A 57,671-nucleotide genomic window follows, 5' to 3' on the forward strand; every position below is an offset into this window, starting at 1 on the left:
GCGATCAAGCGCGTCAGCGACAACCCCTACCGCTGGGAGATCGAGGCGGCGCCGCTGGCCGATGTGGCCAACCGTGAGAAGTTCATGCCGCGCGAGTACATCCGCGAGGATGGCTTCGGTATCAGCGACGCCGGCCGTGCCTACCTGGCACCGCTGATCCAGGGCGAGGACTTCCCTCCCTTCGAGAACGGCCTGCCGAAGATGGCGCGCCTCAAGCTCGCGCGGGTGGAAAAGCGTCTGCCGGAATTCAGCCTGTAACTCAGTCTGTAGCATAGACGCGCCACAGCTCGCTGCGGCCCGGCGCTGCATCACGCACGCCCCGCGACCGAGACGCAGCCGACGCGACGCCAGCATGAAAAAAGCCCCGAGGCCTGGCCTCGGGGCTTTTCGTTTGACGCCGCAGGGTGTGTCAGGAAGACCGGCTGGCCCCGCCACGGATCACCAAAGCCCCAGGCTTTCTCCGATAAGTCGACGAGCGCAAGCACTTTTCAGGCAAGCCCTAGGCGCTGTCCGAAAAGTCGACGAGCGAAGGTTAGACAAGGCAAAAATCGGTGAGACAGCGCAGTTTACGGGGTGTAAATGAGCATTTTGACCGGGCTGGCGCACCAGCCGATTTTTAACGCCGTATTACCGAGTGCAGGCACTTTTCAGACAAGCCCTAGCGTAGCCACCAGGACAGGATCAACAACACCAGCAACAACCCGGCAATGGCCTGCCACAGGTTGGCAGGCTCCTTCCAGGCGCGCACCGAACGCCTCGGCGCTTCAGACACCTGCTGGCGGCCAGGCCGCACGCTATAGAGAAATTCCGACAGGCGCCGAAAACGCAGCGATCGCTGCGGGTCCAGGGCGCGCTTCAGGGCCTCGTCTAGCTCCAGGCTGACGTCTGGCCGGTAATGACGCACGCTGCGGTAGCTCAACTGCTCGAGATCGGTATGACTGCGCAGCTGATGGGTCGGCACCGCGTAGGGCAGACGTCCGCTGATCAACCAGTACACCGTGGACGCCAGGGCGTACTGGTCGCTGCGCCGGCCGACCTCGTCATCGAGGGCATACTCGGGCGCACTGTGTTCATTGAGCCCCACCTGGGCCACCAGCCGGCGGGATCGCCGGTGACCATCGACATCGCGCAGATGGCAGGCGCTGAAGTCGGTCAGTACCACCCGCCCCTGATCATCGATCAAGACGTTGTCTGGATGAACCTGCTGGTGAATCAGGTCACGGTGGTGCAGCGCCTGCAGCGCCTTGCCCAGCTGCAGCGCGATGTCGAGTCGTTGACCGAGACTGGCACGCGGATAGCGCGCGACCCACTCGCTCAAGGTCATGCCATCGACGTAACGCATCAGGTAGTAGAGATGGCGGCGGGACCGGGAAGGCTCGACCACGCTGACCACGAAGGGCGAGTGAACCCTCTCCACCACCCACTGCTGAAGCAGGAAGTGCTCCAGGTAGGCGTTTCGATTCGACAGCTCAGGGCTTGGCGCCTTGAGCACACAGACCCGCTCGGTATCGACATCGCGCACCCGGTAGACCCGTGAGTGGGCGGTGCGTGACATCACCGCTTCCACCACCAGTCCGTCGATCTGGTCACCCACCGCAAGCTCGGGGGGAATCGGCAGATCCCCGTACAGCCGACTGGGAGCGTCGCTGGACGCATCAGGCAGTTCATCCACCCGGACCAGTTGAAAGCAGAAGGGGTCACTGCCGTAGCCCCGCTCACGGGCCCTGGAGCTTGCCGCCTCGGCCAGGCGCTCACAGGCCGCGTCCAGGTCACTGGCATCTTCGCGAATCAGCCGCACATAGTCGGAGGGCATCAGGGTCCCACGCACCCCCTGGGTGGTGAACAGAAAGATGTCCCCCTGCTTCAGCGGCCACTCCGAATAGTCGATGTCGATGCCGACATCCATGCCCAGCGCCCTGGCCGGGTAGCGATAGCCCCCCAGGTCGGTGACGTGGTCGCGGCTCAACTGCTCGAACTCGGCTCCCCGAAGCCGAAACACCAGGGTGTCACCTACATGAAAGAGGTGCGCGCCACGGTCCTTGAACACCACCGTCGACAACGACGACACATAGCTGCCGTCCTCCATCTGGCGGGTCATGCCATGACACCAGGCGTTGAGCGCACGCATCACTCGCTGGGCCGACGCCTTGATGGTCCAGTGCGCCGGAGTCGCGTAGTAGTCGTTGAGAAATCCGCGCACGCTGAGATCTCCCGCCTGCTTGGCCAGGGCATGGCCTGAGGCTGAATCGCTGATCAGCGCGCAGGCGCCCTTGGGCTCGCCCTCATCCGGCAGGCGCACCGACATCGAACTGCGCTGCCGATGGCGTTCGGGCGCCACAAAGGCTTGCCCATAACTCAGAGCGAGACGTGCGGTGGCCAAGATCACCTCCTGTGACTCCAGCGTTGATGACGCGACAAGACGTGGGCCAGGGGGCCGACGCCTTCACCGGCGGTATGATACACACCGAATCCCTGATATGCCTGACAAGTCGCCTTTGGCTTTGTTTACTGTGCTTTGGTGGCACCTCACCCCGCCGTCTCGTCCCATGGTTGTCTTGCGCGCCTTGTTGCAGCGCGTCAAGATACGCCCACCATATTGGTAATCCCGTCACGGGGTTCGTATAATCCGACGGATTTTTTTCCGCCGCCCAGGCGGACATCCGCCCAACGAAGGACGCGAGCATGAACTTCGACAACATCCCCGCCGGCAAGGAACTCCCCAACGACCTCTTCGTCGCCATCGAGATTCCCGCCAATCACGCCCCGGTGAAGTACGAAATTGACAAGGACATGGGTGCCCTGCTCGTCGACCGCTTCATGGCGACGCCGATGTTCTACCCGGCCAACTACGGCTTCATTCCGCACACCCTGGCAGACGACGGCGACCCCCTGGATGCCCTGGTGGTCACCCCCTACCCCGTCGCACCCGGCAGTGTCATCCGCGCCCGTCCGGTGGGCATCCTCAACATGACCGACGAAGCCGGCGAAGACGCCAAGCTGGTGTGCGTCCCGCACCCCAAGCTGTCCAGCCTCTACGACGATGTTCAGGAGGTCACCGATCTGCCCGAGCTGCTGCGTCAGCAGATCGCCCACTTCTTCGAGAACTACAAGGATCTCGAGAAGGGCAAGTGGGTCAAGGTGGAATCCTGGGAAGGTGTCGAGGCCGCCCGCAAGGCCATCGAAAAGTCCGCCGCCGCCTACACCAAGGCCTGAGCATCGGCGCAGACGCGCCAGCGACGGTTGCTTCCCCAGGCCACGCCTGGTCCTGGGGAAACGTCAAAAAAAGCCGCCCGGATTCGGGCGGCTTTTTTGCTGTGCCTGTTACTGTGCCTGTCTGGCGGGCTGGACGCTGCGCTCTTCCGCCTGCGCATCAACGGCTGCTGCTGCGGTCCTCGAGCGCCCGGGAGTTCAGCCTCGCGTTCTCAGCAGGGCAAAGCAGGCGGTGCACATCACCAGATAGGCGCTGAAGGTATGGGGGTCACGAAACATCGTCTGGGTCAGGCCGAACCCCGCATACATCACCACGATCAGCGCGCCGGACAGGGCGAGCACACGACACTGGCCATCGCCATGATCGAGGCGACGCACAAAGCTCGCCAACGGAATCCCATAGAACAGCAGCAGCAGCGCCACCCCCGCAAGGCCACGTCGAGCGGCGGTGTCCAGCACGTCACTGTGAAGCTGGAACCCGATTCCGGCCATGCCCTCGGGCAGCCGGCCCGCCGCGACCAGTGTCTCGAGCCAGGCGACCAGACCATCCTCTCCCCAGCCCCAGAGGGGCCTGGCTGCGAACGCCTCGCCAGAGATGCCCCACAGATGCCAGCGCAAGCCCGCGTTGGTGTCGACGGCCCCCTGGCGCCATAGCAGGACGATATCCTCGGCCAGTGCCCACAGCCGAGGCAGTGCCACCAGGGTCGCCACGCCGATCGCCAGGGTGGCGGTCATCCGGATGGCGAAGCGCCGGCGGGGTGTAAGCGTCGACCAATAGAGGCGCGCCCGCCGGCCGTGACGCAGGACCAGCACCAGCATCACCAGCGGCAGGGTCAGCCAGCCGCCCCGGGTGCCGGACAGCAGCGAGCCAAGCAGCCCCATCACCGCTCCCAGCGCCGCCCACCAGAGGAACAGGCCGCGCCGCCCTTCACTGACGTTGTCGAGCCACCACACCAGGCTGAGCACCCCGAGCACCAGGCTGAGATTACCAAAGGGAATGGCGTTGATCAGATCTCCAGCCCGACGCTCATCCTCGATCAGTCGGTCATACAGCGCCTTCAGCCCGGATAGCACCGCCCCCAGGGTAATCCCACGCCACCACCAGTAAAGCGAGGGAGGCCTGGCACGCCATGCCAATAACAAAAGCAGCCCAAGCCAGGGCCACCAGGGCAGTGACGGCACGCTATAACGCGCCAGGGGCGGCCCGCTACGCCCCGCGTCCAACACCAGCTGACAACCGAAAAGCGCCAGCATTGCCACCCATGCAAGGGACTCGGCGTCCCGGGGAAGGCTGCGCCGCACCAGCACCGCCATCGCCGCCAGTGACACCAGCAGCATTCCGGTGAACCGATACGCCCAGGGTAGCGTCAGCAGACTGGACAGGAAGACGAACAGTGCCAGCCCCTGGATCGCCGACGAGGACTGCGCCGGCCATCCTCGATAGTGCCTTGCCACACCCGGCGGCGTGCGCATGGCTCAGGCGACGATGCCATGATAGGAGCGATACCAGTCCACGAATCGAGCCGCGCCCTCCTCGACCCCGATGCGCGGCTGATAGCCGGTAGCGCGATACAGTGCAGTGGTGTCGGCCCAGGTCCGAGGAACATCGCCCGGTTGCATCGGCAGGAAGTTGTACTCGGCCTTGCGCCCCAGTGCCGCCTCGATGGCGTGGATAAAGTCCATCAGCCCCACCGGGCTACCGTGTCCGATGTTGTAAAGCGCGTAGGGTGCACTGCTGCGATCCGGTGAGTCGTCGACCACGCCGGCGTCGGGGTCCGCGCTGGGGACCACTTCCAGCAAGCGCACGATGCCCTCGACGATGTCGTCCACATAGGTAAAGTCCCGCGACATCTCCCCGTGGTTGTAGACGTCGATCGGACGACCTTCGAGGATCGCCTTGGTGAACAGGAACATCGCCATGTCCGGTCGCCCCCAGGGGCCATAGACGGTGAAGAACCTGAGTCCGGTGGTCGGCAGTCCATACAGGTGGGAGTAGGTGTGCGCCATCAGCTCGTTGGCCTTCTTGGTCGCGGCGTAGAGGCTGACAGGATGGTCGACATTGTCGCGTGTGGCGAAGGGCACCACCTGATTCATGCCGTAGACAGAGCTGGACGAGGCATAGAGCAGGTGCTCTACCTGCTGGTGCCGGCATCCTTCGAGCACATTGAGATGCCCCACCAGATTGGCATCCACGTAGGCGTGGGGATGGGTCAAGGAGTACCTTACCCCCGCCTGTGCCGCCAGGTGCACGACACGATCGAAGCGCTCGTCGGCAAACAGCCGGTCGACACCCTCGCGATCGGCCAGATCCAGCCGCACGAAACGCACGTTCTGCAGCTTTTCGAGACGTGCCAGCCGTGCTTTCTTCAAGGACACGTCGTAGTAGTCATTGAGGTTGTCCACACCGACCACCTCAAGCCCGTCACGGGCCAGACGTGCGGCCAGCGTCGAGCCGATGAACCCTGCCATCCCGGTAACAAGCACCTTCATCTGTTCCCTACTCCCATGGTGCTGGCAAGATCCGTCCACGGCACTCTCGCCACGTTTGACCGCCGTACTGTAGACGCCCTGAACCGAACACCAACAGGGCATCACTAGTCCGACGACTGGTCAATATCTAATGCTCTACGGCAAAGTCTCTAATAATATTTGCCGTATCAATCAACCGCGTTTCTCCTCCCACCAACAGACTACAACTGCACACTTTTTAACTTCCTGCACAGTAAATCTTACGAAACCCCTGCATACCCGCCATTATCAACACCTTTGCATTGACTTCAATGGAGGAGGAACACATTTCCCTTGGACATCTAAGAATTTCGCCGCCATGACGTGACTCGTTTCATACCCTCACATCATACGCACACCACTAATTTCACGCATGAAAATGACTTCTCTAAATCTCGTTAACCAATTATCAAAACCATCAACCAATGGGAGTTTTTTGACGCTGGTGAAATATTTCAATGCAGATATGATGCAGGAAAGGAATAGCACGTCGCAAAGCCAATCCAGACAACGAGGAAACAGCACAGTCGTCCAAACAAAATCCTAAAATATGGACGATTTTCCAAGCAGGGGATCCCTACCATGGGCAACTTTATCGAAGCCGCCTTGCGACTCCCTCGTCGCAAGAAAAGGATATTTCAGCTCGTCGCCGATATCATGCTTATCGAGACCAGCCTCGTCGTATCCATGGCTATCAATGGGCTTTTTGGCGCTTTTGTGCGCGCCCCTTCCGCCTACGCCTTGAATGTACTTGTCACGGCGATATCCCTGGTCGTCTTTATCAAGCTAGGCCTCTATCGCGCTGTACTCAGATACGTCGGAAGCCGCGCTATCGTGACCCTGTTCATTGGCGTCGCTACCTCGACGCTGGTGCTTGACCTGCTTGGCCGCGCGATATTCACCCCGCTTCCTGCAGGCGTCCTTTTCGACTATTTCCTGCTCAGTCTGCTGCTGACCGGCGGCACCCGTTTTGCGCTGAGAAGCCTCTACCAGCATCGTCTGATGAAGGACAAGCCCAGGGTGCTTATCTATGGTGCGGGCTCTGCAGGCTGCAAGCTGGTGGCCTCTCTTCGTCAGGGAAGTGACTACCTTCCGGTGGCCTTCGTCGATGACTGGCGCGGCATGGAGGGCACCCATGTCGAAGGTCTCGAGGTCCACTCTCCTCGTCATATTGCGGAGCTGGTCGAGCGCCTCAACATCGAAAAGATCCTGCTCGCTATTCCCAGTGCCAGACGCAGACGTCGCCAGGAGATAGTGGCATCACTGGAACCCCTCAATATCACGATCCAGACCATTCCACGCCTGGATGATGTGGTGCAGGGCAGAGCGAAGATCGAAGATATTCGTGACGTCAGTGTCGAAGAACTGCTGGGCCGTGACCCGGTCCCCCCGCGACAGGATCTGATGGACGCCAATATCCGCGACCAGGTGGTCATGGTGACCGGTGCTGGCGGCTCGATCGGGTCGGAATTGTGCCGACAGATACTGGCTCAACGCCCACGCCAACTGCTGCTCTTCGATAGCTGCGAGTACTCGCTGTACCAGATCGAACAGGAGCTTCTGGGGTTCCTGGACAGCCTGAGCCTTGCTGTTGAGCTGAAGCCATTTCTCGGCACGATCCAGGATCAGAAGCGTCTTCGCATCATCCTGCAGGGCTTCAAGGTGGACACCATCTACCATGCCGCCGCCTACAAGCATGTGCCCATGGTCGAGCACAACATGGTCGAAAGCCTCAAGAACAATACCTTTGGCACCCTGGCCGCTGCGCGAGCGGCCATCGACAGTGGGGTATCGACCTTTGTGCTGATTTCCAGCGACAAGGCGGTGCGCCCCACCAACGTCATGGGCACCAGCAAGCGCCTCGCCGAGCTGGTCTGTCAGGCGCTGGCAGAGCAATCGTCGACTACCCGCTTCTGCATGGTGCGCTTCGGCAACGTGCTGGGTTCTTCCGGCTCGGTGATTCCCCTGTTCCGGCGCCAGATTCAACAAGGTGGCCCGGTCACCGTGACCCATCCCGAGATCACCCGCTACTTCATGACCATCCCGGAGGCGGCGCAACTGGTCATCCAGGCGGGCGCCATGGGCCAGGGGGGAGACGTGTTCGTGCTGGACATGGGGCAACCGGTGAAGATTCTCGATCTCGCCAGGCAGATGATTCGGCTGTCGGGACTGGAGCCTCGCACGGCCGACAACCCCCATGGCGAGATCGACATCGTCTTCACCCAACTACGTCCCGGCGAAAAGCTCTACGAGGAGTTGCTGATCGGGCAGAACGACCAGCCCTCGGAGCACCCTCGGATCATGACCGCCAACGAAGGCTACTGGTCCTGGTCGCAACTGGCCCCCTATCTGGAGCAGCTGCGCTCGGCACTGGACAGCGCTGAACTCGAGCGCGTGAGGGAACTGCTGCGCCTGCCGCCTACCGGTTACAGCCCCACTGGGGGTATCGCCGATCTTGTCTGGCGCCAGCACATGGCCCAGCCGTCCTCACCGACACGACGACTCGCTGGCGCCGCAGACCCCAGCCCCGCCCCCCTTGCGCTTGCGGCAAAGCCACTCTAGCGCCGATCCCCCAGGTTCTGCTGACACGAGGCCCCCATGGAACATTCACTGACGCTGGACAAGGCACGCATCGCGGTCATCGGGCTTGGCTATGTCGGCCTGCCGCTGGCGGTCGAATTCGGCAAGCGCTACCCCACTCTGGGCTTCGATATCAGTGCCGAGCGTATCGCTCAGTTGCACGACGGTATCGATACCACACGAGAAGTGACACCAGGCGAGCTGAACCTGGCGCCGCTGCTGAGTTTCACCTATCAGCCGGCCAGGCTGGCCGACGCCAATGTCTACATCGTCACGGTCCCTACCCCGATCGACGCCCAGCACAATCCCGACCTGAGACCGTTGCTGGGGGCCAGTGCCACGGTGGGCAGGGTGATTGCCAAGGGTGATATCGTGATCTTCGAGTCGACGGTCTACCCCGGCGCCACCGAAGACGAGTGCATCCCGGTCATCGAGAAGCTGTCCGGGTTGCGCTACAACCGCGACTTCTTCGCCGGCTACAGCCCGGAGCGCATCAATCCCGGTGATCGCGAGCATCGGGTCACCAACATCCGCAAGGTGACCTCCGGCTCAACGCCGGCCAGCGCCGACTTCGTCGATGAGCTCTACGCCTCGGTCATCACCGCCGGCACCTTCCGGGCCAGCTCGATAACCGTGGCCGAGGCCGCCAAGGTCATCGAGAACACCCAACGCGACGTCAACATCGCCTTGATCAACGAGCTGTCCATCATCTTCGAGCGTCTGGGCATCGACACCGAAGAGGTGCTGGAAGCCGCCGGCACCAAATGGAACTTCTTGCCCTTCCGTCCTGGCCTGGTGGGCGGGCACTGCATCGGTGTGGACCCCTACTATCTGACCCACAAGGCGCAGCAGGTTGGCTACCATCCCGAGGTCATCCTGTCCGGCCGCCGTATCAATGACGGCATGGGCGCCTACGTGGCCAATCAGTTGATCAAGTGCCTGGCCAAGCGACGCATCCATGTGCAGGATGCCCGGGTACTGATCATGGGCCTGACGTTCAAGGAGAACTGCCCGGACCTGCGCAATACCCGCGTCATCGATATCATCGACGAGCTGCGCGAGTTCAACGTGGCGGTGGACGTGCTCGACCCCCACGTGGACCGTGACGAGGCGGTGGCCGCCTTTGGCCTTCGCCCTGTCGATGAACCGGAACCCGGCGCCTACGACGCCGTCATCATCGCCGTCGCTCACCACGAATTCCGTGATATCGGGGTCGAGCGAATCCGCGGCTGGGGCAAGCCGGAACACGTGCTGTATGACCTCAAGTATCTGCTGCCCAAGGGCGCGGCGGATCTGCGCCTCTAGCCTTTGTCACTACGCCTGGGGGCATCCACAGCGGCCATCGCCTTGCCTCCCTTCCTTCCTTCCTTCCGCTGCCGCCTGGCCAATCGCTGCGGCGGTGCAGGCGCAATAGGTGCCCGGCAGACAGCGAAATTGGTGCCCCAGAAACGCAATGGGCAGGACCCGAAGGCCCTGCCCATTGCGGTTTTTCCAGAGGCGTAGCCGCGGCCACGCTCAACAGGCTCAACAGACTGACGTCGACAGCCCCACAGCGACAACGTCACTCGGGACAGAGTGCAGGCTGCGTTGCCCGCGCCATGACCTCCTCGAGCACCCGACAGGTCTTGTCCATCTGTTCCTCGGTCAGGGTCGGATGGATCAGCAGCATCAGGCTGGTCTCTCCCAGTTCCCTGGCCACCGGCAACGGCCGCGACGGGCGCCAGGGAGTGTTGTCGAAGGCGCGTTCCCGGTAGACCTCGGAGCAGCTGCCACTGAAACAGGGCACCCCCTGGGCATTGAGACACTGCATGATGGCGTCGCGGCTCCAGCCCTCGGCCAGGCGTTCGGGACGGACAAACACATAGGCCTTGTAGCCGGCATGGACGATGTGTTCGGGCGGACGCGGAGCCCGCAGTCCCGGACAGCGATCTGCGGCGTCGAGAATGGCGTAAAGATTGGCGCGGCGGCGCTGACTCCACTGAGCCATGCGCGCGAGCTGGCGTCTTCCCAGCACCGCCTGCATCTCGGTCATCCGCCAATTGGTACCGAAACTGTCGTGCAGCCAGCGGAACCCCGGCGGGTGGGCCCGCTCATGGACCGCTTCCCAGCTCTTGCCGTGGTCCTTGTAGGCCCACATACGCCGGTGCAGCCCAGGGTCGTCGGTGGTGACCATGCCCCCTTCCCCGCCGGTGGTCATGATCTTGTCCTGACAGAATGACCAGGCCGCCACATCACCGAAGGTGCCGACGCTGCGGCCACGATAGCGCGCACCGTGTGCCTGGGCGCAGTCCTCGATGATCGAAAGACCAAAGGTCTGCGCCAGTTCACCGAGGGCATCCATGTCACAGGGCCAGCCCGCCAGATGGACGGCGACGATGGCGCGGGTGCGTGGGCTCAGGCACTCCTCGACGCTGGCGACCGACAGGTTCTGAGAGTCACGCTCGATGTCGGCAAACACCGGGGTAGCGCCCGCATTGACGATGGCCGACACCGACGCCAGGAAGGTCCTGGGGGTCACGATCACCTCGTGCCCTGGTCCGATATCCAGGGCATGAAGCGCCAGATCCAGCGCCAGGGTGCCGTTGGCTACGGCGACAGCGTGGTGGGCGCCTGTCCAGGCGGCGAATTCGCGCTCGAACTCGCGGCCCTCGTCGCCGGTCCAGTAATTGACGCGTTGACTCAGCAGCACACGCGATACCGCCTCGGCGTCGCCTTCATCGAAGCAGGGCCAGGGTGCGAAGGGGCCATTGAGCATAGGGGCTTCTCTCTACGGAGGTCTTGTCGGGGTACCACCGGCTAGGGCTTGTCTGAAAAGTGCCTACGCTCGGTAATACGGCGTTAAAAATCGGATCAACATGCTCATTTACACCCTGTAAACTGCGCTGTCTCACCGATTTTTGCCTTGTCTAACCTTCGCTCGCCGACTTTTCGGACAGAGCCTAAGGAGATGGGACGCTGTCGTAAACTCGCTCCCACTCAGCGCACGTGGCGTGACTCATGGTCGAGTCGATGGTCCAGAAGCTGGTTCGGAAGCTGTTTCGGAAACTGTTTCGGTCGATGCTTCAGAGGACGGTGCAGACGGCAGGCTACCGATCTGCGCCGGAAGGCCGATCCGCTGGTACAACTGCCGATACTGCTCAACCACCTGATCAAGTCCGAACTCGCTCACGATGCGCTCTCTTGCCTCTCGTCCCCGTTCCCGGCGCCTGTCGGCAGGTTCGTTCAAGGCTTCCAGCAAGGCCCGGGCGAGGGCCTGGCTATCTCGTGGTGGCACGATGCGTCCGCTGGTACCGAGGATGTAGTCGCTGTCACCGACATCGGTCGCCACACAGCTCAGTTCGCAGGCCATGGCCTCCGCCAGGGCATTGGGGAAGGCCTCGAGCCATGAACTCTGACAGAACACATCCATCGCCTGCATCAGCTCACCCACGTCGTCTCGCTCACCCGTCAGCAAGAAGCGCGAGCGGTACTCGTCCGGCACGATGCCGGCCAGCTCCGGCGCATCGAAATCGACGCCACGACCGACCACCAGAAAGCGTGCCAGAGGCATTCGTTCGGCGACGGTGACGCAGGCCCGCAACAGATTGGGATGATCCTTGATCGGGTGGCATCGGGCCACATGCCCCACCACCCGTTGTTCATCGGTGAACCCCAGACGCTTCCGCACCTGTTGCCGGCTGGCCGAATCCGGCGCCACGGCGGCGGTATCGAAGCCGTTGGGAATGACCAGTGCTGCGTCATCGCGGAAGCCGAAGTCGCGATGTTGCCGCCGAGACAGGCGACTGTTGAAGACGATCGCCCCAGGCCCGCCCGAGAGCCGTCGGTTGGCGCGAATGGCCCACCGGGTCAATGGTTTGTGGCGCTCGATCTGGTAGAGGCACTGGCGCACGTTCCAGCTCACCGCCGGCCGCTGGCGGCACAGGCGAGCCGCCATGCTGGCCATGAGGTTGCCGTGGTACATCCAGCCCTGAATGACGTCAGGGGCGAAACGTCGCACCAGAGCACCCAGACGAGGCAGGGTCCAGGGCGCGGGAATTCCCTGGCGCATGCCAAGGGCATGGACCTCGATGCCCAGCTCGCGAATACGTGGCCCGTAGCTACCCTCGTCCATCAGGGCGATCACTGCGACCTCGTCCGGGGCACTGACGCCTGCGGCCAGCAGATTGTAGAGATTTCGCTCCGCGCCACCGGTACCGAGTCCGGTGATGACATGAAGTACGCGCACAGACATGGGCAGACACATCCTGTGATGGGCAAGAAAGCGACAACAACGCAGTCGCTCAGGGAAAACGCAGAGGTGCCACGGAAATGGCGGTGGCCGAGATTTGCCGCGGATGGCCCGAGCACAGAGCCTTGCGCAGGCGCACCAGAACTCAGCCCTGCGACGCCATCGACGATACGCCGCTGTTCAGGCGAACAAGGTAGCGCTCGACGGCCAGTTCGGCGCCAAAATCGGCGGCGCGCTGGTGAACCGGTGGATGCTCGTCACGCGCCAGTACTTCGTCGAGCGCGTCTGCAAGCGCTTCGCTGTCGCCCATGGGAATCAGCCGCCCCCAGCGCCCGCCCTCGAGAATTTCCTGAGGGCCCGAGGGGCAGTCAGTCGCTACCACCGGAGTGCCGCAGGCCATCGCCTGGATCAGCACGCTAGGCAACCCCTCTGCGTAGGACGACAACGCGAAGACCCGGGCCTTGCGCATATACACAAAAGGATTGTCGACGAACCCGGGCAGCGATACGGCGTCGGCCACCCCGAGACGATGCGCCTGGTCAAGCAGCGTGTCTCGCAGCGGTCCTTCGCCGAGAATCGTCAGTCGCACCTCTCGGTGCTCATGGCGCTGACGCAGGCGTGCCAGAGCGTCGAGCAGCACGTCGAAACCCTTCTGTTCGATCAAGCGTCCCACCGCGACGATGCCGACTTCGCCGATATCCTCCACCGACGACTCGGCGAGCTGCACCAGCCGCTTGTCGACGATGGGATTGAAGATGACCTCGATCCGAGAGGGGTCCAGCGCCAGGCCTCTGGCCAGGTCATCGGCGACACCTTGGGAGACCGCCACCACGGCGTCGGCTCGCAGATAGGCATGGCGCATCAGCCGCCGCATCACCCGGGCATTGAAGCCGGTGTTTCTGGCGGTCACTGCAAAATAGTTGGTGTGCTCGGTCACCACCAGTCGACAGTCGAGGCGGGCCATCACCCGCGCCGCTACCGCCACCACGTTGGCGTGGCCCATCGCCGACAACAGGGCGGCGGGCCGTTCGCGCTTCAGATAGCGCACCAGCGCAGGCAGACTGCTGGCGACCCTGGAGGCGCCCAAGCTGAAATGGCGAATGCCGGGGGCGATTTCCGCCTGGTAGACGTTCTCGTCGCTGGCGGTCACCAGGTCGACCTCATGACCGGCCGCGACGAAGCCATTGGCAAGCAGCACCATGACTCGCTCCGCGCCGCCGCCCCGCAGCGACGGCAGAAACAAGGCAATCTTTTGCACAGGGCTTCGAACAGGGCTTTGCATGGCGTCCTTTTCCTTTGCTCTTCGTTCGAGCATGACCAATGGTCGGGCGGGCTTGAACGAGCGGGATGGCGTCTCAAGGGAGACTTAACGCTGCATCGCGCTCGATCTGGAGCCCAGGCGTCTCAACTTCAGCGCCAACGTCAACAGCGCGGAGGCAGCTCCGATCAGCACTGGGTGACTGGCCAATCGAAATAGCGCGAGATCCCGCCGCTCGCGCCAGTTTCCAGGGGTGAAAATCTCCACCTGAAAGCGGCAGGCGGTAAGGTCTCGTCTGCTCAGGCTGGACAACCACTGGCGTCGGGAAAAGGCGTTGCGATGATGGTCCTGACACAGGTAGCGCTTGACCACGTAACGACTGGCATCCAGATTGGCGCTGGAGCTCATGCGGCCCTGGCGCGTCACGTCCATGACTGCGGTCGGCTGCGGGTCGAACAGTAGACGCTCGCCCTGGTGAAAGGCACGAATGGCGAAGACCCAGTCCTGGTGCTTGCGCGTCGCGTCATCGAAGCGCGTCCCCTGCCAAAAGGCCTTGCACAGCGACAGGGTGGAGGAACGCACGTCTCCACGCTCCACGAACAGGTAGTGACGCATGTCGCCGCCGCGGTAGGCCGGAAGTCGCGACGCGCTCAGGCGGGAGGCGTCGGCGAGGCGCGCGAGATAGTTGCCAAAGATGACGCCGGCGCCGCTATCGCGGTGCATGTCCATGCGGCGCTTGAGTGCCCCTGGCGCCAGGGCATCATCGGAGTCCAGAAAGAAGACGAAAGCCCCACGGCTCTCCTCGAGTCCCCGGTTGCGGGACACGGCGGCGTTGGACCTGGCAGGCTTCTCGATCAGCCTGACGGCTTCGTATCGCTGTACCAGCCGCGAGAGCGCCTCACGGTCATCCGAACAGTCGTCCACCAGCAGGATCTCGTGGCTCAACCCTTCGGTCTGGCTTACCACGGACAGCAGGGCTCGCTCGACGAAAGCGGCGCTATTGTAGGTCGGTATCACCACCGAGACCTGCATAGGTTTCCCTCCTGACGGTTCGGCCCTGACTTACCTGGGAGCCGCGACCTTGCCACCGTCGGATCGCCTTGATGAGCGCTCCTGCGGAAGCCGAAGCAGCGAGCCAAGATAATCGAGCCCTTCATCGCTGTAGCCATTGTCCATGTTGGCCGAGGGCGTAAAGGTCATCTCACCGAGAACGGGACGGCCGTGCTCGATGTAGAAGTCCACACGCACGAACGCAAAAGGCTCGGCCAAGGCGCGGGCGGACTCGAGCAGTGGTTCAAGACAAGCTGGACGGGCCAGATCGGCGGTGTCGGTGATGATCGGCACCTTGGCAGCCATCAGCTCAAGCGGCCCCCAGTCTCGATCGAAATAGGCGTAGCGAGTCTGCTTCTTGTCCGAGGCGCACAGCAGCACCACCAACGGCTCGCCGTTGAAGCAGTAGACCTTGTAGTCCAGGGGCGCGTCCCTCCCCCCGCTGTCCAGCATGCGCTCGGCAAAGATCCGCGGCACGATCTGATCGTAGTGATACTCGAGCTTGCGACGCCCATAGCGTTCCGTCATCCAGCGCGACAGATCCTGGCTGGCCTTGCGCCTTTCCAGGGTCGACTTGTCGTGCACCAGGATGTTGTAGCCGCAGCCGTGATTGCACTTCAGCACGAAGGCGTCTGGCAGGGCTTCCCAGTCGATCTCGTCGACACTGCGATAGACGCCCAGCAGATCATTGAGAATCGCACCCTGGCCTCTTGAGCTCGCGTAATCGTGCAGCCCGAGCTTGTCGGCGCACCTGGCCATCAGCGGGTCACGATGAAACAGCTTGAGCCACTGAAGCTTCTCGTCGAAGCGCCTGGGGGTTCGAAGGTCAAGGCGGCGCCGGGTCTTGCGTTGGTGCATCAGTCGCGTCGCCTGCTCGTTGGAGAAGGCGTCCAGCCCCAACATCCCCAACGTCCACAGCCGGGACTTGGCCGCGCCCATCCACTCATTCATGACCGCCATTGTCCGCTCCTTGCACGGTTCCATTGAAGCTCAATGACCGCCCTGCCGTTACTTCGCGGTCGTGTCGGCAACGCCGGCCTACCTGCGTCAGATCGATCAGGTCGCCCAGGTAGCGTTGTCCGTAGGCGTTGTAGCGCCGTGATACGTTCGCCCCGGGTGTAAACGTCATCTCACCGAGCACCGCCCGCCCTTGCCGCTCATAGAAGTCGACCCGGACGAAGACAAAACCCCGCGACAGCCGCTCGGCCAATTCGAGCATCTCGTCGAGCGCTCGAGGACGGGCCACGCCAGCGGGGCTCTGATGCTGCCGGTCATTCAGCTCGAGCCGTTGCCAAGCCGGATCATGGAAGTCGAAACGCATGTCGCCTCCCCTGTCGGTGCATACCAGCACCACGCGAGGGCGGCCATGAAAGCAGTAGACCTTGTAGTCCACGGGCACTCCCCCGGTAGCGGTCTCGATGTACTCCTCGGCCAGCACTCTCGGGGGAATGGCGTCGTAGTGATACTCCAGATAGCGTCGGGCGTAGCGCTCCTTCAGCCAACGCTGCAGCCGTCGCTTGACCGCTCGCTCGTCCGCCTTGCGCTTGTCGTCGATGATCACGTTGTAGCCGCAACCGTGGGTGCACTTCAGCGCGAAGCGCGCCGGCAGTTCGTCCCAGACGATCGCATCGACGCTCTCGTAGAGGCCGATCAGTCGACTGAGGGCAACGGCGCAGCCTCGCTCGGCGGCGAACTCTCGGACGGCGTACTTGTCGGCGCAGCGCGAAAGCCCTCGACGATCACCGTACAGCTTGAGCCACTGCAGCTTGTCATTGAAATCCCTGGGATCGTCGAGTTCGAGCCGCTGCCCGTACTCTCGCCGGTGCACCAGCCTTGTCGCCAGACGCGGCGACAGGCGGTCGACCACCCCCAGAGCGCATCGCCACCCCAGCTTCTCCGTCCTGTCGAAGGCTCGCTGAAATCCTGTCATACGATAATCCCTTGTACAGAAGCGCTCTCACGTCTTGATCAACCCCTGGTCACGCCGTCTTGCCCGAAACAGGGTCACACCGACCAGCGCCAGATTGAGCATGGCGCCGACCAGAGAGAAGGCCACCACCGCAACGAGATCGCTGTGATACACACGAAACCCCACATACAGCGCGGCCACACGGCCGAGCACGCTGAGTACCTCGTAAATCAGAAAACCACGCTGCAGGCCCAGACTGGCGATGGAGGCCACACTGGGCTTGTTGAGAAAGGCAAAGTACAGCCAGACCGCCATCCAACGTGCGTACTCGCCCGCCTGCCACCAGGGGTCACCGAACAGCAGAGCAAACAGCCAGGGCCCCAGCACCACCATGACGCCAAAGGGGGCGAGTCCAACCGCCGCCATCACCAGGGTGGTCTTCCCCAGTGACGCGGTAATCGGCTCGCCGCGGTTGACTGCCGAGGCTACATGGGGATAGAAGACGTCGTTGACCGACTTCGCCAGCAGCACCATGGGCGCGGCCAGTACCGAGGCCGCCAGGCTGTAGTGCCCGGCGGCTGCGGTACCGAAGAATGCCGCCAGCAACAACACCGGCAACGACTGCGACAAGGCGTTGAGCGTCACCTGGGGTGCGCGATACAAGGGAAAGTCACGGTGGCGACGCGCCAGTTCCCGCCATGGGGCGCCCCGGCCCCCGCCGACCAGACCATCACCGAGTCGCCGGTCTGCCCACCACAGCAGCAAGGCGTTAAGCCCACTGGCGGCGGCGGTGACAAGCACCAGCGTCACCCCGACCGGATGCAGCACTCCACCGGTCGCCTTGGCCAGGTTGAGGACCAGGGCATGGATCAACGCCACCTTGGCCGTCACCCCGAATCGCTGACGCCGAATCAGCCACTGCTGCATGACCTGTTGCATGGCCGCCAGCAGCATGGCCACAGGCAGCAGCCAGATCAGCATGGCGGCAAGCCTCGGATCGAGATGCCGATCCAGTAGTGGTTGCAGCACAGTGAGCGCCGCCACGGCGGCCAGCGCCAGCAGCACCGCCAACCCCATGCTGAGTCGGGCCAGCCCCCGGGCGTCTTCGTCGCGCGGCGGCAACACCATGGCGACCGGGTAGGTCAGGGCCGCCAGCGGCGCGACGACACTGACCAGGGCGCTGAAGGAACCGGCCAGGCCGAAGGCGTCAGGGCTGAACAGACGGGTGATGAGTGGCGCAAAGGCCAGACTCAGCGCCTGTGCCCCCGCCGTGCCACCGGCTACCAGCAACACCTGGGACAGCAAGCGATGACGTCTGAGCGCTGTCAGCCAGCCCCGTTGCGGCAAGACCGCGGCCACCGAGTCGGTATCCCGGGGCGTCATTCATTGCCTCGAAAGGGCTTCATGGTGACGCTTCCTTGGCCACTGATACCCTCGCGGCGCAGCACCTTGACGACCGTCATGGCCAGTATCCGGATATCGAGCGCCAGGCTGTGGTGGTCCACGTACCAGACGTCAAGCTGGAAGCGCTCGCGCCAGGAAAGCGCATTCCTGCCGTTGACCTGAGCCCATCCCGTAATCCCCGGTCGCACCTCGTGGCGACGGGCCTGGTCCCGGTCATACAGCGGCAGGTACTCCATCAGCAGCGGGCGTGGCCCGACCAGACTCATCTCGCCTTTCAGCACGTTCCAGAGCTCGGGCAGCTCGTCCAGGCTGGACGCCCGCAGCCAACCCCCGAGCGTCGTCATGCGCTGCTCGTCGGGCAGCGTGCGTCCCTGCTCGTCACAGCGCTGGGCGAGGGTCCTGAACTTGATCAAGCGGTAGGGACGGCCATGCAGCCCAGGGCGCCACTGAAAGAAAAAGGCCGGCTTGCCAAGCCTCAGCCGGACGAGTCCCCAGATGCCGAGCATCAAGGGGAATAGCAGGACCAGCAACGAGGCGGCCACCAGCACATCCAGACAACGCTTGGCCATCATCATCTCACCACGCTGGGGTCGAGCCCTGCCGGGCAGGACGACGCCGTATCGACCCCCATGGCCTCGAGGATGCTGTGATTGACGCGGTGCACGTCGTAGCGCTCCTCGGCGCGAGCGCGGGAGGCCTGGCCGTGCTGGACGATCAGCGCCGGCGTTTCCAGATAGCGTTGCAACGCCTGGCACAGGGCGTCGACATTTTTCACCTCCACCAGATAACCGTTGACCCCGGGCGCGACGGTCTCGCGGCATCCCGGCGCGTCGGTGGTCACCACCGCACGCCCCAGGGCCATGGCCTCGAGCACCGTTCTCGGGGTCCCCTCGCGATAGGACGGCAGCACATAGACGCTGCATTCGGCGATGGCCGGACGGACATCATCGAGTCGACCGAGGTACTCGATGGCGCCGTCATCGATCCACGTCTGAAGCTCGTGCGCCGCGATGCTGTCGGGGTTGTCGTCCAGCCAACCCGCCAGGCGAAAGCGCACCTGGGGATGGCGCTGGCGGATACGCGTCGCTGCCTCGGCGTACTCGCGCACCCCCTTGTCACCCAGCAAGCGAGCGATCAGCAGGAAGCTGACCGGCTCTGTCGATGGAGCTACCGGCGAAAAATGCGCCAGATCCACTCCGGAACCGTTGATCACCCGGGACGCCGTGGTATCAAGGAGAATCCCCTCCTCGATGAACAGGCGACGATCATCCGGGTTCTGGAACAGCACCATATGAGCCCGCCCCAGAGCGACGCGATACAACCGCCGCACCAGCGCCTTGATCAAGCGGCGCTTGGCGCCACCCTGGGTGCCGGTAAAGGCGTACCCCAGCCCGGTGACCAGCAGGGTCCGCTGGCGCACCCCCAACACCCAGGCAGCCAGTGCCCCGTAGACCACCGGCTTGATCGTGTAGGCAAAAAGCCCATCGGGGCGTACCCGCAGCATCAATTTCATCAGAGCCACCAGGGTCTTCAGATCGGCCAGCGGATTCATGCCGGTGCGCGAAAGCGGGATATCGTGCAGCGTCGCGCCGAGGGCCTCGAGACTGGCTTTAAGACGCGACGAAGCAGCCGAGCGATCGGCGTCACCCTCACCGCCGGCGTCACCGGTAGCGCCCCTGCCCCCCACGGGCGCGGCGACATGGACCTCGATTCCGCGAGCGACCATCTCCCTGATCAGCTCACCGCGAAACCCGACGATGGACTCGGGGTAGCTCGCTACCATCAACAGTCGCTTGATCATCTCGCCACTCCATTTGGCGTGCTTTCGACAGACGGCGTAGAGCCCCCGGACGATTCGGCGTCGGTGGCTGTCTGGCGCTGGCGCCCCATGACGGACATCAACAGATAGATAAGCACCGGGGTAAACATCCACTTCTGACGCGCAGCGATGCCCAGATTGGCAGTGGTCATCGCCAGGATGGTCCAGGCCAGCAGCAGGTAAAACCACAGAAACAGTCGATTGGCGGGAGGCGCATTGCGCCCGGTGATGGCGGCGATGCCACCGACCACCATCAGATACAGCAGGATGACGTTATCCACCGAGGACGCCAACTGGAACACACTGCTGGCTTCCATGGGCAGAGGCCTGAACATATAGGTGAAAAGCTGCATCGGCAGACTCATGGAGGCGATGTCCACCGCACCGCCGCCGGTCTGGTTGTAGCTCTGCCGCAATTCGATGTAACTCATCACCTGATCGGCATCGGAGCCGCTGCCGACCCCGGCGTAATCCAGCGCCAGGGGTACGATGATCGCCGCCCCGGCAAGCGCCGCAGTCCCCAGCAAAAGCCGCTGCCACAGCACGACGCCGGGCTGCAGACAGAAGGCAGCCGCCAAGGCGATCAGCTGTATACCGGCCATGTGCGGTCGCACCACCAGCATGATCATGACCGCCACCACCATCAGCAGGTGACGGCGTCTGAGATCAAGCGCCGCCCACAGCGAAAGCCCCATGGACAGAAACGACAGCGCATCCTTGCCGATGGCGGAGCCCCAGTAGTGCATCGAGGGCAGAAAGAGTACGGCCAGCGCCAGCAGACGAATACCCAGGGCACGCTCGGCAATGGCCTGATGGAGACTGCCGGCGAAGGCCAGCAGCCCGACATAGCCGGCCAGATTGAACACCAGAAAGGTCCCCAGAAACGACAGCCCCAGCCCCTGGGTGAACAGCGAGGTGAACACGATCACCCCGGCGGTGCCAAGGGAGAACTCGACGCCGTCGTTCAACGACGCCCGGTAGTACATCAAGGAATCTCCGCCGTCGCCGTTGACGAACCAGGCGTAGAGCACGCAGAAGGCCGTGTGCCAGAGATAGAGCGGCAGACACAGCATGTAAGACAGCCCGAAGGCTCGCCCCACCGCTCTGGCAAGCCACAGACCGAGCACGAACACCGCCAGGGCGGAGTACACGTCCCAGGCGGAGGTGACATAAGGGATGGGAACCATCGGCGGTAAGCTCACTCATTTGACGTGCAGGCATGCCGTTCGAATACCACGGGGGCCAGGCGCTGGACGGACAGCGTCCTTCTCAGGCAATCGCCACATGGTCGATGTCGTCGTGACCGTGATCGCCCACGGCCAGATCGCAGACTCGTCGGATATGAACGTCGCCCTTGAGGTCGACGAAGGTCACCCTGTCGAGCAGATCCAGGCAGTAGAGCTCAGAAGACGAGGAATAGTGATACACCACCAGTTCGTCGACCCGGCTAGCCAGTAGACGAATCCACACCTCGGCGGGAATCCACGGCTGCTCCAGCACCTGGATATCAGCATCGAGCCAGGCGCAGCCGTCGTGGGGATGGGGCTTGAACAGCAACAGAGGATGACGTCGCTTGAGCTCGGCAAGCCTCTCGGCGGAGATATCGCCGCCCCCCCAGGTACCCAGTACCAGCGCCGGCGTTGCCGACGTCAGCCGGTCGAGCCAGGGCGACAGCAGTGCCTGCCACTCCTCCCAGCCTTGCTCCAGCTCGCCGACGAGCCCCGGGCAATAGCGCGCCTTGTGCGCCAGGCGTGGATTCAATCGGGCGTAGGTCCGCGGCCGCGAAACGAACACCAGGTCGGTCCTGCGGCCGCCTCCGAAACGCAGTCCGCAACCGCGCACCAAGGCCACCAGGCTCCACTTCAACCGCCTGGACAGAGGCATCTCGTAGAGATAGGAGCTGAAGTAGGTGCTGACCCCCTCCTCGTAAAGGCACAGACAGCCTGTCTTCAGCGGCGCCAGCAGCAGGTACTTGCTGGTGCGATCGTTGTCGATGAACAGACTGTCGTAGTGCAAGGCGCTCAGCGCCTCGCGTGCCGCGGCCTGGGTCGGCACGCGGCGTATCTCGTCAAAGAGAGATCGATGGTGGCTTGCTTCGACAAAGGCGTAGAAGGCGTCATACTCGGCGATGCTTTCGGCCACCAGCAGCACCAGCGCCTGCTCGATTCGATAGTGACGAACGATCGAGGCACAGGTCAGAAACTGCAGCGGCTTGCAGCAGATAAAGACGCTTCGGCCAAACGACGCCTGCGTGCTCGTCGCCGGCCCTGCCCCCCCTGTGTCGATTCCTTCCTGAGGCGGTGTTCCTGCCCCACCCGGCGAATACGCGCGCTCGCCACTCACCTCCTCCCTCGCCCGATTCATACCAGCTCCACCAGACCACAATCGCGCCAGCGCTTGAGATAGTCGTGGACCACGCTCTCCTCGAGGCCGACCTCCCTGGCCAGCTGGCGCACGGTGGTCGGGCGCGTCAGGGTCGGGATGGAGTCCATCAACAAACGCATGCGCCGGCGTGACTCGTCCGGCACGTCGCCGAAGGCGACCTGGCCAGGATCCACATAGAGGTCATGGCGGGGGTGCGACAGGCAGACGTTGCCCTCGAAGCGCTTCTTGATCAGCGGCGAGGACTCGATATCGTCGATGGCGGCGAGCACCACGTCACGCGCCTCGAGCAGGCGCTGCGGCGACATCAAGCCAAGGTTATCGGCGTCGGTGTGATACTCGGGATAGGGATAGCGCGATAGCGAGGCCATGGGGATGCCGTAGGCTTCCCACAGGTACTCGTCATTGAGCAGCAGGCTCTCGAAGGCGCCCTCGCGGTAGTCGTGCCCACCCTCGCTGAGCACGCGCGACAACGCCTGCTCGATGTTCGATCCGGCACCTCGTGAGCGCTGCAGATTGAGTATGGTGGGCGAGCCCAGCATCTCGAGCATCACACCCTCGAACAGTCGAGCGCGCTCTGCGGCGGGAAGCCGCCCCAGGTAGTACTCGGTGCCCATGATGCCGGGGGCCAGCACCAGTCGATAGCTGAAGCGCCTGGGTCGCGCGGCAAGCGCCTCGAACACGGCGAGCCCCACCGCCACACCGGACAGGCCATCGTTGGCGACGCCGGGATGATCCAGGTTCGCCCCCAGCACGATGGTCTGCTCGAGCTGGCCCGGCAGGTGATAGTCCAGGCAGCGCAGATACCCCGGCGCCTCGCGGGTCTCGATCACCACCTCGTAATCACCAGGCGCAAGACTCTCGACAAGACGACGTGGCACGCAGAACCCCCAGTCACGCTTCCAGCTGGTAAATAGCTGGCGAAAATGAAACGGGATGCGCTCCTCGTAGCGGTGATCAAAATGCAGGTGGGACTTGAGTTCTTCTCGCGAGACCGTGCCTCGGAACGGCAGTGACAGCGCCATCACCGCCATGGGATGCCAGCGACCATCATAGATACACTCGCCATCCTTGTAGATGGCCGCCTCCAGTACGTCCCACCTGGGCGGAATCACCCAGCCATTGTGGACGTCAGAGGCCTCGAAACGATGTTCCCGGAGCGGCCAGCGCTCGGTCAGGTAGGCCACCGTGGCGTCGTAGTCGCTCGAGCAGATCACCCGATTCAGCGGAGTGAGGTCGGCCAACATGGCCATCATGGCGTCGCCGGCGGCGACAGACGCTGTCGTCGCGCTCTGCGTGCACGCTGTCATGACAAGATCCCTGTGCATGGTGGGTAGGCTGGCGGCAAACCGCCGGGGCCGCGCCAGGCTCGGCGCAAATGGGGAAGACGTGGAAGTGGACGAGGATGTGGTCAGCTATCAAACCTGCACGGTCGCCGGGTCGCCAGGGCAGGCAGCGGCCTGGCTGGGCAGATCATTGGTGTCCAGGCGCGGCAGCAGCAAGGGGTCGTCCCGGGCCGGGTCGGCCTGCCGCGACGCCACGGTCAGCCCGGCGGCGCAGCCAAGCTGGCGTAGACTACCCAGCAGCGCCTGGTCGACGCCACCGTAGGGATAGCACATCACCCAGTCGTCGCCGAGCACCCCCAGGCTTCGAAGATGAGCGAGACTGACCTCGAGGTCCCTGCCCTGTTGTTCGGGCGTCAGGCTGTCGAACCAGAAGTGCTGATCCCCGTGGCAGCCGATATGCATGCCGGCGTCGTGCAGCTGGCGGACCTCGGCATCGCTCAGATAGAGCGTTTCGGCGAAGGCTCGCTGGTCCGTGCTGACGAAGCGCGCAAACAGCTCATCGATGACGTCATGGCGAACCTCGAAGGGCAACTCCCGCTGCAGCAGGCGCTTGAAGAACAGGGTATCGGGGTCATCGAAGCGTCCCTGGCGCGACAGCCGATGATAGACCCGGCGATGGATATCCTCGTAGGTCCCCAGGCCATGACGCTTGCGTCGCTTATCCAGTGCCCTGGCCAGCGAAGGCAGCAGCTCTGCGGTGGAAGCGACGCTGGCCAGCACGAACTGGATCTTGTTGACGTCGAGGATCAGGCCGTCGCGCAGGGTACCGGTACAGGGAAAGAAGCTACCCTGAAGGCCGCGTCGCTCGAGCTCCGGCAACACGTGTTCGAGGTGATCACGATAGCCGTCGTCGAAGCTCAACAGCACCGCCTGCTCGGGCAATGTCTGCTGGCCGCGCCAGGCGGCGATCACCTGTTCCATGCTCACCGGCCGATAGTGCCGCTCGAGATGGTCGAGCTGAGCGCGAAAGGCAGCAAGCTCCAGCGCCTTGAGGCGCGGATAGCACGACCCGGCCAGCGGTCGGACATAGTGGTACATCACGATGGTCAACATCGAGCGAAACTCCTTCCCTGCCGTTCAACTGGTGCCGTTGATCGGGTGCCGTTCATCGGATGCCGTTTATCGGGCAGCGTGCATCGACGCCGTGCTACCAGGCGCTCAAGCCACCATCCACGTGAAGCGTCTGCCCCGTCACGTAGCCGGAGGCATCCGAGGCCAGAAAGATCAGCGCGCCGACCAGATCGGTCGGCGTTCCCATGCGCCCCAGCGGCACCCTGGCCGAATAGCGCTCGACGAAGGCTGAGTTCTGGCCACTCTCGATGCCGCCCGGTACCAGGGTATTGACGCGGATACCGTGGCCTGCCCAGAGCGTGGCGAGATAACGCGCCAGTCCAGACACCCCGGCCTTGGAGGCGGCGTAGACCGGAGGCGTGTTGATGGCCACCCCCAGGTACTCCGAGCCCTCGTAGATACGCGGATCGCAGCCCATCTCGCCGTAGATGGAACCGGTATGGATGATGCTGCCGCCTCGACCCTGCTCGATCATCTGCCGGCCTACCGCTCGCGACACCAGAAAGACACCGTCGAGATTGACCGCCATGACGTCACGCCACTGGGCCAGGGTGTAGTCTTCGGCCGGAGCAAAGAAGGCCTCCAGGTCTCGCGCCTTGGTCGCCGCATTGTTGTGCAGGATGTCGATGCCTCCCAGCGTCTTGACCGCATGCGCCACCATGGCCTCGACCGAGGCCTCGTCGCTGACGTCACAGCCAAGTCCGAGGCAAGGCTGACCGTGGTCGGTCTGAAGCTCGGCGGCGAAGCGCTCGGCCTCGGCAGCGTCGAGATCCACGACCACCAGCGAGGCGCCGCATTCGGCGAGTGCTCGACAGAAGTGCCGCCCCAGGATGCCCAGGGCCCCGGTGACCAGTGCTACCCGACCGCTCAGATCGAACAGCGCCGATACCGCGCACGCCTGCGCGGGTACAAGGCCTGCACCCTCATTGTCAGAGCGCATCGAGACGTACCTCCTCTCCCCGTTCGGCCGCGAGGCGCCCGGCGATCAACGTCTTGATCACCGCGAGTGTGGTCTGGCATTGATGACGATCCGGCCCCTGCTCGAGCATCCGCCAGAACTCCCACAGGGTGCGACGAAACATGCCGAAGTTGTCGCGGATGTCGGCACTGGTCTGGCCGGCATCACCAAACACCTCGATACGAAATACCGGCGGCACCTCGCCGAGCGCATCGATGCTCAAAAGGCTGCCGTCACTCATGGTGATGGCGAAGGACTGGTGGCCTGCCCCAAGCGCTCTGACGGACACCGGCGTCGCCGCCGTCAACGGCAGGATGGCGTCGAGCAGGTGAACCCCGTAGCGCTCCCAGTCCTTGACGATGGCGCCCCTGGCCAGGCGCCAGTTGCCCAGCGCCCCCGGCGCCGCACGCAGGGCGTCGAGTTCGCTGGCGAAGCGCATGCCGGAACATGACATCAGGCGCCCTGCTGCCAGGTAGGGGGAAAAATAGGCCAGATCCTGCGGATCCAGGGTCAGCGGCTTGTCGATGAATACCGCCAGGCCCGCCTCGAGAAAGGGTGCCGCCAGTTCGCGGTGGCTCGCCGGATCGTCACGGGCGATGATGACCGCATCCACCTGCCCCAGCATGTCACCAGGCTCGGCCACCGCCTCGTCGATATGGCAGGCGCGACATAGCCGCTCGGTGACGTCTCGATCCTGGGTCCAGGCGTGGGTGACACGCAGATCACCGACGCCGAATTCCGAGCGATGTCGCCGTGCCAGATAGTCATGGATCACCGGCCAGCCCGCCTCGGCCATGGCCGCATCGTGGTAGCCATTGAGGATGGCGGAAAACGAAAACGGGTGACCGTTGCCGGGACTCATGCCCAGCATGCCAATACGCCTCATCGGCACGCCCTGTCACTGCTGCTTACGTCCGCGCCACTGCTGTCGAGACCGCTGCTCTCGTCTGCCTCTGGCCAAAGCCGGGCAAAACCTGCCGGCGCGGTCCCCGCCAGCCAGTCGATGCCATCGAGGGACGGCGTCAGCGGTATCTCGTGACCCAGCCAGAAGAAGCGCCCGCTGGCGCCATCCGCGGGCAGTTCCAGTAGATGGTCCAGGGTCGGTAGACAGACCTCTGGCGCCATCGGTGCCTCGGGGGCCATCTTGCTGCGCACCGGGCCGGGGCTCATCAGGTTGATCTTGATATCCACGTCCTGATGCTCTCTGGCGGCGGTCACCGTCAGCGCATTCAGCGCCGCCTTGGAGGCGCTGTAGGCGGCATGCCCGGCAAAACAGTTGAGCGGTGCGCCGGAGGTGATATTGACGATGCGGCCAAAGCCACGACGGCGCATGCCGGGCAGCACCGCCGCCATGAGCATGGCCGGCGCGATGGCGTTGACCTCGAGCGAGCGCCGAAGCACGGCTTCGATGTCGGCGTCCACTGGCGCAGGCCGATTGAAGCCGGCATTGTTGATCAGATAGCCGACGTCGCCGCATTGCTCCATCAGTGACGCGATATCACTTGCGATCTCACCGCCGGCGAGATCCAGGCAGTGGACCTCGACACCGGGAAGGCTTGCGGCCAGTTCTGCCAGGGCGTTGGCGTCACGCCCCAGCGCGATCACCCGAAAGCGGCGGTTCAGGTGGCGGCACAGGGCCATGCCGACCCCACCGGTAGCCCCGGTGATCATGATCGCCGGGCGCACATCGGTGGCTGCGGGAGTCACTAAGGCTTCGACAGGGTGGCTCAACGGGCTCTCCTCAACAGGCTTTCGACGATGACGAAGTCGTGCTCGCGGTCGATGTCGACCGAGCGTTCCGCCGGCATGATCACCGCGCCACTGCGCCCGAACAGCAACGCCTTGCCATCCTCGGGAAGACGATCGGGACGGAAGGCATAGACGGCACCATTGAGCTGATAGGCCATGGGTAACGCCTGTCGCGGCAGCCAGGGATCGCTGCCGTCGATAAAGGCGGTGGGCCGGCCCCGCGCATCCAGCCGCCAGGTACGGTGAGGATTGACCTCGGCAGCCTTGAAGGTGGCCACCGAATCCAGCCCCTGCACCACCAGACGCGACAGGCACTCGGCCACATCCTGGGCACTGCGCAAGGGGCAGGTGGGCTCCAGCAGCACCATCACCTCGGGAGCCTCGCCGCCCTGGTTCAGCTCATCGAACACTTCGCGGATGGCGTCGATCACCAGCGCCTCGTCGGTGGCCAGATGCGCCGACCGACGATGCACCTCGGCGCCATGCCGGCGGGCCACCTGGGCAATCTCGTCATCATCGGTACTCACGATCACCCGATCGATCGCCATCACCTGCCGTGCCACCTCGATCGACCAGACCAGCAGCGGGCGTCCGCCGAGCGGCCTCAGGTTCTTTCTCGGCACCGACTTGCTGCCGCCCCGCGCCGGTATCACCGCCGTCACCGACATTGCCGCCTCGGACACTGGTGTCATCTTCATTTCCTGAAGGTTGTTAGGGTCGTTATCGAAGCGACGAAGGTCAGCCCATCAGGCCTTTGGTCGGAGAAGAGGTGCCGCCCAGAGGGGACACCTCGTCGATGTCGAAGAACCACTTCTCACGGATGCCGGCATCCAGCTTGACCCGTTTCAAGGTGTTCTTGATTCGCCGCGAGGCGGCTCCATCCTCGAAGGGGTCATAGGGATTGCTCAGGGCGCCCAGCGAACGCTTGAAGGTCTCGCTCAGGGCGGTCTCGATGCCCTTGGCGATGGCCTCCTCCGAGGCCTCGACATTGATCACGTTTGCCGCCTTGAGGCGGCCGTCCTGACGCTTGCCGACATTGACCACCGGCCGACGGAAGGATGGCGCCTCGATCAGACCGCTGGAGGAATTGCCCACCAGCACATCCATGTGCTCGAGACAGCCGTGATAGAGACGCTGTCCCAGACTGTCGACCAGACGCCTGGCCTCGGGGCGCTCGGCACACCAGCGCGCCAGCCGGGCATTGATGCTGCGTCCATGACAGTCGGCGTTGGCCTTGCACACCAGCACGTCCAGATCCTCGAAACGCGACAAGGCCGCGATCAGCGCTTCCACGTCCTCGCCCGTGCCCGCGGTCACCGGGTGATAGGTGACCAGCGCGGTGGGTCGGTCCAGTGGCATGTCCAGGGCCCTTGCAAGCACCGCCCTGGTCGGCGTGCGGCTGCGGTACAGGTGATCGATGCCCGGCGCCCCATGGACAAACACCCGGCCGGGGTCTTCTCCCATCTGCAGGATGCGACGACGGTAGACCTCGGTGGCGGGAAAGTGCAGGTTGGCCAGCTTGGTCACCGCATGACGATAGTACTCGTCCAGGGCGCCACGACTGGTCTCGCCCCCGTGGAGGTGGGCCAGGGTGATACCGTGGGTGACCGCCGCCAACGCCACCGGCACGATTTCGAAACGGTCGCCCAGCAGGACCACCAGATCGGGCCGGTCCTCGACCAGGGCATCGCCGACGCTCAACAGCGCCAGCCCCATGGCCTTGGTCATTGCGTTGCGCGAGTCCGACGCCAGCAGGATCTCGAGGCGGCGATGCAGACGAAAGCCATCGCGCTCGATCTCGCTGACCGTGGAGCCGAACTCGGTCGACAGGTGCGACCCGCTGGCCACCAGCATCAGTTCCAGCGCAGGGTCTTCGTCGATCTCCCGAAGCAGCCAGTAGAGCAGCCCATAGTCCGCTCGAGAGCTGGTCAGGACCCAGATCTTTCTCGGAGTCATGCCAGTCCCCCTCATGCCCAGGCCGTCATGTCAGATCCGCCCAGTCCAGCAGGGCGTCGCGACCGATACGGCGTCTAGCCACCCGACCGATCAACTGAGGCAGTGCGGCGGCCGGTAGACCGCTGCCAGGCCGCTTGAGCAGCAAATCGCCTTGCGCCAGCACTTCGCCAGCGTCGATATCGCGCCCGGCTACCACGCTGCGACGCACCAGCTCCCGCTGGGGCTGCTCACAGGGCGCCGGGCGCTTGCGCCCATCGCCGAGGGCCTGCTCGATACGACGAATGGCGGTGACCATCGCCAGGAAGGCCTGAGGATCCAGCGAGGCCGCATGGTCCGGCCCGGCCATGGTGGTATCCAGAGTCAGGTGCTTCTCGATGACCACGGCCCCACGCGCCACCGCCGCCAGCGCGATATCGATGCCATCGCTATGATCGGAGTAGCCGACCGGGCATCCGAAGGCCTGGGCCAGGGTATCCATGGCGGCGAGGTTGATCTGATCCACCGGCGCCGGGTATTCACTGACGCAGTGCAGTACCGTAACGTCGCCGGCCCCCGCCGCCGAAAGGGTCGCCAAGGCGGCTTCGATTTCCCCCAGGAAGCTCATGCCCGTGGACAACAGCACCGGTTTGCCCTGGGCGCCGATACGTGTAAGCAGCGGCAGATTGGTCAACTCCCCGGAGGCCACCTTGAAGCAACCGACGTCCAGCGCAGCCAGCCACTCGACGCTGTCCTCGTCGAAGGGGCTGGCCAGGAATTCGATGCCACTGTCACGGCTGTACTGGGCCAATCGCCGAAAATCGTCAAGGCCAAGCTCCAGGCGCTTGAGCATGGCGTACTGGGAGCCGTCCTCCGGGCAGGCCTTTCGCTGGTAGCTTGCCTGGGCGGCGTCGGCGGTCACCAGTTGCTCCGCCTTGAACCACTGAAACTTGACGGCATCGGCGCCGCACTCACGTGCCGCGTCCACCAGCGCCATGGCGGTATCCAGGCACCCATTGTGATTGACGCCGGCTTCGGCGATCACCTGTACGCCTGGTGACTCGGCGCGGCTCGATGCCACCCTCCTGGTCTCGACAACCTCAGAATGACTCATTCGTGTCCCCTGCTTGCGCCTCTTGGCAGAAGCGCCTTCCCTGTTTGCGTAGACCTGCTTTTTGCGTAGACCTGCTTTAATTATTTTTTCGCCTTCTGGCGCTTTTCGCTGTGACGTCTTGTGGTGATGCGTGTCGGCCAGGCGCATTCATTGCCGTCGTCGCGCGGGCGTCCCGAGATACACTCCAGGGCGCGTTACGTCCCCTACCACGGTGGCGCCGGCGCCGATCACCGCCCCCGCACACACTTCGACCCCCTGGATCAGGTTAGCTCCGGTGCCGATCATCACGTCCGCCCCTAGCCTGACGCCCCCACTGAGCGTGGCACCGCAGGCGACGTGGACGTTGTCGCCCAGCACGCAGTCGTGGTCGACCACCGCCCGGGTGTTGATCAGACAGCCTCGTCCCAGACGACTGCCGGTGACCACCACGGCACCATCCAGTATCACGCTGCCGTCTCCCAGCTTCACGTCGTCATGCACCATGGCGTTGTGCGTGATCAACGGCGGCAGGTCGAATCCCTGCGCCAGAAAGGCCTCGATCAGCGAGCGCCGCCAGGGCGCGCTGGTGACCATGCCGACCCCCAGGAAGGCGACGCCTGGCAGGCCTTCCGGCGACGCCAGTCGACAACGGTCCTGCCCCAGCCAGGGGACCGGCATGGCCGACGAGGGCTCCTGTGCCACGTAGCCGGCCACCTGCCAGCCAAGCCCGCGCAGTCCATGCAGCAGCACCCGCGCATGGCCACCGCCGCCGATCACGAAGCACTGCTTCATCGGTGCCCGCCTCCCTTTATCGATGCGCGTTCGCTTTACCAGCGCTCCGTCCGTCACTTCGCCAGCGGTTCGTCCGTCGCTTCACCAGCGCTTCACCCATGCCTTCATCCGCGCCCTCGCTCGCGCCCTTCACCGGAGTCCCGTCTCAGGCGCTCTGCGCCATTCGCTTGAACACCTCGTTGCGCGACATCAGCTCCCGGTAGCTGCCCTGATCCACCAGGCGTCCACGCTCCATCATGTAGATGCACTCGCAGGCCATGACGGTGGTCAGTCGATGGGCGACCAGCACGATGGTCTTGCGACCGGCGAAGTCGTGGATCGCATCCATGATCAGCCGCTCGGTGATGCCGTCCAGGGCACTGGTCGCCTCATCCAGCACCAGCACCTCGGCCTCGTGATAGAGCGCCCGAGCGATGCCGATGCGCTGGCGCTGTCCCCCGGAGAGCTGGACACCGCGCTCGCCGACCAGGGTCTCGATGCCCTGAGGCAGCTCGGCCACGAACTCGGCCAGGTGGGCGAGCCGAAGCGCCCTTTCGACGCGGTCGTCGTCGATGCACTCGGGGGCCAGACCGAAGGCCACGTTGTCGCGAATGCTGCCATCGCATAGATAGAGCTGTTGGGAGACGAAACCCAGCGCGTCCTGCCACTGGCGACGATTGGCCTCATCGATGACCTTTCCGTCCACGCTGATGCGCCCTCGCTGTGGCTGCATCAGTCCCAGCAATAGATCGATCAGGGTGGACTTGCCGGAACCGGAGGCGCCGACCAGGCCAATCACGCTATTGGCCGGTATCACCAGGCTGACGTCGTCCACCGCGGGAGAGCGTGCGCCGGGATAGCGAAAGCTGACCCCCTCGAGGCGAATCTCGCGCCGGGCCTTGAAGGCTGAGCCGCCCTGGGCCGGGTCACCACCATGCTCAAGGGCGCATGCCTGGTCATGGGCATGGCTGGCCCGCAGGTCATTGCGAATTTCCTCGAGCGCATGCAGGTTCCCGCGGATGCTCGAGACGCTGGCGTAGATATGCTGAAAAGCCGGCAGCAGCTTGAAACCCGCCAGGGCATACACCGCCAGTACCGGCAGCATCGACGCCATCTCGCCCTGGTGGGTCTTGAGCAGGTAGAACAACAGCAGGATCACCGAGGCGAAGGCCACCACCTCCATCGCATAGCGCGGCGCCTGCTTGAGCGCCTGATTGGTGCCCTGGGCCCGGGCAAAGCGTCGACTGGCCCGGTCGAAACGCTCGGTCAGCTGGGTCTGACGCCCCAGCAGCAACAGATCCTTGATCCCTCCGAATCCCTCGGCCATCAGCCGAAAGCGCTGGCCCTGGGCCGCCGACAGCGCCTCGCCGTTGCTCATCAGGCGACGCCGGGCGGTGTGATAGAGCAGCAGGTAGGCCAGTGAGAACAACGCCATGGCGCACAGCGCCACCGCGGGGTTGTAGATCAGGATGGCCAGCGACATGAACAGCGCCAGCACCACCTTGGCATTCATCTGCATCAACGGATCGATGACGCCCAGCATGACTCGCTGGCACTCCTGAGCGATCTGCTTGGTCAGATAGCTGCTGCTGCCTCCGGCGTGGAACAGCCAGTCCTTGTGCATGTAGTGGGCGAACAGTCGGGAACCCAGCTCCGCCCCGACGGTGGCGCCGTAGACCGCCAGCCGCCACACCGTCACCATCGACACCACCGCGGCGACCGACAACGCGCCCAGCACCCCCAGCCCAAGCCATAGAAGAAAGCGCTCCGGCGAGTCGGCACCGCTGGCCCGATAGAGCTCGCCCATCACGCCGTCCCCGCCAAGACGCTCCAGATCGCCCACTACCGCCATGAAGGGCGCGATGGAGGCGACGCTGAGCAGCTCGCACAGCGCCATCGCCACCACCAGCACCTGCAGCCGCAGCAGTTGCCGGCGCTGGTGGTGAGTCAGCAGGCCGTAGAGTTCGCGCAGATCAGTCAGCATCTCACCGTCCCTGGTTGTCGCCGCTGCCGTACTTACTGGTAGGCATAGACATAGTGACCATAGCCGTAACCATGCCTGGCGCTGGGGTCCATGGCGTTGAGGATGCAGCCCTTGACCCTGACGTTGGAGGTCTCCAGGCGCCTGAGCGCCACCCTGACCTCCTTGACCGGGTTGAGCTTGAAGCGCGTCACCAGCAGGCTGGTGCCCACCCGGTTACCGACGATGGCGGCGTCGGTCACCGCCAGCACAGGCGGGGTATCGACGATCACCAGATCGTAGTCGCGACTGAACTGCTCCATCAGCGTGGTGAAACGCTCGCGCATCAGCAGTTCCGAAGGATTGGGCGGGCATGCGCCTCGCGACAGATAGTCGAGGCCTTCCACCTCGGTCTGGCGGATGACCTCGGCCACCTCGCTCTTGTCCGACAACAGGTCCGACAGGCCACTTTCGGCCTTGGCGCCGAAGGCGCTGTGCAGGTGTCCCTTGCGCATGTCGGCGTCGATGACCAGGACCCGTTGACCGGCCTGGGCACAGATCACGCCCAGATTCAGCGAGATGAAGCTCTTGCCGATCTCGGGGCTGGGGCCGGTGATCATCAGGCAGTTGTTGGGCGCTTCCATCATCGCGAAGTGCAGACTGGTGCGCAGGCCACGCAACGCCTCGATGGCCATGTCGGTCGGTTGAGTCAGGGCCAGCAGGCCCTTGATCACCGGCTGACTGCGCCGGTCGCTGCGATACTTGACCCGCTTGACCAGGCGCTGCTGAAACTCGGAAAGCGGCACCGTGGCGTACACCGGCAGCCCCAGGTCCTCGAGCTGGTCCGGGCTCTCGATGCCGCGATTGAGCATGCCACGCACCAGTACCACCGCCACCGCCAGAAAGGCACCGATAACGGTGGCCAGGGCCATCATCAGGCCGGCGTTGGGTGCCACCGGATCGTCATCCACGTACGCATCGTCGATGACCCGCACATTGCCGATGGTGCCGGCCTTGGCGACCGCCACCTCTTGCGCACGATTAAGCACATTGACATAGATCGCCTGGGTCACCTCCACGTCCCGGGTCAGGCGCACGATTTCCTGCTGGGACTCGGGCATCTCGCTGACACGCTCCTCCAGTCGGGCCTTCTCCTGGTTGAGGATGCCGCGCTGGCGCATCAACGCCTGATAGGTGGGGTGATTGCGAGTGAACCTCTGGACCAGTTCGGCTTCCTGGAAATCCAGGGTGTTGAGCTGTTCCTCCACCGAGATCAACTGCTCGACCACCGAGGCCGCCTCGGAGTCCAGGTCGATACTGTCCACCTCGACGCGATAGGCATTGAGCCGATCTTCCGCCGACGACAGCGAGGCCTTCAATGCCACCGCCTGCTCATCGAGAAAGGCCAGGCTCTGGTCGGCCTGGGCCGACTGCCGCTCGACATTCTGCATCAGGAAGGTTTCCGCCAGGACATCCAGCGACTCGCGCACCCGATCGATGTCGGTGCCGGTCAGGGTCAGGCGCAACATGCCGGTGCTGGCGCTCGAGCCGCTGCCCTGCTCGGTGACCGTCAAGCGAGCCAGCAGCGAATCGATGGCCGACACCTGGGGGCGCTTGGACAGGCTGAACTCTGCACCTGGCGCTGCGGTCATCTCGCGAACGCTCAACACCACATCGCCTCCGTCGAATCTTGCGGTATCGCCGACACGACCGACACCCAACAGATCACCGTCAGGACCAAATAGCTGATAGCCGGCATCGCGGCCTGCCACCAGGCGGAAGGCCGCGCCGCGATAGGAGTCAGCGACCTCGAGGCGCGCCAGTTGCAGCGACTCCCCTGCCCACACCAGATGGCTCAGATCCCATGCCTCGGGCATCAACCGCTCGAGCCATCCAAGCGGAGCAGTCATCCAGCCCAGCTCAGCCAGGTCCTCTCGGGTCACCCCTTCACGCACCAGATAGTCACCGACCAGCGGCAGACGGCGTGGCGACACCTGGGTGTCGAGGGCGAGGCGGTCAACCACCCGCCCCAGCACCATGCGAGACCGCAGTATCTGCACCTCTGCCGAGGTGTTCTCCTCTTCTCCCATCACCGTGGCCAGGTCCCCCAGCGGACTGACCGAGGCCCGACGCTCCACGTGCACCAGGGCGTCGCCCTCGTAGATGGGTGGCTTGAGCAAGGCGGACACATAACCTGCCGCTCCGAACAGCAGGGTGACGGCGAGGATCCACCACTTGTGCCGGAGCAATAGCCCCAGGATGCGCCCGAGGTCGATATCCTCGCGGCCGGGAGCGGAAGGCAAGCGTGACATTTGGGTCATGACGGCAGGTCCTGTCGGTGGCCTCGAGCGCGGCGATACGAGGTCATGGCGCGAGCCTTCGGTGCCAGGCGTCGGCGGCATCGGAAAGCATCACGAATACCTGACGGTGTGCGTCCAGGCTCTTGCGGTAGGGGTCGGGGATATCGATCCCGTCGAGCCAGTGGGCAAACAGCAGGGTCTTGCCGGTGGCAAAGGGCGCAAGTTCGCTGACCGCCTGGCGCTGGGACGCACTCATCACCAGCACCAGATCGTGATTGGCGATCATCTCGGGCGTTGCCACCCGAGCGCGGTGGGCGCTCAACTCGAGCCCGGCTTCCCTGGCCAGCGCTTGCACCTCTGCGGGCGCGGCTTCACCTTCGCGCACGGCGGAAAGCCCGGCAGACTGAATCTCCATGGCGGGCAGCCGCCTCTGCAGCAGCGCCGCACCGAGCGGACTACGACACAGGTTCGCTCGACACAGCACCAGCGCACTGGCAAAACGCACCGATCAGATCTCGCCGATGCGGGTAGTGGTGTCGGCGATGGTGCCGGGCAGCAGTGCCGACGGCAGCAGCAGACTGATCACGTTGTTCCAGCGTGCCAGCGGGGCCGCCGTCACGTAGACCACGTCCTGGGGCTGCAGCGGGAAGTGGGTGCCCATGGTCAGCGAGGTGGCGTTGCTGATATCAAGCTGATAGACGGTGGCAAGCTTGGCATCGCCCGGCGGCTTGGGACGAATCACGAAGATCCCCGACGGTTCGGCGGTGGTCTCGATGACGCCGCCGGCTCGCGCCAGGGCGGTGGTCAGGGTGATACGTTCGTTGCCCAGCACCAGATTGCCGGGATTCCTGACCTGCCCCAGCACCGCGACGTTCTCGGACTCCAGGGTCGGGATATGCACCACGTCGCCATCGCGCAGCAGGCGGTTCTGGGTCTGGTCGCCATGGCGCATCAGCGCGTACAGCGACAGCACCTCCCTGGTGCCATCACGATTGAGTACCACCTCGTGCCAGTTGGCCGTCTCCGATGGCCCCCCGGCCTGGCTGACCGCATCGACCAGGGTCAGCGGGACCGTGGTGATCGGCTGGGCGCCGGGGGTGGCAACCGCTCCACTGACGTAGATCTTCTTGGAATGGTAGGCGGCGACGTTGACGTCCACCTGGGGCTCGGTGATGTAGTTCGACAGCATGCCGGTGAGGGTTCGGCGTATCTGGTCCACCGTCCGCCCGGCCACTCTGAAACGTCCGACATAGGGGAAATAGATGCGACCATCTGGCTGTACCGTCTTGCCGGTCTCTTCGGGGCTGCGCTCGGCGCCCCCCGGAATGGTCAGCTCGGGGTGGTCATAGACGGTGATGTTGAGCACATCACCCGGCCCGACACGGTACTCGTAGTCCGTCAACTGGGCCTTGAGGTAGGAAGGCATGGTGCTGGCGACATCGCCGGTGACGTTCTGACGGAAGTTCGCCACCAATGCCGGGGTGATGGCCTGAATGTCGACCAGATGATCGATGTCCGGCGCCTCGGTCTCGTAGTCGATATGCCCGCCAGGGGCATAGGCACAACCACTCACGGTCAGCGCAAGCAGCACTGCGAAGACGGCACCCGCCAGCCAGCCGGGCGATCGTTGCGACTCGTCCACGACCCTTGTCCACTGGTGTGCCTGATTCACCTTATCCATATCGTCCCCCTGAGCGTGTGACACGCTACCGCCCCAGGGTGATATCGATGGCATATCCCTGAAGCCCTGCGCGTAGACAGATGGTTATTGTCACCGTCGAGGCTGCGTCTTCTGCGAGACGATCGACCACCGACAGCCCGCAGCACCCGTCGACGCTCGAAGACTCGATGGCCGCCAGGTACTGCGATTTATGCCAGTACGATTGCATAGCCGCGCCGTCCTGGCAGTCCGAAATTCCTGGCGTACACAGGCTGACAAACCCCATATCGGTATCCCGGAAGCATGAGAGCGACTGTTTCCGCTTGTAATTGCGTGTTCCTTGAGGACACGTCGGGGGCGCCAGCGGACAGTTACCGTGGAGAAAGTGTTTCTTTAGCCGAATCAGAAGGTTGGAAATGTGCGAAAAAAGCACTGAGAAACCAGGATCGAGAATGTGGGCAAAGGGCGCGACCATGGGCCCTTCGCAGACGCACCATTGCAGTGCGACAGATCACTGATTCCTGATACGACGAGGTGATCGCTGCAGCAACCTCGGTTCATGCGCCGGGATGACGCATCTAGTCATTGGCGACATGGCGCGTCAGCCAGGGGGACGCCAGGCCTCCAATTACCAAAGCGCGGAGCGGCAAAAAGTATCCGGGCGAACGAAGCAAACTGAGAAAAAAATGCCCTCGGCAACGAGGGCATGGTAGCTTGCGAAAATTCAGGCAAGGACGAGGGAGAAAATCGGCAACCGGTCTCTCTCACCCCGCCATTGGGCCCCGTTCACGGCTCGGGGCTTTTGACTCGACTCTTGACTCGGCTCTTGCTACTCGGCTCTTGCTACTCGGCTCTTGCTACTCGGCTCTTGCTACTCGGCGCTTTGCTCGGCAGGCTGCTGCTGGTTGGAGCCTTGCTCGCCGCTATTGGCTTCAGCGCCCTGCTCGTCGCTATTGGCTTCGGCGCCCTGCTGGCCACCCTGCTCATCACTCTTTTCATCACTCTGCTCAACGCCGGCTGACTCCGCTGCCTCCTCATCGTCGGGGCTACGGGTCACCTCGGTCACCGGCGGTGTCGCGGCCTCCGGGGCAGCGTTGGCGCCACCCAGGCCATCGATCAGGGACGCCAGGGCGCCGTCGAGTCGGCTCAGATGATGGGCCATGGTCAGCGGATAGTTGGCGAAGATGCCGAGGCCACTGCCGCGCAGCACCACCGGGCTCCAGAACTGACGTTGCATACGCTCGATCTCGGCCAGCGCCCGGGCGTAGCTGTCGCCGAGGCCCGCGCTTGCGATCAGATCCGCCTGGTCACGCTCGAGCGCCTCGAGCAGGTGTCCCAGCGCCCAGGTCTGACCGCGGGTCTCGTGGAACACGTTGTCGACGCGGTACCAGGGCACTCGACTGTCCTGTGCCACTTCGATACCCAGTTCCTTCAAGCGCTCGCTGTCGCTGACCGTGGATGACAGCCGCTCCCGCAACGAGGCCAACTGCTGGCGCACCGCGTCCAGATAGAGCGCCAGGCCCTGGCCCTGATCGACGAAGGACGCGCCGACCCCATCGTCGAAACGCGCCAGATAGGCGCGGGCCGAGTTCCCCGCCTGGGCCAGGTGATCCTCCATGGACGGGGCCAGCCAATCGTCGGCGTCCTGTTCGAGGGCAGCGATCAGAGTATTCACCGACTCACCGGCGCCGGGGTCGAAGTCCGCCAGGCTGGCGGCCATCAGCCTCGCCTGAACCAGCACACCAGTTTCCCAGGACGGCATATTGTCGAGCAGCAGTCCCGGCGGCATCAGGTCATTTCGCAGGTACCCGCCGGGCTTGTCCTGCAAGGTATCGATCAGGGTGGCCAGGGTCGCGACCGTAACGGTGCCTCTGGCCGCCGGCGCCGCGGAGATGCGCTGCTCCTGGGTGGCAGTCTCCACGTCGAAGCGCGACGGCGCCAGGCTCCACCAGATCCCCAGCCCCACCGCCACCATCACGGCAAGCACCAGCAGCACGGCGAGCGGTTTCCAGATCCATCCGTACTGCGGGTTCTCGAGCTCCTGACGACGCCTTTCGGCGCGCTGTCGACGACTGCTCATTTCGCTCTCCTTGTCGTTCATCAAAGGCCGGCCAGCCCTGCCTCCAATGAGGGAAAGCGCCGGCGCCAGTGGTAGAATACGCTTGCATCTGATCATAGCGCAGGGTCCGCGGGAACCCCGCCCCGCTTCCACGGTCACACAGCGGGGTCTGACACGGCAGGCGAATCCCGCCACGCCTTGCCCCGTCTTCCACACCCATCGTCAACAAGGATTCGACGTGTTCTTCGCCACACGCCTCTTGCTGTTCGTCTGTCTGCTGCTGTCCCCCTGGGTGGCCCAGGCCCAGTTCTTTTCCTCGTCGTCGAGCAGCGCCGAGTTTCTGCCGGTGAACGAGGCCTTTACCGCCAGCGCCTGGCACGACGGCGATCGGCTCTATATCGGCATGCAAAATGCCGACGGCTACTATCTCTATCGTCACCGCTTCTCGTTGGAACTGCCAGGCGAACCGGACGCCCTGGGTGAGCTGTCGCTACCGCCCGGGGAGGCCAAGACCGACGAATTTCTCGGCGACGTCAACGTCTTCTACGATCAGGTGGTGTTCAGTGCCCCGCTGGCCGACACCCGTCAGGGGCCACTGGACATCGCCCTGACGTTCCAGGGCTGCGCCGACGCCGGTCTGTGCTACCCCCCGGAACGGCTTGAGCTGGCCGCCGCCCAGAGTGAGCCCCCCGCCGCCTTTGCCGACGCCCTGGAGGACGGCCAGACGGCCAACGACAACGCAGGCCAGGCTACCCCAGCGGACCTCGCCGGACAGCCGCCCACGAGCCAGCAAGCAGGCAGCCTCCCTGCTGCCTCTGTCGATGCAGCGCCGCTCAGCGAAGACGGCCGCTTCCGCGCCCTGATGCAGGACGCCAGCCTGCCGTTGATGCTCGGACTGTTCTTTGTGGCTGGCCTCGGGCTGACCTTTACCCCCTGCGTGCTGCCGATGATTCCGATCCTGTCGTCGATCATCGTCGGTCAGAACCCCAGCCGTCCCCGCGCCTTTGCGCTCTCGGCAAGCTACGTCGCCGGCATGGCCGCCACCTACGCCCTGGTCGGCGTGCTGATGGGGCTGTTCGGTGCCGGGCTCAACCTTCAGGCACGACTGCAATCGGCCCCGGTACTGATCGTGTTCGCCGCCCTCTTCACCCTGTTCGCACTGGCCATGTTCGGGGTCTTCAATCTACGCCTGTCCTCGGGGCTGGGCTCACGCATCGATGCCTGGCAGGCACGCGCCCAGCGCAGCGGCCCCCTGGGTCTGGCGCTGGCCGGCGCGCTGTCGGTGCTGGTGGTCTCGCCCTGCGTGTCGGCACCGCTGGCCGGCGCCCTGGTATTCATCTCTTCTACCGGTGACGCCGTCATCGGTGGCGCGGCGCTGCTGGCCCTGGCGCTGGGCATGGGCGTCCCGCTGTTGCTGGTCGGCGGCTTCGGCACCACCCTGCTGCCGCGCTCGGGCGCCTGGATGAACGGGGTCAAGATCGCCTTCGGTGTGCTGCTGCTGGGCGTCGCCGTCTGGCTGATCGAGCGTTTGATCCCGGCCCCGCTCACCCTGCTTTTGTGGGCGGGCCTGGCCATCGGCACGGCGCTGGCCCTCGGCGCCCTCGATCTGGCGAGTACGCCGGGCTGGCCGCGGGTCCGCCAGGGCGCCGGTATCGTGCTGCTGGTGTGGGGCATCGCGCTGGTCATCGGCGCCGCCCGTGGCGGTGGCGACCCCCTTCGCCCCCTGGCCGCCGGCCCCATGAGCGCGACGAGCAGCTCTATCGAGGCGGCCCATCCCGATCGCATCGTCGAGAGCCTGGGCCAGCTTCAGGCGGCCCTGGCCGAGTCCACGACCCCCGCCTTCGTCAACGTCACCGCCGAATGGTGCATTTCCTGCAAGGTGATGGAGCGCGAGGTGTTTCCCGACCCCCGGGTACGCGAGGCCCTCGCCGGCTTCCGCTGGATCGACGTCGATGTGACCGACACCAACGCCGTGAGTCGTGAGGTGCTCGACCATCTGGGTCTGTTCGGCCCACCGAGTCTTCTGTTCTTCGACGGGGACAAGGAGCTTCGTCAGGCACGTATCCAGGGCGAACTCGACGCCGCTGCCCTGGCCGGCCATATCGCCGCGGTCAGCCGCGCCCTCGACGGCGCCCAGGCGGCTACCACCAGCGGGTGAAGGTGACAGCGAACAGCGTTCGGCCTCGCTGGACAACCTTCGCAATTTTCGGCAAACTCCGCACTACTCTGAATTCTGACACGATAGAGACGCCAAGAGCCGCCATCTTGCCGCGATCTCTAACGACTTGGACCGGGTTTACAGCGCCCGGTAGACACTTCACACGATCGAGACAACGTCATGGATATTCGTAAGGTCAAGAAGCTGATTGAACTGCTGGAAGAGTCCAACATCAGCGAAATCGAGATCCAGGAAGGTGAAGAATCGGTCCGCATCAGCCGTCATCCGCAGGGTGGCAGCTGGCAGCCGGCACCCGCCGCCCAACCCTGGGGCGCACCCGCTGCACCGGCGGCCGCACCTGCCCAGGCCCCGGCCGAAGCTCCCGCACCCAGCGCCGACAGCGGCCCGAGCTACCAGGGCCAGGCCGTGGTCTCGCCGATGGTCGGCACCTTCTACCGCTCCCCGGCACCCGGCGCCAAGCCTTTCGTGGAAGTCGGCGCCAGCGTGCGCAAGGGTGACACCATCTGCATCGTCGAAGCGATGAAGATGATGAACCAGATCGAAGCCGATCGTGACGGCGTGATCGAGGCCTTCATGGTCGAGGACGGCGAGCCCGTCGAGTTCGACCAGCCCCTGGTTGTCATCTCCTGAGAAGACTTGCGTCTTCCCTGATCATTCACTTTCGGCGGACACCACCATGTTGGACAAGGTTCTTATCGCCAACCGCGGCGAGATCGCTCTTCGCATCCTGCGGGCCTGCAAGGAGCTCGGGATCAAGACGGTTGCGGTCCACTCCAAGGCCGACCGCGAACTGATGCACGTGCGGCTCGCCGATGAGGCGGTGTGCATCGGCCCCGCTTCCTCGGCCCAGTCCTACCTCAATATCCCCTCGCTGATCAGCGCGGCCGAGGTGACCGACGCCAGCGCCATCCACCCCGGCTACGGCTTCCTCTCCGAGAATGCCGACTTTGCCGAGCAGGTCGAGCGTTCCGGCTTCACCTTCATCGGCCCGCGCGCCGAGACCATTCGCCTGATGGGCGACAAGGTCAGCGCCATCGAAGCGATGAAGAAGGCCGGCGTGCCCACGGTGCCGGGCTCCGACGGGCCGCTGGGCGACGATGAAGGCGAGCTGCTGGCCACCGCCCGGCGCATCGGCTACCCGGTGATCATCAAGGCCGCCGCCGGCGGCGGCGGACGTGGCATGCGCGTGGTGCACACCGAAGCCCACCTGATCTCCGCGGTCACCGTGACCCGCACCGAGGCCCACTCGGCCTTCGGCGACGGCACCGTGTACATGGAGAAGTTCCTCGAGAAGCCGCGTCACGTCGAGGTTCAGGTGCTGGCCGACAGCCAGGGCAATGCCATCCACCTGTATGACCGCGACTGCTCGCTGCAGCGCCGCCACCAGAAGGTGCTGGAAGAAGCACCCGCGCCGGGCCTGGATCCGGACGCCCGCGCCAAGGTGCTGGAAGCCTGTCGCGAAGCCTGCGTGGAAATCGGCTACCGCGGCGCCGGCACCTTCGAGTTCCTCTACGAGGACGGTGAGTTCTTCTTCATCGAGATGAACACCCGCGTCCAGGTGGAGCACCCGGTCACCGAGATGGTCACCGGCGTGGATATCGTGCGCGAGCAGCTGCGCATCGCCTCCGGCCTGCCGCTGTCGATCCGCCAGGAAGATGTCGAGCTCAACGGCCACGCCTTCGAGTGCCGCATCAACGCCGAGGATCCTCGCACCTTCATGCCTTCTCCGGGCAAGGTCACGCTGTACCATCCTCCGGGTGGTCTCGGCGTGCGCATGGACTCCCACCTATACACCGGCTACACGGTGCCGCCCCACTACGACTCGCTGATCGGCAAGCTGATCACCTGGGGCGCCGACCGCGAGACCTCGCTGACGCGCATGCGCAACGCCCTGGACGAGCTGCTGGTGGAAGGCATCAAGACCAACACCGACCTGCACAAGGACCTGGTGCGCGACGGCTACTTCCAGCAGGGTGGCGTCAATATTCACTACCTCGAGAAGAAGCTCGCGCAGTAGCACGGCGGCTTTGCACCAAGAGCGTGACAACGGGGCGGCCCAGGCCGCCCCGTTGACGTTGCACCAGACCGAAGAGGAATACCGCCATGCCCTGGCTTCAACTCAAGGCCGAGGTCCCACCACAGCAGGCGGAACTGCTGGAGGAACTGCTGCTGGCCGAAGGCGCCACCGCGATCACCCTGCAGGACGCCCACGACGATCCGGTGTTCGAGCCGGACCGGGGCACCACCCCACTGTGGGACCAGACCATTCTCACCGGTCTCTACGATGACCTCGACGGTCTGGCGGACATGCTCGAGCGGCTGTCTGCCGCCTGGGCCGAAACCCTGCCCGGCGAGCCCTGCCCGGTCATCGAGCACGAGCTGATCGATGACCGCGACTGGGAGCGCGAGTGGATGGACAGCTTCGAGCCCCTGCGCATGGGTCAGCGACTGTGGATCGTGCCGAGCTGGCACCAGCCGCCCGAGGATGACGCGGTCAATCTGCATCTGGACCCGGGCCTGGCCTTCGGTACCGGCACCCACCCCACCACCGCACTGTGTCTCGAGTGGCTCGATGGGCTGGCGCTCGACGGCGAACTCGACGGCATCGAACTGCTCGACGTCGGCTGTGGCTCCGGCATCCTTGCCATCGCCGCACTCAAGCTGGGTGCCGCCCGAGCCATCGGCACCGACATCGACCCGCAGGCGCTCAGCGCCAGTCGTGACAACGCCGAGCGCAACGCCATCGACGAGTTGCGCCTGACGTTGCGCTACCCGGAGCAGATGGGCGAGGAGCGCTTCACCCTGGTGGTGGCCAATATCCTGGCCGGCCCGCTGGTGGAACTGGCCCCTACCATCGCCGGCCATGTCGCCGACGGTGGTCGCCTGGCGCTGTCTGGCATCCTCGAGGCCCAGGCCGACGAGGTGATCGACGCCTACCGCCACGAGGGACTTTTCATGGACGAGCCGGAAGTCCGTGAAGGCTGGGTGCGGCTTAGCGGCCGGCGCCCCACCAAGGACTGAACATCGCGCCACGAGAGGCTGTCACCGGGCAGCCTTTCGCATTAAAACGTCTCGAACACGCCTTCACCAACGGTGCTTCGAGGCGTATGATATGCAGCCCCGGAACGACGGCAGCTCCCATGTCAGACCACGATCCCAGATCCCCCATGGTGCAACAGCAAGATTCAGGCATCACCACCTGCATTGGCCCGCATCAGCTGGCCGGCCCGGTGATCCTTGCGCCCATGGCCGGGGTCACCGACCGCCCCTTCCGCGCGCTCTGTCGTCGCCTGGGCGCGGGACTGGTGGTGGGCGAGATGGTCACCTCCGATCCCAGCCTGTGGCACACCCGCAAGTCGCGCCTGCGCATGGACCACCGGGGCGAACCCGGCCCCAGGGCGGTGCAGATCGCCGGCGGCGACGCAGAGATGCTGGCCACCGCCGCCCGCCTCAACGCCGAACAGGGCGCCGAGATCATCGACATCAACATGGGCTGTCCGGCCAAGAAGGTCTGCAACAAGGCCGCGGGCTCTGCCCTGCTGCGGGACGAAGCGCTGGTGGCGGAGATCCTCGATGCGGTGGTGGCCGCCGTCGACGTGCCGGTGACCCTGAAGATCCGCACCGGCTGGTGCGCCGAATCCAACAACGCGGTGCGCATCGCCCGGCTGGCGGAAGATGCCGGTATCCAGGCGCTGGCCGTCCACGGCCGTCATCGCCAGCAACGCTATCAGGGCGAAGCCGAGTACGAGACCATCGCCGAGGTGGCATCAAGGGTCAGCATCCCCGTCTTTGCCAACGGCGATATCACGTCTCCCGAAAAGGCTCGGCGCGTACTCGACTATACTGGTGCGGATGCGGTGATGGTGGGTCGAGGCGCCCAGGGCAACCCCTGGATCTTCCGCGAGATCAGCCACTATCTGCGCCATGGCGAAATCCTGCCGGCGCCTTCCGACGCGGAACGACGCGACGTCCTCGGCTCTCACCTCGATGCCCTGCACGCCTTCTACGGTGACCATATGGGCGTGCGCATCGCGCGCAAGCATCTGGGTTGGTACCTGTCCAGCGATCGACGCCTCGACGACGATGGCCGTCGCCAGCTCAAGGCCACCTTCAACGGCCTGACCTCGACCCAGGCCCAGCGCGACTTTATCGACGAACTCTTTCGTCACGACCCCGCCAGCGCCCCCGAGCGCGTGGCCAGGGCCGTGGCACACCATGGAACCCGTGCCGCATGACCAGCCAGCAACCCATCGACCAGTCGGTGTCCGCCTCCAAACTCGACACCTCTCAGCGTGGCCTCGACGGCCTGGCACCCTCCGCACCGCAGGCCAGTGACGAACGTCCCCTGCGCGAGGCCGTGTTCGCCGCCATGGAACGCTACTTCGACCATCTCGACGGCGGCACCGTCACCGACCTCCACGCCATGGTGATGGCCGAGGTCGAGGCGCCTCTGCTGTCGTCGGTGCTCGTCTACACCAACGGCAACCAGACCCGTGCCGCAGAGATGCTCGGACTCAACCGTGGCACCCTGCGCAAGAAGCTCAAGCACTACGAACTGATCTGACCCGACCCCAAGGGAGCCCACGGCTCCCTTTTCTGCGCCAAGGCGCCCTTCGCTTCCCTTCGCAACAGAGACATCCCCATGGCCCAGCCCTCCTCTCTCGCCGTTCGTCGCGCCCTGATCAGCGTGTCGGACAAGACCGGTATCGTCGACTTCGCCCGCGCCCTCGCCGACATGGGCGTCGAATTGCTGTCCACCGGCGGCACCTACCGCCTGCTGGCCGACAACGCCATCGCCGTCACCGAGGTGTCCGAGCACACCGGGTTTCCCGAGATCATGGATGGCCGTGTCAAGACCCTGCACCCCAGGATCCACGGCGGCATCCTCGGGCGTCGCGGCCAGGACGACGAGGTCATGGCCGAGCATGACATCGCGCCCATCGACATGGTGGTGGTCAACCTCTACCCCTTTGCCGCCACCGTGGCGCGTCCTGACTGCAGCCTGGAAGACGCCATCGAGAACATCGACATCGGCGGCCCCACCATGGTGCGCGCCTGCGCCAAGAATCATGCCTACACCAGCATCGTGGTCAACGCCGACGACTACGACCGGGTAATCGCAGAGATGCGTGACAACGGCGGCGCGCTGGCCCAGGTCACCCGCTTCGACCTGGCGGTCAAAGCCTTTGAACACACCGCCGGCTACGACGGTGCCATCGCCGACTATCTTGGCCGTCGGGTCGAGGGAGCTGAGGACGGTTTCCCGCGCACCTACAACCTGCAGCTGACCAAGAAGCAGTCCATGCGCTACGGCGAGAACCCCCACCAACAGGCGGCGTTCTACGTGGAAGAAGGCGCCAGCGAACCCAGCGTCTCCACCGCCGTCACACTGCAGGGCAAGCCGCTGTCGTTCAACAACGTGGCCGACACCGACGCCGCGCTCGAGTGCGTCAAGAGCTTCGACGACACCGCCTGTGTCATCGTCAAGCACGCCAATCCCTGCGGCGTGGCCGTGGGCGAGAGCGCTCTTGCGGCCTACGACAAGGCCTTCGCCACCGATCCCACCAGCGCCTTTGGCGGCATCATCGCCTTCAACGTGCCGCTGGACGCCGACACCGCCCGCGCCATCATCGATCGTCAGTTCGTCGAGGTGATCATCGCCCCCGGAGTCAGCGACGAGGCCCAGGCCATCGTCGCCGAGAAGAAGAACGTGCGCCTGCTCGACGTCAGCGCCAACTGGCCCGGCCAGATGGCACCGGCCCACGATCTCAAGCGAGTCACCGGCGGTCTGCTGGTCCAGGACCGCGATCTGGGCACGGTCACCCGCGACGACCTGACGGTGGTCTCCGAGCGCGTGCCCTCGGAGCAGGAGATGCGTGACCTGGCCTTCGCCTGGAAGGTCGCCAAGTTCGTCAAGTCCAACGCCATCGTCTACGTCAAGGAAGGCCAGACCATCGGCGTCGGCGCCGGCCAGATGAGCCGTGTCTACTCGGCCCGCATCGCCGGCATCAAGGCCGCCGATGAAGGCCTCTCGGTGCCCGGCTCGGTGATGGCCAGCGACGCCTTCTTCCCCTTCCGTGACGGCATCGACGCCGCCGCCAGCGCCGGCATCACCGCGGTGATCCAGCCCGGCGGCTCCATGCGTGACCAGGAGGTCATCGACGCCGCCAACGAGGCCGGCATCGCCATGGTGTTCACCGGTATGCGCCACTTCCGCCACTGACGCGGTCGCGTGGCGGCGCGGCGGGGCCCCAGGCCCCGCCGGTTCTGGCCCACCCAGGAGCCGCCCGCCAATCTACGCGCCAATCTACGCGCCAAGCTACGACAAGGGGCCCGCCAACTACGCGCCAATCTACGCGGCCCAAGCTAACGACAAGGCCCCCGACGCATGCGTCGGGGCCCTTGTGTGTGTGCTATCGCTGAGCGCGCTGCCGCCACCTGCAGGATGGCGGCAGTCTGAGGCTTACTCGCCGAGGTCGATGCACAGGTACTTGGTCTCGAGGAACTCGGCCAGGCCCTGGTGCCCGCCTTCGCGACCGAGGCCGGAGGCCTTGACCCCACCGAAGGGCGCCGCGGCGTTGGAGATCAGGCCGGTATTGATGCCGACCATGCCGTACTCGAGGGCGTCGGCCACTCGCCACACCCGGCCCAGGTCCTTCGAGTAGAAGTAGGCCGCCAGACCGAACTCGGTGTCGTTGGCCAGTTCGATGGCATCTTCCTCATCATCGAACGGGAATACCGCCGCCAGCGGACCGAAGGTTTCTTCCCGGGCCACCTTCATCTCGCTGGTGGCACCGCTGACCAGGGTCGGCGTGAAGTAGTTGCCACCCAGCGGATGGGGATGGCCACCGATCCACAGCTCGGCACCCTTGTCCACCGCGTCCTGGACATGCTCGTTGACCTTGCCCACCGCCTTGTCGTCGATCAGCGGTCCGATGTTGACACCCTCGGTGGTGCCGTCGCCGACCGTCAGTTCGCTGTTCATGGCCACCGCCAGCTTCTCGCTGAAGGCGTTGATGACGCTGGACTGCACCAGGAAGCGATTGGTACACACGCAGGTCTGGCCGGCATTGCGGAACTTGGCAGCCATGGCGCCGTCCACCGCCGCGTCCAGATCGGCGTCCTCGAACACGATGAACGGTGCGTTGCCGCCAAGCTCCAGCGAGATCTTCTGGATATGCTGGGCCGCCTGGGACATCAGGGTACGCCCCACCTCGGTGGAACCGGTGAAGGTGATCTTGCGCACCACCGGCGATTCGGTCAGGGCCGCGGCGATCTCGCTGGCCGACCCCGGCACCACGTTGAACACCCCACGCGGTACCCCGGCGCGCTCGGCAAGCAGCGCAAGCGCGGTGGCCGACAGCGGGGTCTGACTGGCCGGCTTGACCACGATGGTGCAGCCTGCCGCCAGGGCCGCGCCAGCCTTGCGGGTGATCATGGCGGCGGGGAAGTTCCAGGGCGTGATGGCGCCGCAGACACCCACCGGCTGCTTGGTCACCACGATACGCTGGTTGGCCTTGGCCGCCGGAATGGTCTCACCGTAGACCCGGCGTCCTTCCTCGGCGAACCAGCGCAGGAAACTGGCGGCGTAGACGATCTCGCCGGCGGCTTCCTTGAGCGGCTTGCCCTGTTCGAGGGTCATGATGGTGGCCAGCTCGTCCTGATGTTCGAGCATCAGCTCGTACCACTTCATCAGGATGTCTGCCCGCTCCTGGGCCGTCAGCGCGCGCCAGGCCGGCAGGGCGGCGTCGGCCGCGTCGATCGCCGCCTCGGTCTCGGCGCGACCCAGACGAGGCACCTGGGCGATGGTCTCGCCACTGGCCGGATTGACGATGTCGATCTGCTCCCCGCTGTCGGCCGCCACCCAGCTTCCGTCGATATAGGCAAAGGGGCGAAACAGCGGCATGTCGTTAAGGGCTTTCATGAAGGCTCCTGGCTCGGGCTTGACGGAAAACTGCATTGACTGGCGACGACGCTTCAGCGACTGCGCGACGACCATATAGCTTTCATGCTAAGCGTTCCGCTGGCCGATCGCCAACTCGAAGCCGTCGCCTCAACTCACCGAATCCTGATCCCGCGGCGCCCTCGAGGCCGACAGCGTGATCGATACCGAGTCGGCAAAGCGCAGCGCATGGGGCTTGTCGATCTCCACCTGGGTGGTCAGCACCTGCTCGTGACTCATGATCAGGTCCAGCACTTCGCGGGTCATCCGCTCCAGCAGCTGAAAGCGGTTCTCCTCCACCAGCGCGATCACCTGCTTGGTGATGGTGCGGTAGTTGAGCGCCTGTTCGATATGATTGAACGCCACCGCCTTGTCGGCGCGGTAGCGGATCACCGCATTGATCACCACGTCCTGGCGATTGAGGATCTCCTCCTCCTTGATGCCGATGAAGGTCCTCAACCGCAGGTTCTTGATGCGGATGGTGGCAAGGTCGTGATCCAGGTGCTGGTCACCCAGTACATGCAGGGACATGGCCCCTCCCGTGCGTCATGCTTGAAAGCGGTAAACGAAAAGCATCGGCTTCAGCGCTTCGTGCGGCGGCCGTAGAACCGGCTCCTCAGCGGCTGTTGACCAACGTCAGGAACTCCTGACGGGTGCTCGGCTTCTCGCGGAAGGCCCCCAGCATCACCGAGGACGTCATGCTGGAATTCTGCTTTTCGACCCCTCGCATCATCATGCACAGGTGTCGCGCCTCCACCACCACGGCCACGCCCCGGGCATCGGTGACCTGCAGCACGGCATCGGCGATCTGACGGGTCAGATTCTCCTGGATCTGCATGCGGCGGGCGTACATGTCGACGATCCGGGCAAACTTGGACAGTCCCAGCACCTTGCCGTTGGGTAGATAGGCGATATGACACTTGCCGATGAAGGGCAGCAGGTGATGCTCGCACATGGAGTACAGCTCGATGTCCTTGACCAGCACCATCTCGTCGGTCTCGGACGAAAACACCGCACCATTGACGATCTCTTCCAGCGACTGGGTGTAGCCGCGGTTGAGAAACTGCATGGCCTTGGCAGCACGCTTGGGCGTATCCACCAACCCTTCTCGCTCCGGGTCTTCGCCCAGTTCCTCAATGATGTGTCGATAGTGATTGGCGAGTTCGTCAGTCATGATCCAGCCCTTCAGGGGAGTCGTCGGCTCGGGCGAACACCAGGCGGCCCGCCTGGCTCCACAAAACCTGTACAAAGAATTTTTGAAGTATAGCTTTTGCATTGCGTGAGCGATAGTCTACCGCAGCGTGTCGCCTTCCGCAGTTCGCCTGGCGTTTTTGCCCACCGTCACCCCCCCATCATTGGCGAGAAATCGGCGCGACGCCCGATCTTGCCACAGCCCGCGGCAAAAGCCCGTTGCCAAGGCCGATTGAGGAGATTGCCGCCGCCGTCGCGACGAGGTACGTGACAGAGTGTCGCGCAACGAGAGCGATAGCTGTCCACCCGACAGCCCTGTGCTATCGTCATCAGGTTGTCCATGTGCCAGGCGACACTGTCGGTGGCATGCCTCCATGCAGCTACCCGTCCTGTTGCCCGCATTTCGCCAGCCATATCGCGAGAATCGCCAATGCCTGCCCTTCGCCGCCTGCTTGCCCGGCCCAGCACGCCCCTCGTCGCCATTCTGACCTTCAGCGCCCTGACCAGCATGACGCCCGCTATGGCGGACAGCCTGGAGCTACCCGCCCAGGCACGCATCGACGTCAGCATTATCGAAGGCATCGACCTCGACTCCGCCGGACAGCGGCTCGATGATGTCATGCTCAAGCCCGCCGCCGATGCCGAGGGACGCACCGACCTGCCCCACTACTGCGTGCTGGTCGGCGACGCCAAGCGCGATGGCCAACGCCTGCGCATCACCACCGAGGCCCTCACCTGCGTCGAGACCGATGGCGGCGAAAGCCACATCTACTCCGGCGAACTCATCGCCGGCGCCTATGACGAGGATGGCCAGTTCGGCATCGCCGCCTGCGATGACGGCGGCTGCCGCCTGGACGCCGACCGCGTGTTTCAGCTGGAACTGACCGAACCGCTGGCCATCGAGCAGATGCCCAACCCGTCTGCGCAGCTTAACGCCGAACGTCGTGGCGAAGACGCCGACAACGAAGCCAAGCAGGCCACCCCGTCGAGCCAGACCACGCCGTCCGAGTAGCGGCACCTATGGCGGACAGCACACGGCGTCCGCCAGACCCCATCTGTCAGCCACCCGCCAGCCAGCGCTCGGAATCCGCCAGGGCCAGGCGTTGATGCTCCAGCTGGCGGATGTGCTCGTCCCAGTAGCCGGCGTCGGCGACCCAGGGAAACGCCCGGGGAAAGGCCGGATCGTCCCAGCGCGCCACCACCCAGGCGCTATGGCGCATCAACCTCAAGGCGCGAAGCGGTTCGATCAGGGCGAGCTGCTGGCGATCGAAATCGATCACCTGCTCGTAGCCCTCGATCACCTCCGATAGCTGCATCGCCCTTTCCTCCGGCCCCTGGGCGGTGAACAGCATCCACAGGTCCTGTACCGCCGGCGCCATCATCGCGTCGTCGAAATCGACCAGCGCAAAGCGATCCTCCCGCCCCAGCATATTGCCGATGTGGCAGTCGCCGTGAACCCTCTGCATGGGTGCGCTGACACCCGCGGGTGGTGCCAGCGCCTCGATCAACTGCTGCGAGACTCGCTCGTAGGCCTTGCGCTGACGCTCGCTCAGCCAGGGACTCTCGAGTACCGTGCGACGGGCCTGCTCGGCCATGGCGCGGGGCTCCTGCCGACAGCGATGGGCGAACTCGCCGCGCCGGCCCACCTCGTGCACGCGTCCTATCAGCTCACCCAGGGCGAACAGATGGTCGGGGTTCTCGAGCTCGGGCGCTTGGCCGGGCAGGTGGGGAAACAGCGCCACGCGGTAGCCCCCCGCCCGGTGCAGACTCTCGCCGGCGTCGTTGCGCCAGGGGGCCGCCACCGCTACCCCGGCATCGTCGAGCTCACGCAGGAAGGCGTGCTCCTCGCCGATGGCCTCATCGCTCAACCGATCAGGGCGGTAGAACTTGGCCACCCAACGCTTGCGGTCATCGTCCTGCACCAGATAGACGCGGTTCTCGTAGCTGTTGAGCGCAAAGGGCTCGCCGGGCAGCCACAAGCCCAGTGACTCGATCGCCTCCACCACGCGCTGCGGAGAAAGTTCACTGAAGGGCGTGGGGGTCGTGGTCATGGGGGCTCCGGGTAAAAGCACAAATATCTAACGAGGCGAGAGGCGCCGAGCTTAACAGAGCCAGGGTGGCGGCGTCCTCGCCAGCGCCCAGGCATCTACCCGGCGCGCGCCCGCGCGGCGACAGGCCTGCGCCAGCCGCTCAAGGGTGGCCCCGGTGGTCATGACGTCATCGACCAGCGCCACGTGCCGAGGCAGCCCTGACGCGATACCAAACATGCCCGACGCGATGCGACGGCGGGCCCGCGAACCGAGCTCATGCTGGGGGCGATCATCGCGACGCCGCCAGGCCCGCCTCACCGGCACGCCGAGCCGGCGACCCAGCTCGCAGGCCAGCCACTGGCCCTGATCGAAGCCAAAGCGCCTGGCCCTGGCGGGATGACGCGGCACCCCGACCAGAGCGTCAGGCACGCCATTCTCGCCCACGAGGGATTCCTCCAGAAACAGTGCGACCAGCAACTGGGCGCTAGGCAGATGGGCCTCGGCCTTGAAGCGCTGGACGAGACGCCTGATCTCATCGCGGTAGATCAGCGGCGTCCGCACCTCATGGAAGCTGAAGGGCTCCACCAGACAGCGACCGCACAGGCGTTCACCCGCCGGACGCCGCCAGCGGTGCTCGGGCAAGGGTTCGCCACAGCCCTCGCAGGGACAACGATTGAGTTCAAGCCCTCGGCGGCAGGGATCACACAGCAGGACGGTCACAGGACCCGGCGCAGCAATCACCGCGAGCCCCGATCTTGACCCTGACCCTGGCCCTGGCCCTGGCCCTGGCCCTGGCCCTGGCCCTGGCGCCAGGGTCGCCAGGCAGAACAGGCAGCGATCCGCCATCAGTTTCGCCACGCCATGGTCAACCTTGCCGATCACGCAGGTTGACAGCTTCGCCACACCACTTATCCTTGTCGTCAACCAATCCGATTTTAAAAAGTTGACCATAGCGAGACACCCATGTCTGCCGACTCGACGTCCACAGTTTCCACCCTAGCCGCCGATGCAGCCCCCCGTCACGACTGGACGCTCGATGAGATCGAAGCGCTGTTCGCCCTGCCCTTCAATGATCTGCTGTTCAAGGCCCAGTGCGTCCACCGCCAGCACTTCGATGCCAACGCCGTTCAGGTCTCGACCCTGTTGTCGATCAAGACCGGCGCCTGCCCCGAGGACTGCAAGTACTGTCCTCAGTCTGGCCACTACAACACCGGCCTGGACAAGGAGAAGCTGCTCGAGATCGAAAAGGTGGTGGAGCAGGCGAAGTCCGCACTCGATGCCGGTGCCAGCCGTTTCTGCATGGGCGCCGCCTGGCGCAGCCCGCGCCAGCGGGATCTCGAGGTGGTCATCGAAATGGTGAAAAGGGTCAAGGCGCTGGGGCTCGAGACCTGCATGACCCTCGGCATGGTCGACGAAGCCCAGGCCCACCAGCTGGCCGACGCCGGCCTCGACTACTACAACCACAATCTGGATACCTCGCCTGAGTACTACGGCGAGATCATTACCACGCGCAGCTACGCCGATCGCCTCGACACCCTGGGCAATGTGCGCCAGGCCGGCATGAAGATCTGCTCCGGCGGCATCCTCGGCATGGGCGAGACCGCCCGTGATCGCGCGGGGCTGCTCAGGCAGTTGGCCAACCTGTCACCGCACCCGGAGTCGGTACCGATCAACATGCTGGTCAAGGTCCCCGGCACGCCCCTGGAGGACGTCGAGGACCTCGACCCCATCGAGCACCTGCGCGCCATCGCGGTGGCCCGCATCATGATGCCGAAGAGCCACGTGCGACTGTCCGCCGGGCGGGAGCAAATGGACGAGTCGACCCAGGCACTGGCCTTCATGGCCGGCGCCAACTCGATCTTCTACGGCGACACCCTGCTGACCACCGGCAACCCACAGGTCGAGCGCGACCGCGCGCTGTTCGACAAGCTTGGCCTGCATCCGGAACGTCGCGACACCTGTGCCAGTGACGACGAACGCGAACAGGTCCTGGCCCGGCAGATCGAGCGCCAGGCCAGGGAAGCCAGCAGCGCCCAGTTCTATGACGCTGCGGTCTAGCCCCATGTGCGCCCGCTGCCAGCCCTGCGCTAGTGAGGTGCGTCCCCGCCGGGAGCCCACCCCATGAGCGCAGACTGGCATTCCCACCTGCGCCAGAGTGCCCAGGCACGCCACGAGGCGCATCGCTGGCGCCAGCGCCGTGTCCATCGGCAGGACGCGCAGCGACTCGACATGGCCGGCAATGACTATCTCGGCCTGGCCGCTGACCGGCGTCTGGCCGAGGCCGCCGCCGATGGTGCGCGGCGCTTCGGCACCGGGGCCCGTGCCTCACATCTGGTCACCGGACACAGCACGGTACACGAGGCACTCGAAGAAGCCCTGGCACGCCTCACCGGACGCCCCCGGGCGCTGCTGTTCTCCACCGGCTACATGGCCAACCTGGGGGTGATACAGGCGCTCTGTGACAGCGGCGTGCATCTTCTGCAGGACCGGCTGAATCACGCCTCCCTGATCGACGGTGCCCGGCTGTCCGGCGCCCGCTCACGGCGCTATCACCACAAGGACCTTGATGACCTGGCGCGCCTGCTGGATCGGGTGCCGGACGCCAGCCGCCGCCTGGTCATCAGCGACGGGGTCTTCAGCATGGACGGGGACTGCGCCGACGTCGACGGCCTGGCCGAACTCAGCCGGCGCCACGGCGGCTGGCTGATGATCGACGATGCTCACGGCATCGGCGTGCTGGGCGAAAACGGCGACGGTAGCGTCGGGCGACGGCTGGGCTGCGAGCAGGTCCCCGTGCTGGTCGGCACCCTGGGCAAGGCGCTCGGCACCGCCGGTGCCTTCGTCGCCGGCGATGACGCCCTGATCGAGCATCTGATCCAGTTCGCCCGCCCTTACATCTACACCACCGCCCTGCCCCCGCCGGTGGCGGCGGCGACGCTACAGTCTCTCGAGATACTGGCCAGCGAACCCGAGCGTCGCCGCCATCTCGATGGGCTGATCGCGCGATTCCGACGCGAAGCCGCCAGCCTGAAGCTGCCGCTGATGGCGTCGGCCACCCCCATCCAGCCGATCCTGCTCGGTGATGAGCAGCGCACCCTGGACTGGGCCAGTACCCTCGAGGACGCCGGCATTCGGGTGGGCGCCATTCGCCCGCCGACGGTCCCCGCCGGCGCCTCAAGGCTGCGTGTCACCCTGAGCGCCGCCCATGACGACCACGACATCGACCGTCTGCTCGAGGCGCTCTTGACCTGCCAGAAGCAGGAGTCGGCCACCTGCGCAGGGGTATCCCGATGATCCGGCTGGTTCTGCTGTCCGGTTGGGCCATCGACGCCAGAATCTGGTCACCGCTGGCGAGCCATTGGGGAACCTCGGTGACGGTGGAGGCCATCGACTGGCCTGGGATAGGCGGCAGGCCCACGCTTGCAGACGCAGGTGTCTCGGACGCAGACGCCTCAGACGCAGACACGGGGCTTTTCCAGCAGCAGGCACACCCGTCCTCTGGCATTCAGACGCTGGCGAAGGCCATGGGGCCGTCCCTGTCGTCCCGCGACGGCGAGCCGGTCATCTGGGTGGGCTGGTCGCTCGGTGCGTTGCAGGCCGCCGCGCTGACCCGGCACCTGCCCGCCCCCGATGGCCTGGTGCTGCTCGGCATGGGCCCGACCTTCTGTCACCCGAACGGGGTGACAACGTCCGCGCTGGCTGATTTTCGCGCCGCCTTCCGCCGCGACCCGACCAGGGCCAGAGAGCATTTCCTGCGCTGGCAGCTGTCCGGCGAGCCCTCGCCCCGTGACGCCCTGCGCCGGCTGCGCAGCCTGCTGACGCCTGACATCGGCGCCGACCACACCACCCTGGAGCAGGGCCTCGCCACCCTGGCAAGCGTCGATATCGGTGACCTGCTTGGCGGCATGCCAGGCCATGTCTCAAGCCAAGCGCCGGATAATGCAACTCCCGTCCCCATCACGTCCCTGTGCGGTGCCACGGACCCCCTGCTGGCCCCTGCCGTACGCGCGGCCATGGACGAGCGTATCGAAGGCGCCGGGCACTGCCCGATGCTGAGCCAGCCGGCCCGTCTGGCCGAGGCGATTCAGCGCCACGCCTTGCGCATGCTAGATGGAGGAAAGGCACCCACCAGCCGCCGCGGGCCTCACTATGGTGACCGCGAAGACGATGATGCAGACCGCGACGCAACCGATGCCGACCGCGAAGTCCAGGGGTTTGACGAGGTGACGCCATGAACGCTCCGCTAGTGCAGCGCCAGCTCGAGCCCGCGCGCTCCAGCGACACGGCCACGGCCGCGCCGGACCAGAGGGGCGTCTCCGCAGCGCCCGATGCCACACCCGGTGACTGGCAGCGACGGGTCGCCCGAGCGTTCTCGCGGGCGGCCCCGCGCTACCGAGAACTGGCGCGCGCCCAGATGGCCATGGCCGAGACGCTGTGGCCCCACCTGCCAGATCACGCCGAGCGGATCCTCGATCTGGGTTGCGGGCCCGGCGACCTGACCCGAAGGGTGGCCGAGCGCTATCTCGACGCCAGCGTGCTGGGGCTGGATCTGTCCGCGGCGATGCTGGCACAGGCTCGCCAGACACTGGTTCAGCAGACACCGACCCAACAGACACCGGACCGAATAGCCCAGGACGACCGAGGCACCGAGCCACGTCGACAAGAGGCATCACCTCATCCGCGCGCCACGGCGTGCGCCTGGGTCTGCGCCGACGCCCAGGCGCTGCCGCTGGCCGATGCCAGTCTCGACCTGGCGATATCCAATCTGGCCATCCAGTGGTGTCCCGACCTGGAGCAGGTGCTGGCGGAACTCCATCGCGTCCTGGCGCCTGGGGGACGGGCGGTACTCAACACCCTGCTGCCCGGCACCCTGGCAGAGATCGGCCAGGTCTGGCGTCAACCGGGCAAGGCCAGTGGAGTGCTGGACTTCGCAAGCCTCGACGACCACCGGCGCGCGGTGCTTTCCCGCCGCTGGGCCGCCACCGCCTTCGAGCAGCGTGCCGAGCGCTTCTACTACCCGGACCTGGACGCCGTGATGGCCTCGGTCAAGGGCGTCGGCGCCCAGGTCGCCCGTCCCGGCGC

At 64.8% G+C, this 57,671-nt stretch carries 49 protein-coding genes (2 of these 49 only partly in view); 16 read left to right on the forward strand and 33 right to left on the reverse strand.

Annotated features, from left to right (window positions below):
* Positions 1 to 258 carry the 3' end of a 6-phosphofructokinase gene (locus NFH98_RS12200; RefSeq protein WP_124803704.1) on the forward strand. It extends 1,002 nt beyond the left edge of the window, so the window shows 258 of its 1,260 coding nt (coding positions 1,003–1,260); the start codon falls outside the window, past its left edge; the stop codon is at positions 256 to 258.
* A gap of 400 nt (positions 259 to 658) precedes the next feature.
* Here the strand turns inward: NFH98_RS12200 and NFH98_RS12205 are convergent, their stop codons facing one another.
* Positions 659 to 2,380, reverse strand: a complete 1,722-nt coding sequence (locus NFH98_RS12205; protein WP_349622767.1) for a bifunctional protein-serine/threonine kinase/phosphatase — start codon at positions 2,378 to 2,380, stop codon at positions 659 to 661.
* A gap of 302 nt (positions 2,381 to 2,682) precedes the next feature.
* Here NFH98_RS12205 and ppa point away from each other — a divergent pair, with 302 nt between their 5' ends.
* Positions 2,683 to 3,213, forward strand: a complete 531-nt coding sequence (ppa, locus tag NFH98_RS12210; protein ID WP_045993354.1) for an inorganic diphosphatase — start codon at positions 2,683 to 2,685, stop codon at positions 3,211 to 3,213.
* A 195-nt stretch (positions 3,214 to 3,408) separates the two neighbouring features.
* Here the strand turns inward: ppa and NFH98_RS12215 are convergent, their stop codons facing one another.
* Positions 3,409 to 4,683 (reverse strand): O-antigen ligase family protein, encoded by a 1,275-nt coding sequence (locus NFH98_RS12215; protein ID WP_349622768.1) that lies wholly within the window; start codon positions 4,681 to 4,683, stop codon positions 3,409 to 3,411.
* 3 nt (positions 4,684 to 4,686) lie between these two features.
* On the reverse strand, positions 4,687 to 5,700 hold the full coding sequence (locus tag NFH98_RS12220; protein ID WP_108132848.1) for an NAD-dependent epimerase: 1,014 nt from the start codon (positions 5,698 to 5,700) through the stop codon (positions 4,687 to 4,689).
* Between the two features lie 852 nt (positions 5,701 to 6,552).
* On the opposite strand from NFH98_RS12220, the gene NFH98_RS12225 reads away from it, so the two are divergent.
* Together NFH98_RS12225 and tviB are read left to right on the forward strand one after the other, a co-directional pair.
* Complete coding sequence (locus tag NFH98_RS12225) at positions 6,553 to 8,280, forward strand: polysaccharide biosynthesis protein (RefSeq protein ID WP_502878744.1); 1,728 nt, start codon at positions 6,553 to 6,555, stop codon at positions 8,278 to 8,280.
* Positions 8,281 to 8,316: 36 nt separating this feature from the next.
* Positions 8,317 to 9,603, forward strand: coding sequence for a Vi polysaccharide biosynthesis UDP-N-acetylglucosamine C-6 dehydrogenase TviB (gene tviB / locus NFH98_RS12230; protein ID WP_349622769.1), 1,287 nt, complete (start codon positions 8,317 to 8,319; stop codon positions 9,601 to 9,603).
* Between the two features lie 256 nt (positions 9,604 to 9,859).
* Here the strand turns inward: tviB and NFH98_RS12235 are convergent, their stop codons facing one another.
* The 25 genes from NFH98_RS12235 to NFH98_RS12355 form a co-directional block, all read right to left on the reverse strand.
* Positions 9,860 to 11,053 (reverse strand): DegT/DnrJ/EryC1/StrS family aminotransferase, encoded by a 1,194-nt coding sequence (locus NFH98_RS12235; RefSeq protein WP_124803714.1) that lies wholly within the window; start codon positions 11,051 to 11,053, stop codon positions 9,860 to 9,862.
* A 240-nt stretch (positions 11,054 to 11,293) separates the two neighbouring features.
* The gene (locus NFH98_RS12240) at positions 11,294 to 12,529 is read right to left on the reverse strand and encodes a glycosyltransferase (protein WP_162816465.1); all 1,236 of its coding nucleotides are present in this window, start codon (positions 12,527 to 12,529) and stop codon (positions 11,294 to 11,296) included.
* A gap of 142 nt (positions 12,530 to 12,671) precedes the next feature.
* Positions 12,672 to 13,841, reverse strand: coding sequence for a glycosyltransferase (locus NFH98_RS12245; protein ID WP_349622770.1), 1,170 nt, complete (start codon positions 13,839 to 13,841; stop codon positions 12,672 to 12,674).
* A 51-nt stretch (positions 13,842 to 13,892) separates the two neighbouring features.
* Positions 13,893 to 14,816, reverse strand: a complete 924-nt coding sequence (locus tag NFH98_RS12250; RefSeq protein ID WP_222516580.1) for a glycosyltransferase family 2 protein — start codon at positions 14,814 to 14,816, stop codon at positions 13,893 to 13,895.
* Between the two features lie 30 nt (positions 14,817 to 14,846).
* Positions 14,847 to 15,794, reverse strand: coding sequence for an ATP-grasp fold amidoligase family protein (locus NFH98_RS12255; RefSeq protein ID WP_222516581.1), 948 nt, complete (start codon positions 15,792 to 15,794; stop codon positions 14,847 to 14,849).
* Entirely contained in the window at positions 15,778 to 16,764 is a 987-nt protein-coding gene (locus NFH98_RS12260) for an ATP-grasp fold amidoligase family protein (protein WP_222516582.1), read from the reverse strand. The genes NFH98_RS12255 and NFH98_RS12260 overlap by 17 nt, the downstream gene beginning before the upstream one ends.
* Positions 16,765 to 16,791: 27 nt before the next feature.
* On the reverse strand, positions 16,792 to 18,126 hold the full coding sequence (locus tag NFH98_RS12265) for a lipopolysaccharide biosynthesis protein (protein ID WP_222516583.1): 1,335 nt from the start codon (positions 18,124 to 18,126) through the stop codon (positions 16,792 to 16,794).
* On the reverse strand, positions 18,123 to 18,716 hold the full coding sequence (locus NFH98_RS12270; RefSeq protein ID WP_045994001.1) for a sugar transferase: 594 nt from the start codon (positions 18,714 to 18,716) through the stop codon (positions 18,123 to 18,125). The genes NFH98_RS12265 and NFH98_RS12270 overlap by 4 nt, the downstream gene beginning before the upstream one ends.
* 2 nt (positions 18,717 to 18,718) lie before the next feature.
* Positions 18,719 to 19,948 (reverse strand): glycosyltransferase family 4 protein, encoded by a 1,230-nt coding sequence (locus tag NFH98_RS12275; RefSeq protein WP_349622771.1) that lies wholly within the window; start codon positions 19,946 to 19,948, stop codon positions 18,719 to 18,721.
* The gene (locus NFH98_RS12280; protein ID WP_349622772.1) at positions 19,945 to 21,153 is read right to left on the reverse strand and encodes a hypothetical protein; all 1,209 of its coding nucleotides are present in this window, start codon (positions 21,151 to 21,153) and stop codon (positions 19,945 to 19,947) included. The genes NFH98_RS12275 and NFH98_RS12280 overlap by 4 nt, the downstream gene beginning before the upstream one ends.
* Positions 21,154 to 21,235: 82 nt before the next feature.
* Positions 21,236 to 22,330 carry a hypothetical protein gene (locus tag NFH98_RS12285; protein WP_349622773.1) on the reverse strand — a complete coding sequence of 365 codons (1,095 nt, stop codon included), beginning with the start codon at positions 22,328 to 22,330 and terminating at the stop codon, positions 21,236 to 21,238.
* The gene (locus NFH98_RS12290) at positions 22,327 to 23,658 is read right to left on the reverse strand and encodes a DUF4910 domain-containing protein (RefSeq protein ID WP_349622774.1); all 1,332 of its coding nucleotides are present in this window, start codon (positions 23,656 to 23,658) and stop codon (positions 22,327 to 22,329) included. The genes NFH98_RS12285 and NFH98_RS12290 overlap by 4 nt, the downstream gene beginning before the upstream one ends.
* Positions 23,659 to 23,766: 108 nt before the next feature.
* Positions 23,767 to 24,747: a polysaccharide deacetylase family protein gene (locus tag NFH98_RS12295; protein WP_349622775.1), complete on the reverse strand. Its 981-nt coding sequence runs from the start codon at positions 24,745 to 24,747 to the stop codon at positions 23,767 to 23,769.
* 94 nt (positions 24,748 to 24,841) lie between these two features.
* Positions 24,842 to 25,705: an SDR family oxidoreductase gene (locus NFH98_RS12300; protein WP_349622776.1), complete on the reverse strand. Its 864-nt coding sequence runs from the start codon at positions 25,703 to 25,705 to the stop codon at positions 24,842 to 24,844.
* Positions 25,695 to 26,609, reverse strand: a complete 915-nt coding sequence (locus NFH98_RS12305; protein ID WP_348814435.1) for a Gfo/Idh/MocA family oxidoreductase — start codon at positions 26,607 to 26,609, stop codon at positions 25,695 to 25,697. The genes NFH98_RS12300 and NFH98_RS12305 overlap by 11 nt, the downstream gene beginning before the upstream one ends.
* Positions 26,606 to 27,454, reverse strand: a complete 849-nt coding sequence (locus NFH98_RS12310; protein ID WP_349622777.1) for an SDR family NAD(P)-dependent oxidoreductase — start codon at positions 27,452 to 27,454, stop codon at positions 26,606 to 26,608. The genes NFH98_RS12305 and NFH98_RS12310 overlap by 4 nt, the downstream gene beginning before the upstream one ends.
* Positions 27,451 to 28,164 (reverse strand): acylneuraminate cytidylyltransferase family protein, encoded by a 714-nt coding sequence (locus NFH98_RS12315; protein WP_348814436.1) that lies wholly within the window; start codon positions 28,162 to 28,164, stop codon positions 27,451 to 27,453. The genes NFH98_RS12310 and NFH98_RS12315 overlap by 4 nt, the downstream gene beginning before the upstream one ends.
* A gap of 46 nt (positions 28,165 to 28,210) precedes the next feature.
* Positions 28,211 to 29,428: a UDP-N-acetylglucosamine 2-epimerase gene (neuC, locus tag NFH98_RS12320; protein ID WP_124803734.1), complete on the reverse strand. Its 1,218-nt coding sequence runs from the start codon at positions 29,426 to 29,428 to the stop codon at positions 28,211 to 28,213.
* A 25-nt stretch (positions 29,429 to 29,453) separates the two neighbouring features.
* Positions 29,454 to 30,518, reverse strand: coding sequence for an N-acetylneuraminate synthase (neuB, locus tag NFH98_RS12325; RefSeq protein WP_108132863.1), 1,065 nt, complete (start codon positions 30,516 to 30,518; stop codon positions 29,454 to 29,456).
* 147 nt (positions 30,519 to 30,665) lie between these two features.
* On the reverse strand, positions 30,666 to 31,289 hold the full coding sequence (locus tag NFH98_RS12330) for a NeuD/PglB/VioB family sugar acetyltransferase (RefSeq protein ID WP_108132864.1): 624 nt from the start codon (positions 31,287 to 31,289) through the stop codon (positions 30,666 to 30,668).
* A 145-nt stretch (positions 31,290 to 31,434) separates the two neighbouring features.
* A complete protein-coding gene (locus NFH98_RS12335; RefSeq protein WP_045993982.1) occupies positions 31,435 to 33,252 on the reverse strand; it encodes an ABC transporter ATP-binding protein in 1,818 nt (605 codons plus the stop codon).
* 32 nt (positions 33,253 to 33,284) lie between these two features.
* Positions 33,285 to 35,549 (reverse strand): polysaccharide biosynthesis tyrosine autokinase, encoded by a 2,265-nt coding sequence (locus NFH98_RS12340; RefSeq protein WP_124803738.1) that lies wholly within the window; start codon positions 35,547 to 35,549, stop codon positions 33,285 to 33,287.
* Between the two features lie 43 nt (positions 35,550 to 35,592).
* On the reverse strand, positions 35,593 to 36,033 hold the full coding sequence (locus NFH98_RS12345) for a low molecular weight protein-tyrosine-phosphatase (protein WP_045993980.1): 441 nt from the start codon (positions 36,031 to 36,033) through the stop codon (positions 35,593 to 35,595).
* Between the two features lie 3 nt (positions 36,034 to 36,036).
* Entirely contained in the window at positions 36,037 to 37,209 is a 1,173-nt protein-coding gene (locus tag NFH98_RS12350; protein WP_108132867.1) for a polysaccharide export protein, read from the reverse strand.
* 850 nt (positions 37,210 to 38,059) lie between these two features.
* Positions 38,060 to 39,268 (reverse strand): DUF2333 family protein, encoded by a 1,209-nt coding sequence (locus tag NFH98_RS12355; protein ID WP_349622778.1) that lies wholly within the window; start codon positions 39,266 to 39,268, stop codon positions 38,060 to 38,062.
* 217 nt (positions 39,269 to 39,485) lie between these two features.
* Here NFH98_RS12355 and dsbD point away from each other — a divergent pair, with 217 nt between their 5' ends.
* The 7 genes from dsbD to purH all read left to right on the forward strand — a co-directional run bounded on the left by dsbD (position 39,486) and on the right by purH (position 47,649).
* Positions 39,486 to 41,405, forward strand: coding sequence for a protein-disulfide reductase DsbD (gene dsbD / locus NFH98_RS12360; RefSeq protein WP_349622779.1), 1,920 nt, complete (start codon positions 39,486 to 39,488; stop codon positions 41,403 to 41,405).
* 180 nt (positions 41,406 to 41,585) lie between these two features.
* On the forward strand, positions 41,586 to 42,056 hold the full coding sequence (gene accB / locus NFH98_RS12365; protein WP_045993976.1) for an acetyl-CoA carboxylase biotin carboxyl carrier protein: 471 nt from the start codon (positions 41,586 to 41,588) through the stop codon (positions 42,054 to 42,056).
* Positions 42,057 to 42,102: 46 nt separating this feature from the next.
* Positions 42,103 to 43,443, forward strand: a complete 1,341-nt coding sequence (accC, locus tag NFH98_RS12370) for an acetyl-CoA carboxylase biotin carboxylase subunit (protein ID WP_349622780.1) — start codon at positions 42,103 to 42,105, stop codon at positions 43,441 to 43,443.
* Positions 43,444 to 43,529: 86 nt separating this feature from the next.
* Positions 43,530 to 44,447: a 50S ribosomal protein L11 methyltransferase gene (gene prmA / locus NFH98_RS12375; RefSeq protein WP_349622781.1), complete on the forward strand. Its 918-nt coding sequence runs from the start codon at positions 43,530 to 43,532 to the stop codon at positions 44,445 to 44,447.
* Positions 44,448 to 44,593: 146 nt separating this feature from the next.
* The gene (dusB, locus tag NFH98_RS12380; protein ID WP_083970531.1) at positions 44,594 to 45,661 is read left to right on the forward strand and encodes a tRNA dihydrouridine synthase DusB; all 1,068 of its coding nucleotides are present in this window, start codon (positions 44,594 to 44,596) and stop codon (positions 45,659 to 45,661) included.
* On the forward strand, positions 45,658 to 45,990 hold the full coding sequence (fis, locus tag NFH98_RS12385) for a DNA-binding transcriptional regulator Fis (protein WP_045993973.1): 333 nt from the start codon (positions 45,658 to 45,660) through the stop codon (positions 45,988 to 45,990). Before dusB ends, fis begins: the two co-directional genes overlap by 4 nt.
* Positions 45,991 to 46,068: 78 nt before the next feature.
* Positions 46,069 to 47,649, forward strand: coding sequence for a bifunctional phosphoribosylaminoimidazolecarboxamide formyltransferase/IMP cyclohydrolase (purH, locus tag NFH98_RS12390; RefSeq protein ID WP_348814444.1), 1,581 nt, complete (start codon positions 46,069 to 46,071; stop codon positions 47,647 to 47,649).
* A 240-nt stretch (positions 47,650 to 47,889) separates the two neighbouring features.
* Here the strand turns inward: purH and NFH98_RS12395 are convergent, their stop codons facing one another.
* From NFH98_RS12395 to folE, 3 genes are all read right to left on the reverse strand, one after another.
* Positions 47,890 to 49,350, reverse strand: a complete 1,461-nt coding sequence (locus NFH98_RS12395; protein WP_045993971.1) for an NAD-dependent succinate-semialdehyde dehydrogenase — start codon at positions 49,348 to 49,350, stop codon at positions 47,890 to 47,892.
* A 129-nt stretch (positions 49,351 to 49,479) separates the two neighbouring features.
* Entirely contained in the window at positions 49,480 to 49,899 is a 420-nt protein-coding gene (gene folX, locus NFH98_RS12400) for a dihydroneopterin triphosphate 2'-epimerase (RefSeq protein WP_045993970.1), read from the reverse strand.
* A gap of 85 nt (positions 49,900 to 49,984) precedes the next feature.
* Entirely contained in the window at positions 49,985 to 50,542 is a 558-nt protein-coding gene (gene folE, locus NFH98_RS12405; RefSeq protein ID WP_045993969.1) for a GTP cyclohydrolase I FolE, read from the reverse strand.
* A 447-nt stretch (positions 50,543 to 50,989) separates the two neighbouring features.
* On the opposite strand from folE, the gene NFH98_RS12410 reads away from it, so the two are divergent.
* Positions 50,990 to 51,571, forward strand: a complete 582-nt coding sequence (locus tag NFH98_RS12410) for a TraB/TrbI/VirB10 family type IV secretion system protein (RefSeq protein ID WP_052704452.1) — start codon at positions 50,990 to 50,992, stop codon at positions 51,569 to 51,571.
* 46 nt (positions 51,572 to 51,617) lie between these two features.
* Here the strand turns inward: NFH98_RS12410 and NFH98_RS12415 are convergent, their stop codons facing one another.
* On the reverse strand, positions 51,618 to 52,610 hold the full coding sequence (locus NFH98_RS12415) for a serine/threonine protein kinase (protein ID WP_349622782.1): 993 nt from the start codon (positions 52,608 to 52,610) through the stop codon (positions 51,618 to 51,620).
* A gap of 51 nt (positions 52,611 to 52,661) precedes the next feature.
* Positions 52,662 to 53,492: a ComF family protein gene (locus NFH98_RS12420; RefSeq protein ID WP_349622783.1), complete on the reverse strand. Its 831-nt coding sequence runs from the start codon at positions 53,490 to 53,492 to the stop codon at positions 52,662 to 52,664.
* 60 nt (positions 53,493 to 53,552) lie between these two features.
* On the opposite strand from NFH98_RS12420, the gene bioB reads away from it, so the two are divergent.
* The 4 genes from bioB to NFH98_RS12440 all read left to right on the forward strand — a co-directional run.
* Complete coding sequence (gene bioB, locus NFH98_RS12425) at positions 53,553 to 54,647, forward strand: biotin synthase BioB (protein ID WP_349622784.1); 1,095 nt, start codon at positions 53,553 to 53,555, stop codon at positions 54,645 to 54,647.
* Positions 54,648 to 54,710: 63 nt separating this feature from the next.
* Entirely contained in the window at positions 54,711 to 55,883 is a 1,173-nt protein-coding gene (gene bioF / locus NFH98_RS12430) for an 8-amino-7-oxononanoate synthase (RefSeq protein ID WP_349622785.1), read from the forward strand.
* On the forward strand, positions 55,880 to 56,824 hold the full coding sequence (locus NFH98_RS12435) for an alpha/beta fold hydrolase (protein WP_349622786.1): 945 nt from the start codon (positions 55,880 to 55,882) through the stop codon (positions 56,822 to 56,824). Before bioF ends, NFH98_RS12435 begins: the two co-directional genes overlap by 4 nt.
* Positions 56,821 to 57,671: the 5' portion of a methyltransferase domain-containing protein gene (locus tag NFH98_RS12440; protein WP_349622787.1), read on the forward strand. The gene runs 112 nt beyond the window's last position; 851 of the gene's 963 nt are visible here — the first part of the coding sequence; the start codon lies at positions 56,821 to 56,823; its stop codon lies off the right edge, out of view. The genes NFH98_RS12435 and NFH98_RS12440 overlap by 4 nt, the downstream gene beginning before the upstream one ends.

Source organism: Halomonas sp. H33-56 (assembly GCF_040147035.1).
In the GTDB taxonomy this organism is placed as follows: Bacteria; Pseudomonadota; Gammaproteobacteria; order Pseudomonadales; family Halomonadaceae; genus Halomonas; species Halomonas litopenaei.

Coding starts and splice junctions, on each gene's coding strand:
- NFH98_RS12235 (WP_124803714.1), bottom strand. CDS start 11,053: ATGCTCAATGGCCCCTTCGCACCCTGGCCCTGCTTCGATGAAGGCGAC.
- folX (WP_045993970.1), bottom strand. CDS start 49,899: ATGTCCCTGCATGTACTGGGTGACCAGCACCTGGATCACGACCTTGCC.
- NFH98_RS12410 (WP_052704452.1), top strand. CDS start 50,990: ATGCCTGCCCTTCGCCGCCTGCTTGCCCGGCCCAGCACGCCCCTCGTC.
- NFH98_RS12350 (WP_108132867.1), bottom strand. CDS start 37,209: ATGGATAAGGTGAATCAGGCACACCAGTGGACAAGGGTCGTGGACGAG.
- NFH98_RS12255 (WP_222516581.1), bottom strand. CDS start 15,794: ATGGCGGTCATGAATGAGTGGATGGGCGCGGCCAAGTCCCGGCTGTGG.
- NFH98_RS12285 (WP_349622773.1), bottom strand. CDS start 22,330: ATGAATCGGGCGAGGGAGGAGGTGAGTGGCGAGCGCGCGTATTCGCCG.
- neuC (WP_124803734.1), bottom strand. CDS start 29,428: ATGACTCCGAGAAAGATCTGGGTCCTGACCAGCTCTCGAGCGGACTAT.
- NFH98_RS12260 (WP_222516582.1), bottom strand. CDS start 16,764: ATGACAGGATTTCAGCGAGCCTTCGACAGGACGGAGAAGCTGGGGTGG.
- NFH98_RS12280 (WP_349622772.1), bottom strand. CDS start 21,153: ATGGTTCCCATCCCTTATGTCACCTCCGCCTGGGACGTGTACTCCGCC.
- NFH98_RS12330 (WP_108132864.1), bottom strand. CDS start 31,289: ATGAAGCAGTGCTTCGTGATCGGCGGCGGTGGCCATGCGCGGGTGCTG.
- NFH98_RS12215 (WP_349622768.1), bottom strand. CDS start 4,683: ATGCGCACGCCGCCGGGTGTGGCAAGGCACTATCGAGGATGGCCGGCG.
- NFH98_RS12415 (WP_349622782.1), bottom strand. CDS start 52,610: ATGACCACGACCCCCACGCCCTTCAGTGAACTTTCTCCGCAGCGCGTG.
- NFH98_RS12295 (WP_349622775.1), bottom strand. CDS start 24,747: ATGTTGACCATCGTGATGTACCACTATGTCCGACCGCTGGCCGGGTCG.
- NFH98_RS12315 (WP_348814436.1), bottom strand. CDS start 28,164: ATGACACCAGTGTCCGAGGCGGCAATGTCGGTGACGGCGGTGATACCG.
- NFH98_RS12335 (WP_045993982.1), bottom strand. CDS start 33,252: ATGCTGACTGATCTGCGCGAACTCTACGGCCTGCTGACTCACCACCAG.
- NFH98_RS12265 (WP_222516583.1), bottom strand. CDS start 18,126: ATGACGCCCCGGGATACCGACTCGGTGGCCGCGGTCTTGCCGCAACGG.
- tviB (WP_349622769.1), top strand. CDS start 8,317: ATGGAACATTCACTGACGCTGGACAAGGCACGCATCGCGGTCATCGGG.
- NFH98_RS12250 (WP_222516580.1), bottom strand. CDS start 14,816: ATGCAGGTCTCGGTGGTGATACCGACCTACAATAGCGCCGCTTTCGTC.
- NFH98_RS12355 (WP_349622778.1), bottom strand. CDS start 39,268: ATGAGCAGTCGTCGACAGCGCGCCGAAAGGCGTCGTCAGGAGCTCGAG.
- NFH98_RS12220 (WP_108132848.1), bottom strand. CDS start 5,700: ATGAAGGTGCTTGTTACCGGGATGGCAGGGTTCATCGGCTCGACGCTG.
- NFH98_RS12245 (WP_349622770.1), bottom strand. CDS start 13,841: ATGCTCGAACGAAGAGCAAAGGAAAAGGACGCCATGCAAAGCCCTGTT.
- accB (WP_045993976.1), top strand. CDS start 41,586: ATGGATATTCGTAAGGTCAAGAAGCTGATTGAACTGCTGGAAGAGTCC.
- dusB (WP_083970531.1), top strand. CDS start 44,594: ATGGTGCAACAGCAAGATTCAGGCATCACCACCTGCATTGGCCCGCAT.
- NFH98_RS12270 (WP_045994001.1), bottom strand. CDS start 18,716: ATGGCCAAGCGTTGTCTGGATGTGCTGGTGGCCGCCTCGTTGCTGGTC.
- purH (WP_348814444.1), top strand. CDS start 46,069: ATGGCCCAGCCCTCCTCTCTCGCCGTTCGTCGCGCCCTGATCAGCGTG.
- NFH98_RS12290 (WP_349622774.1), bottom strand. CDS start 23,658: ATGACAGCGTGCACGCAGAGCGCGACGACAGCGTCTGTCGCCGCCGGC.
- folE (WP_045993969.1), bottom strand. CDS start 50,542: ATGACTGACGAACTCGCCAATCACTATCGACACATCATTGAGGAACTG.
- NFH98_RS12300 (WP_349622776.1), bottom strand. CDS start 25,705: ATGCGCTCTGACAATGAGGGTGCAGGCCTTGTACCCGCGCAGGCGTGC.
- prmA (WP_349622781.1), top strand. CDS start 43,530: ATGCCCTGGCTTCAACTCAAGGCCGAGGTCCCACCACAGCAGGCGGAA.
- neuB (WP_108132863.1), bottom strand. CDS start 30,518: ATGAGTCATTCTGAGGTTGTCGAGACCAGGAGGGTGGCATCGAGCCGC.
- bioB (WP_349622784.1), top strand. CDS start 53,553: ATGTCTGCCGACTCGACGTCCACAGTTTCCACCCTAGCCGCCGATGCA.
- NFH98_RS12240 (WP_162816465.1), bottom strand. CDS start 12,529: ATGTCTGTGCGCGTACTTCATGTCATCACCGGACTCGGTACCGGTGGC.
- accC (WP_349622780.1), top strand. CDS start 42,103: ATGTTGGACAAGGTTCTTATCGCCAACCGCGGCGAGATCGCTCTTCGC.
- bioF (WP_349622785.1), top strand. CDS start 54,711: ATGAGCGCAGACTGGCATTCCCACCTGCGCCAGAGTGCCCAGGCACGC.
- NFH98_RS12275 (WP_349622771.1), bottom strand. CDS start 19,948: ATGATCAAGCGACTGTTGATGGTAGCGAGCTACCCCGAGTCCATCGTC.
- ppa (WP_045993354.1), top strand. CDS start 2,683: ATGAACTTCGACAACATCCCCGCCGGCAAGGAACTCCCCAACGACCTC.
- NFH98_RS12340 (WP_124803738.1), bottom strand. CDS start 35,549: ATGACCCAAATGTCACGCTTGCCTTCCGCTCCCGGCCGCGAGGATATC.
- NFH98_RS12395 (WP_045993971.1), bottom strand. CDS start 49,350: ATGAAAGCCCTTAACGACATGCCGCTGTTTCGCCCCTTTGCCTATATC.
- NFH98_RS12305 (WP_348814435.1), bottom strand. CDS start 26,609: ATGAGGCGTATTGGCATGCTGGGCATGAGTCCCGGCAACGGTCACCCG.
- fis (WP_045993973.1), top strand. CDS start 45,658: ATGACCAGCCAGCAACCCATCGACCAGTCGGTGTCCGCCTCCAAACTC.
- NFH98_RS12435 (WP_349622786.1), top strand. CDS start 55,880: ATGATCCGGCTGGTTCTGCTGTCCGGTTGGGCCATCGACGCCAGAATC.